The organism is Variovorax sp. MPBD4-3, assembly GCF_058809745.1.
On the sequence record NZ_JBXASW010000031.1, the window covers coordinates 1 to 55,235 of the forward strand.

At 67.1% G+C, this 55,235-nt stretch carries 50 protein-coding genes and 4 tRNA genes; 33 read left to right on the top strand and 21 right to left on the bottom strand.

Going from position 1 to position 55,235, the window contains the following annotated elements:
* Positions 1 to 100 precede the first annotated feature (100 nt).
* The 6 genes from AC1RVW_RS18115 to AC1RVW_RS18140 all read left to right on the top strand — a co-directional run bounded on the left by AC1RVW_RS18115 (position 101) and on the right by AC1RVW_RS18140 (position 5,041).
* Positions 101 to 829 carry an ABC transporter ATP-binding protein gene (locus tag AC1RVW_RS18115; protein ID WP_106934806.1) on the top strand — a complete coding sequence of 243 codons (729 nt, stop codon included), beginning with the start codon at positions 101 to 103 and terminating at the stop codon, positions 827 to 829.
* A complete protein-coding gene (locus AC1RVW_RS18120; protein WP_081270895.1) occupies positions 826 to 1,806 on the top strand; it encodes a branched-chain amino acid ABC transporter permease in 981 nt (326 codons plus the stop codon). Before AC1RVW_RS18115 ends, AC1RVW_RS18120 begins: the two co-directional genes overlap by 4 nt.
* 16 nt (positions 1,807 to 1,822) lie before the next feature.
* A complete protein-coding gene (locus AC1RVW_RS18125) occupies positions 1,823 to 2,890 on the top strand; it encodes a branched-chain amino acid ABC transporter permease (protein WP_081270894.1) in 1,068 nt (355 codons plus the stop codon).
* Positions 2,887 to 3,777: an alpha/beta fold hydrolase gene (locus tag AC1RVW_RS18130; protein WP_493201567.1), complete on the top strand. Its 891-nt coding sequence runs from the start codon at positions 2,887 to 2,889 to the stop codon at positions 3,775 to 3,777. Before AC1RVW_RS18125 ends, AC1RVW_RS18130 begins: the two co-directional genes overlap by 4 nt.
* A gap of 56 nt (positions 3,778 to 3,833) precedes the next feature.
* Positions 3,834 to 4,340, top strand: a complete 507-nt coding sequence (locus tag AC1RVW_RS18135) for a DUF1993 domain-containing protein (protein ID WP_106937473.1) — start codon at positions 3,834 to 3,836, stop codon at positions 4,338 to 4,340.
* A gap of 137 nt (positions 4,341 to 4,477) precedes the next feature.
* Positions 4,478 to 5,041 (top strand): thioredoxin family protein, encoded by a 564-nt coding sequence (locus tag AC1RVW_RS18140; protein WP_493201630.1) that lies wholly within the window; start codon positions 4,478 to 4,480, stop codon positions 5,039 to 5,041.
* 7 nt (positions 5,042 to 5,048) lie between these two features.
* On the opposite strand, the gene hemH is transcribed toward AC1RVW_RS18140, so the two are convergent.
* Entirely contained in the window at positions 5,049 to 6,080 is a 1,032-nt protein-coding gene (gene hemH / locus AC1RVW_RS18145) for a ferrochelatase (RefSeq protein WP_493201569.1), read from the bottom strand.
* A gap of 15 nt (positions 6,081 to 6,095) precedes the next feature.
* Here hemH and AC1RVW_RS18150 point away from each other — a divergent pair, with 15 nt between their 5' ends.
* Entirely contained in the window at positions 6,096 to 6,827 is a 732-nt protein-coding gene (locus AC1RVW_RS18150) for an HAD family hydrolase (protein WP_285411779.1), read from the top strand.
* 4 nt (positions 6,828 to 6,831) lie between these two features.
* Here AC1RVW_RS18150 and AC1RVW_RS18155 read toward each other — a convergent pair whose 3' ends face one another.
* The gene (locus AC1RVW_RS18155) at positions 6,832 to 7,137 is read right to left on the bottom strand and encodes an NIPSNAP family protein (protein WP_081270890.1); all 306 of its coding nucleotides are present in this window, start codon (positions 7,135 to 7,137) and stop codon (positions 6,832 to 6,834) included.
* Positions 7,138 to 7,256: 119 nt separating this feature from the next.
* Between AC1RVW_RS18155 and AC1RVW_RS18160 the strand changes: the two genes are divergently transcribed.
* Positions 7,257 to 7,901 carry a LysE family translocator gene (locus AC1RVW_RS18160; protein WP_081270889.1) on the top strand — a complete coding sequence of 215 codons (645 nt, stop codon included), beginning with the start codon at positions 7,257 to 7,259 and terminating at the stop codon, positions 7,899 to 7,901.
* Positions 7,902 to 7,917: 16 nt separating this feature from the next.
* Here AC1RVW_RS18160 and AC1RVW_RS18165 read toward each other — a convergent pair whose 3' ends face one another.
* From AC1RVW_RS18165 to hpnC, 5 genes are read right to left on the bottom strand one after another with little or no spacing between them, the layout of a single operon-like run.
* On the bottom strand, positions 7,918 to 8,226 hold the full coding sequence (locus tag AC1RVW_RS18165) for a hypothetical protein (protein WP_493201572.1): 309 nt from the start codon (positions 8,224 to 8,226) through the stop codon (positions 7,918 to 7,920).
* On the bottom strand, positions 8,223 to 9,482 hold the full coding sequence (gene hpnE, locus AC1RVW_RS18170) for a hydroxysqualene dehydroxylase HpnE (protein WP_493201574.1): 1,260 nt from the start codon (positions 9,480 to 9,482) through the stop codon (positions 8,223 to 8,225). The genes AC1RVW_RS18165 and hpnE overlap by 4 nt, the downstream gene beginning before the upstream one ends.
* A complete protein-coding gene (locus tag AC1RVW_RS18175) occupies positions 9,479 to 10,294 on the bottom strand; it encodes a hypothetical protein (protein WP_493201576.1) in 816 nt (271 codons plus the stop codon). The genes hpnE and AC1RVW_RS18175 overlap by 4 nt, the downstream gene beginning before the upstream one ends.
* An 11-nt stretch (positions 10,295 to 10,305) precedes the next feature.
* Positions 10,306 to 11,145, bottom strand: a complete 840-nt coding sequence (gene hpnD, locus AC1RVW_RS18180; protein ID WP_106934800.1) for a presqualene diphosphate synthase HpnD — start codon at positions 11,143 to 11,145, stop codon at positions 10,306 to 10,308.
* Complete coding sequence (gene hpnC, locus AC1RVW_RS18185; RefSeq protein ID WP_493201578.1) at positions 11,142 to 12,056, bottom strand: squalene synthase HpnC; 915 nt, start codon at positions 12,054 to 12,056, stop codon at positions 11,142 to 11,144. The genes hpnD and hpnC overlap by 4 nt, the downstream gene beginning before the upstream one ends.
* 153 nt (positions 12,057 to 12,209) lie before the next feature.
* Here hpnC and AC1RVW_RS18190 point away from each other — a divergent pair, with 153 nt between their 5' ends.
* The 4 genes from AC1RVW_RS18190 (at position 12,210) to AC1RVW_RS18205 (ending at position 18,733) form a co-directional block, all read left to right on the top strand.
* Complete coding sequence (locus AC1RVW_RS18190) at positions 12,210 to 14,054, top strand: potassium transporter Kup (protein ID WP_493201632.1); 1,845 nt, start codon at positions 12,210 to 12,212, stop codon at positions 14,052 to 14,054.
* Between the two features lie 123 nt (positions 14,055 to 14,177).
* Positions 14,178 to 15,389, top strand: coding sequence for an efflux RND transporter periplasmic adaptor subunit (locus tag AC1RVW_RS18195; RefSeq protein ID WP_493201580.1), 1,212 nt, complete (start codon positions 14,178 to 14,180; stop codon positions 15,387 to 15,389).
* A complete protein-coding gene (locus AC1RVW_RS18200) occupies positions 15,386 to 18,544 on the top strand; it encodes an efflux RND transporter permease subunit (RefSeq protein WP_493201582.1) in 3,159 nt (1,052 codons plus the stop codon). Before AC1RVW_RS18195 ends, AC1RVW_RS18200 begins: the two co-directional genes overlap by 4 nt.
* Positions 18,545 to 18,646: 102 nt before the next feature.
* Positions 18,647 to 18,733 (top strand) — tRNA-Leu (locus tag AC1RVW_RS18205).
* A gap of 85 nt (positions 18,734 to 18,818) precedes the next feature.
* Here AC1RVW_RS18205 and AC1RVW_RS18210 read toward each other — a convergent pair.
* The gene (locus tag AC1RVW_RS18210; protein ID WP_493201584.1) at positions 18,819 to 19,796 is read right to left on the bottom strand and encodes a tetratricopeptide repeat protein; all 978 of its coding nucleotides are present in this window, start codon (positions 19,794 to 19,796) and stop codon (positions 18,819 to 18,821) included.
* Positions 19,797 to 20,062: 266 nt separating this feature from the next.
* Between AC1RVW_RS18210 and tig the strand changes: the two genes are divergently transcribed.
* The 8 genes from tig to AC1RVW_RS18250 all read left to right on the top strand — a co-directional run bounded on the left by tig (position 20,063) and on the right by AC1RVW_RS18250 (position 27,074).
* On the top strand, positions 20,063 to 21,379 hold the full coding sequence (tig, locus tag AC1RVW_RS18215) for a trigger factor (RefSeq protein ID WP_081270881.1): 1,317 nt from the start codon (positions 20,063 to 20,065) through the stop codon (positions 21,377 to 21,379).
* Between the two features lie 115 nt (positions 21,380 to 21,494).
* Positions 21,495 to 22,103 carry an ATP-dependent Clp endopeptidase proteolytic subunit ClpP gene (gene clpP, locus AC1RVW_RS18220; protein WP_081270880.1) on the top strand — a complete coding sequence of 203 codons (609 nt, stop codon included), beginning with the start codon at positions 21,495 to 21,497 and terminating at the stop codon, positions 22,101 to 22,103.
* A gap of 109 nt (positions 22,104 to 22,212) precedes the next feature.
* Entirely contained in the window at positions 22,213 to 23,478 is a 1,266-nt protein-coding gene (clpX, locus tag AC1RVW_RS18225) for an ATP-dependent Clp protease ATP-binding subunit ClpX (RefSeq protein WP_081270879.1), read from the top strand.
* 23 nt (positions 23,479 to 23,501) lie between these two features.
* Complete coding sequence (gene lon, locus AC1RVW_RS18230) at positions 23,502 to 25,943, top strand: endopeptidase La (protein WP_081270878.1); 2,442 nt, start codon at positions 23,502 to 23,504, stop codon at positions 25,941 to 25,943.
* 65 nt (positions 25,944 to 26,008) lie between these two features.
* A tRNA-Gly gene (locus tag AC1RVW_RS18235) sits at positions 26,009 to 26,084 on the top strand.
* A gap of 63 nt (positions 26,085 to 26,147) precedes the next feature.
* Positions 26,148 to 26,221 (top strand) — tRNA-Cys (locus AC1RVW_RS18240).
* Between the two features lie 99 nt (positions 26,222 to 26,320).
* A tRNA-Leu gene (locus tag AC1RVW_RS18245) sits at positions 26,321 to 26,412 on the top strand.
* Between the two features lie 20 nt (positions 26,413 to 26,432).
* Positions 26,433 to 27,074, top strand: coding sequence for a DUF6806 family protein (locus AC1RVW_RS18250; protein ID WP_081270877.1), 642 nt, complete (start codon positions 26,433 to 26,435; stop codon positions 27,072 to 27,074).
* A 13-nt stretch (positions 27,075 to 27,087) separates the two neighbouring features.
* Here the strand turns inward: AC1RVW_RS18250 and AC1RVW_RS18255 are convergent, their stop codons facing one another.
* Genes AC1RVW_RS18255 through proV form a run of 6 tightly spaced genes read right to left on the bottom strand, consistent with a single transcriptional unit; the run spans position 27,088 to position 33,802 of the window.
* Positions 27,088 to 27,873: a PA3715 family protein gene (locus AC1RVW_RS18255; protein ID WP_081270876.1), complete on the bottom strand. Its 786-nt coding sequence runs from the start codon at positions 27,871 to 27,873 to the stop codon at positions 27,088 to 27,090.
* Positions 27,874 to 27,891: 18 nt separating this feature from the next.
* The gene (murI, locus tag AC1RVW_RS18260; RefSeq protein WP_493201588.1) at positions 27,892 to 28,686 is read right to left on the bottom strand and encodes a glutamate racemase; all 795 of its coding nucleotides are present in this window, start codon (positions 28,684 to 28,686) and stop codon (positions 27,892 to 27,894) included.
* A gap of 1 nt (position 28,687) precedes the next feature.
* On the bottom strand, positions 28,688 to 30,241 hold the full coding sequence (locus AC1RVW_RS18265; protein WP_106934748.1) for a fumarate hydratase: 1,554 nt from the start codon (positions 30,239 to 30,241) through the stop codon (positions 28,688 to 28,690).
* Positions 30,242 to 30,296: 55 nt separating this feature from the next.
* Entirely contained in the window at positions 30,297 to 31,313 is a 1,017-nt protein-coding gene (gene proX, locus AC1RVW_RS18270; protein WP_493201590.1) for a glycine betaine/L-proline ABC transporter substrate-binding protein ProX, read from the bottom strand.
* 17 nt (positions 31,314 to 31,330) lie between these two features.
* Positions 31,331 to 32,512 carry a glycine betaine/L-proline ABC transporter permease ProW gene (proW, locus tag AC1RVW_RS18275; RefSeq protein WP_493201592.1) on the bottom strand — a complete coding sequence of 394 codons (1,182 nt, stop codon included), beginning with the start codon at positions 32,510 to 32,512 and terminating at the stop codon, positions 31,331 to 31,333.
* Positions 32,513 to 32,533: 21 nt separating this feature from the next.
* Positions 32,534 to 33,802 carry a glycine betaine/L-proline ABC transporter ATP-binding protein ProV gene (proV, locus tag AC1RVW_RS18280; protein WP_493201594.1) on the bottom strand — a complete coding sequence of 423 codons (1,269 nt, stop codon included), beginning with the start codon at positions 33,800 to 33,802 and terminating at the stop codon, positions 32,534 to 32,536.
* 502 nt (positions 33,803 to 34,304) lie between these two features.
* Here proV and fumC point away from each other — a divergent pair.
* Positions 34,305 to 35,702, top strand: a complete 1,398-nt coding sequence (gene fumC / locus AC1RVW_RS18285; RefSeq protein ID WP_106934745.1) for a class II fumarate hydratase — start codon at positions 34,305 to 34,307, stop codon at positions 35,700 to 35,702.
* A 54-nt stretch (positions 35,703 to 35,756) separates the two neighbouring features.
* On the opposite strand, the gene AC1RVW_RS18290 is transcribed toward fumC, so the two are convergent.
* Positions 35,757 to 36,374, bottom strand: coding sequence for an NAD(P)-dependent oxidoreductase (locus AC1RVW_RS18290; RefSeq protein ID WP_493201596.1), 618 nt, complete (start codon positions 36,372 to 36,374; stop codon positions 35,757 to 35,759).
* Between the two features lie 101 nt (positions 36,375 to 36,475).
* Between AC1RVW_RS18290 and AC1RVW_RS18295 the strand changes: the two genes are divergently transcribed.
* The gene (locus AC1RVW_RS18295) at positions 36,476 to 37,393 is read left to right on the top strand and encodes a LysR family transcriptional regulator (RefSeq protein ID WP_493201598.1); all 918 of its coding nucleotides are present in this window, start codon (positions 36,476 to 36,478) and stop codon (positions 37,391 to 37,393) included.
* Between the two features lie 12 nt (positions 37,394 to 37,405).
* On the opposite strand, the gene AC1RVW_RS18300 is transcribed toward AC1RVW_RS18295, so the two are convergent.
* A complete protein-coding gene (locus AC1RVW_RS18300) occupies positions 37,406 to 38,044 on the bottom strand; it encodes a YqhA family protein (protein WP_081270868.1) in 639 nt (212 codons plus the stop codon).
* A gap of 157 nt (positions 38,045 to 38,201) precedes the next feature.
* Here AC1RVW_RS18300 and acs point away from each other — a divergent pair, with 157 nt between their 5' ends.
* Complete coding sequence (acs, locus tag AC1RVW_RS18305) at positions 38,202 to 40,199, top strand: acetate--CoA ligase (RefSeq protein ID WP_493201600.1); 1,998 nt, start codon at positions 38,202 to 38,204, stop codon at positions 40,197 to 40,199.
* Between the two features lie 137 nt (positions 40,200 to 40,336).
* The gene (locus AC1RVW_RS18310) at positions 40,337 to 40,852 is read left to right on the top strand and encodes a Signal transduction histidine kinase (RefSeq protein ID WP_106934741.1); all 516 of its coding nucleotides are present in this window, start codon (positions 40,337 to 40,339) and stop codon (positions 40,850 to 40,852) included.
* 19 nt (positions 40,853 to 40,871) lie between these two features.
* On the opposite strand, the gene AC1RVW_RS18315 is transcribed toward AC1RVW_RS18310, so the two are convergent.
* Positions 40,872 to 41,186, bottom strand: coding sequence for a c-type cytochrome (locus AC1RVW_RS18315; RefSeq protein ID WP_493201602.1), 315 nt, complete (start codon positions 41,184 to 41,186; stop codon positions 40,872 to 40,874).
* Positions 41,187 to 41,292: 106 nt separating this feature from the next.
* Here AC1RVW_RS18315 and AC1RVW_RS18320 point away from each other — a divergent pair, with 106 nt between their 5' ends.
* Complete coding sequence (locus AC1RVW_RS18320; RefSeq protein WP_081270864.1) at positions 41,293 to 41,544, top strand: TIGR04438 family Trp-rich protein; 252 nt, start codon at positions 41,293 to 41,295, stop codon at positions 41,542 to 41,544.
* A gap of 43 nt (positions 41,545 to 41,587) precedes the next feature.
* Here the strand turns inward: AC1RVW_RS18320 and ilvD are convergent, their stop codons facing one another.
* Positions 41,588 to 43,282 carry a dihydroxy-acid dehydratase gene (ilvD, locus tag AC1RVW_RS18325; protein ID WP_081270863.1) on the bottom strand — a complete coding sequence of 565 codons (1,695 nt, stop codon included), beginning with the start codon at positions 43,280 to 43,282 and terminating at the stop codon, positions 41,588 to 41,590.
* Positions 43,283 to 43,384: 102 nt separating this feature from the next.
* Here ilvD and AC1RVW_RS18330 point away from each other — a divergent pair, with 102 nt between their 5' ends.
* From AC1RVW_RS18330 to AC1RVW_RS18360, 7 genes are all read left to right on the top strand, one after another.
* Positions 43,385 to 44,329, top strand: coding sequence for a LysR family transcriptional regulator (locus AC1RVW_RS18330; RefSeq protein WP_493201605.1), 945 nt, complete (start codon positions 43,385 to 43,387; stop codon positions 44,327 to 44,329).
* A gap of 75 nt (positions 44,330 to 44,404) precedes the next feature.
* Positions 44,405 to 45,235, top strand: a complete 831-nt coding sequence (gene lgt, locus AC1RVW_RS18335; RefSeq protein WP_285411750.1) for a prolipoprotein diacylglyceryl transferase — start codon at positions 44,405 to 44,407, stop codon at positions 45,233 to 45,235.
* A 113-nt stretch (positions 45,236 to 45,348) separates the two neighbouring features.
* On the top strand, positions 45,349 to 46,017 hold the full coding sequence (locus AC1RVW_RS18340; RefSeq protein ID WP_081270860.1) for a GntR family transcriptional regulator: 669 nt from the start codon (positions 45,349 to 45,351) through the stop codon (positions 46,015 to 46,017).
* A 28-nt stretch (positions 46,018 to 46,045) separates the two neighbouring features.
* Positions 46,046 to 47,512: a malonyl-CoA decarboxylase gene (locus tag AC1RVW_RS18345; RefSeq protein ID WP_493201607.1), complete on the top strand. Its 1,467-nt coding sequence runs from the start codon at positions 46,046 to 46,048 to the stop codon at positions 47,510 to 47,512.
* A gap of 109 nt (positions 47,513 to 47,621) precedes the next feature.
* A complete protein-coding gene (locus tag AC1RVW_RS18350) occupies positions 47,622 to 48,608 on the top strand; it encodes a Bug family tripartite tricarboxylate transporter substrate binding protein (RefSeq protein ID WP_081270858.1) in 987 nt (328 codons plus the stop codon).
* Positions 48,605 to 49,405, top strand: a complete 801-nt coding sequence (locus tag AC1RVW_RS18355; RefSeq protein WP_493201609.1) for an enoyl-CoA hydratase/isomerase family protein — start codon at positions 48,605 to 48,607, stop codon at positions 49,403 to 49,405. Before AC1RVW_RS18350 ends, AC1RVW_RS18355 begins: the two co-directional genes overlap by 4 nt.
* Before the next feature lie 12 nt (positions 49,406 to 49,417).
* Entirely contained in the window at positions 49,418 to 50,956 is a 1,539-nt protein-coding gene (locus AC1RVW_RS18360) for a malonate--CoA ligase (RefSeq protein WP_493201611.1), read from the top strand.
* Positions 50,957 to 50,968: 12 nt separating this feature from the next.
* Here AC1RVW_RS18360 and AC1RVW_RS18365 read toward each other — a convergent pair whose 3' ends face one another.
* Entirely contained in the window at positions 50,969 to 52,033 is a 1,065-nt protein-coding gene (locus AC1RVW_RS18365; RefSeq protein ID WP_493201613.1) for a phenylacetaldoxime dehydratase family protein, read from the bottom strand.
* An 18-nt stretch (positions 52,034 to 52,051) separates the two neighbouring features.
* Positions 52,052 to 53,056: a carbon-nitrogen hydrolase family protein gene (locus AC1RVW_RS18370; protein WP_493201615.1), complete on the bottom strand. Its 1,005-nt coding sequence runs from the start codon at positions 53,054 to 53,056 to the stop codon at positions 52,052 to 52,054.
* Positions 53,057 to 53,245: 189 nt separating this feature from the next.
* Between AC1RVW_RS18370 and AC1RVW_RS18375 the strand changes: the two genes are divergently transcribed.
* Positions 53,246 to 54,208, top strand: coding sequence for an AraC-like ligand-binding domain-containing protein (locus AC1RVW_RS18375; RefSeq protein ID WP_106934733.1), 963 nt, complete (start codon positions 53,246 to 53,248; stop codon positions 54,206 to 54,208).
* A gap of 31 nt (positions 54,209 to 54,239) precedes the next feature.
* Here AC1RVW_RS18375 and AC1RVW_RS18380 read toward each other — a convergent pair whose 3' ends face one another.
* Positions 54,240 to 55,061, bottom strand: coding sequence for a sulfite exporter TauE/SafE family protein (locus AC1RVW_RS18380; protein ID WP_081270931.1), 822 nt, complete (start codon positions 55,059 to 55,061; stop codon positions 54,240 to 54,242).
* Positions 55,062 to 55,235 lie beyond the last annotated feature (174 nt).

A 55,235-nucleotide genomic window follows, 5' to 3' on the forward strand; every position in this document is an offset into this window, starting at 1 on the left:
GGGGGGGGGGGGGGCCTCGCGGCCTCCACACCACCTCAGCCTTGCAGGCGCCGCTTGCCCCCATCCCAACCTTCCCCCGGAAGGGGAAGGAGCAAGACCGATGACAACTCAGAACCTGTTGAGTCTCGAAGGCGTGCACACGCACATCGGGGCGTATCACATCCTGCACGGCGTGGACCTGGCCGTGCCGCGCGGGCAGCTCACGATGCTGCTGGGCCGCAACGGCGCGGGCAAGACCACCACGCTGCGAACCATCATGGGCCTGTGGCATGCGTCGCAGGGCAGGGTGCGCTTCGGCGACAAGGAAATCACCGCCCAGCACACGCCGCAGATCGCCGGACTGGGCATTGCCTACGTGCCGGAGAACATGGGCATCTTCTCCGACCTCACGGTGAAGGAGAACATGCTGCTGGCCGCGCGCGGCGCCAAGAACGCGCAGCAGATCGACGACACGCGCCTGAAGTGGATCTTCAAGCTCTTCCCCGCGGTCGAGAAATTCTGGAACCACCCGGCGGGCAAGCTGTCGGGCGGGCAGAAGCAGATGCTGGCCGTGTCGCGCGCCATCGTGGAGCCGCGCGAGCTGCTCATCATCGACGAGCCCAGCAAGGGCCTGGCGCCCGTGATGATCAACAACATGATCGACGCCTTCGCCGAGCTCAAGCGCAGCGGCGTGACCATCCTGCTGGTGGAGCAGAACATCAACTTCGCGCAGCGCCTGGGCGACACCGTCGCGGTGATGGACAACGGCCGCGTGGTGCACGCGGGCTCCATGGCGGAGTTCTCCGCCGACGCGCAACTGCAGCAATCGCTGCTCGGACTGGCTCTATGAAACTCGACTTCGACTGGAAGCCGCTGCTGCTGGCGCCGGTGCTCGCGCTCGCCGCGCTGCCGCTGACCGGCTCCTTCTCCACCTGGCTCACGCTCACCGTGGCGGGCCTGGCCATGGGCATGATCATCTTCATCATCGCCTCCGGCCTCACGCTCGTGTTCGGCCTGATGGACGTGCTGAACTTCGGCCACGGCGTGTTCATCGCGCTGGGCGCCTTCGTGGCGAGCAGCGTGCTCGGCCTGATGGGCGACTGGACCGGTTCGGGCGAGCTGTGGCGCAACCTCGTGGCGGTGTTCCCCGCCATGCTGGTCGCGATGCTCGTGGCCGGCGCGGTGGGGCTGGCCTTCGAGCGCTTCATCGTGCGGCCGGTGTACGGCCAGCATCTGAAGCAGATCCTCATCACGATGGGCGGCATGATCATCGGCGAAGAGCTCATCAAGGTGATCTGGGGCCCGGCGCAGGTTCCGCTGCCGCTGCCCGAGGCCCTGCGCGGCTCGCTGCTGGTGGGCGACGCGGCCATCAGCAAGTACCGGCTGCTCGCGGTGGCCGTGGGCGTGGTGGTGTTCGGCGTGCTCGCTTGGACGCTGGGCCGCACCAAGATCGGCCTGCTCATCCGCGCCGGCGTGCAGGACCGCGAGATGGTCGAGTCGCTGGGCTACCGCATCGGGCGCCTGTTCGTCGGGGTGTTCGTGGTGGGCAGCGCGCTGGCCGGGCTGGGCGGCGTGATGTGGGGGCTGTTCCAGCAGAACCTGGTGCCGCAGATGGGCGCGCAGGTCAACGTGCTGATCTTCATCGTCATCATCATCGGCGGGCTGGGCTCGACGGGCGGCGCGCTCATCGGCGCGCTGCTGGTGGGGCTGATGACCAACTACATCGGCTTCCTGCTGCCCACGCTCACGCAGTTCGCGAGCATCTTCCTGATGGTCGCGGTGCTGCTGTGGCGTCCGCAGGGCGTGTACCCCGTGGCGAACCGCTGAGAAGGAGAAAGCCGCCGTGTTCCTGAAACGACTTCTCTCCAACGACATGCCGCGCAGCCGCCTTCTGGCGCTGCTGCTGGTGGTGCTGTTCCTCGCGCTGGCGTTCGCGCCTTTCATCTTCCCGGGCGTCAAGGCGCTCAGCGTCGCGGCCAAGATCCTGGTGTTCGTGGTGCTGGTGGCCAGCTTCGATCTGCTGCTGGGCTACACCGGCATCGTGAGCTTCGCGCACACGATGTTCTTCGGCATCGGTGCCTACGGCATCGCCATCTCGGCCTCGCGGCTCGGGCCCAACTGGGGCGCGGTGCTGGTGGGGCTGGGCGCCTCGCTGGCGGTCTCGCTGGTGCTGTCGTTCGCCATCGGCCTGTTCTCGCTGCGGGTGCGCGCGATCTTCTTCGCGATGATCACGCTGGCCGTGGCCTCGGCGTTCCAGACGCTGGCCTCGCAGCTGTCGGACTTCACCGGCGGCGAAGACGGCCTGACCTTCAAGCTGCCCGAGCTGATATCGCCGAGCTTCGAGTTCTCAGATGAGCCTTTCCTCGGCGTGTCGCTCGACGGCCGGCTGCTTTGCTACTACCTGCTGTTCGTGGCGGCGGTGGTGCTGGTGCTGGCGCTGCTGCGCATCGTGAATTCGCCGTTCGGCCGCGTGCTGCAGGCGATCCGCGAGAACGAGTTCCGCGCCGAGGCCATCGGCTACCGCGTGGTGGTGTACCGCACCACGGCCGCCGTGCTGTCGGCGCTCTTCGCCACGCTGGCCGGCGCGATGCTGGCGATCTGGCTGCGCTACAACGGGCCCGACACCTCGCTGAGCTTCGAGATCATGATCGACGTGCTGCTCATCGTGGTGATCGGCGGCATGGGCACCATCTACGGCGCGGCCATCGGCGCCGTGCTGTTCGTCATTGCGCAGAGCTACCTGCAGGACCTGCTGCGCATCGGCAACGAGGCCGCGAGCGGCCTGCCTTGGCTGGCCGCGCTGCTGTCGCCCGACCGCTGGCTGCTGTGGCTCGGCGTGCTTTTCGTGCTGTCCGTCTATTACTTTCCCACCGGCATCGTCGGCAAACTGCGAGCAAGGGCTGCGCGATGAGCGACAACAACAATCAGATTCCACTCTCGCGCTATGCGCAGCTCGCGGGCCGCGAGATCCATTGGCTTGAGTGGGGCGCTGAAGACGCACCCGTGGTCATCGCCTGGCACGGCCTCGCGCGCACCGGCCGCGACATGGACGAACTGGCGCAGCACTTCGCCTCGCGCGGCTTCCGCGTGATCTGCCCCGACACCATCGGCCGCGGCCTGAGCCAGTGGAGCCCGCTGCCCGACGAGGAATACAAGCTGTCGTTCTACGCACGCATCGCCAACGCGCTGTGCGACGAACTGCGGCTGGGGCGTGTGCACTGGGTCGGCACCTCGATGGGCGCCGCCATCGGCACGGTCTGCGCGTCGGGGCTTTTCGAGCCGCGCATGAAGGCGCGCATCGCGAGCCTGGTGCTCAACGACAACGCGCCCGAACTGGCCCAGCCCGCCATCGAGCGCATCCGCGCCTACGCGGGCCAGCCGCCCGCGTTCGACACGGTGGCCGAGCTGGAGGCGTTCTTTCGCACCGTCTACAAGCCTTACGGCTGGCTCAGCGATGCGCAATGGCGCCGGCTGACCGAAAGCTCCACGCGGCGGCTGTCCGACGGCCGCGTCACGCCGCACTACGACCCGGCCATGGTCCGGCAGTTCAGCGCGCACGACAACGACTACCTGATCTGGCCGCACTACGACGCCATCGATGTGCCGGTGCTGTGCCTGCGCGGCGTGGAGTCCGACCTGGTGCTGCCCGAAGTGGTCGAGCAGATGCGCCAGCGCGGTCCCGGCGCGGCCGGCCGGCTGCAGGTGATCGAAGTGCCTGCCTGCGGTCACGCGCCCGCGCTCAACGTGCCCGAACAACTGGAGCCGATCGAAGGGTTTATCCGCGCGGCCGGTCGTTGAAGCCCCGGCGGCAGGACAATCGCCGCCGCTTCAACCACAACAAGGCCTCGACCATCATGGCGCTCTCTCTGTACGACCTGTCGGTGCCCGTCTTCGCACGCGGACTCGGCCAACTCACCCATCTGCTCGACAAGGGCCTGGCGCACGCCAAGGCCAACGGCATCGACCCGGCCACGCTGGTCGAGGCGCGCCTGGCGCCCGACATGCTCACCCTGGCCGGCCAGATCCAGCGCGCCAGCGATGCCTCGAAGCTGGGCACGGCCCGCATCGCCGGCATCACCGCGCCGAGCTTTCCCGACGAGGAAAAGACCTGGGACGACCTGCTCGCCCGCATCGCGAAGACGCAGGACTTCCTCGCGAGCGTGGACCGCGCGCTGATCGACGGCCAGGAAGAGCGTCCCGTGACCATCAAGGCGCGCGAAGGCGAGGCGCATTTCACCGCGCAGCGCTACCTGCTGCAGTTCGCGCTGCCCAATTTCTTCTTCCATGTGACCACGGCCTACGACGTGCTGCGCCACAAGGGCATCCCGATCGGCAAGATGGACTACCTCGGCAAGTTCTGAGTCGCTCCCGGCCTTCACGCCGCCGGGACAAAGTTCAAATTGCCGTGACACATGCGCACGCCCGGGGTGCGCCGCAAACAATCGCGCCTGACCGCTGTCGGTCTGACACAAGGAACGGGGTTGCGATCATGAAGAACATGCTGTCCAGGAGAGCGTTCTCGGGGCTCGCCGCGGGGGCGTCGGCCCTGGCTGCGGCGGCCGGTGGCGGGTGGCCGGTACGCAGTGCCCTGGCCGCGTCGCCGGGCCTGCGCGACTACGGCAAGGCCCCCGAGTTCGCGGGCATCGACAAGTGGCTCAACTCGGAGCCGCTCACGCTGAAGGGGCTGGCCGGGCAGGTGGTGCTGGTCGACTTCTGGACCTACTCGTGCATCAACTGCATCCGCACGCTGCCGCACGTGGTGAGCTGGTACGAGAAGTACAAGGACCAGGGCTTCGTGGTGGTGGGCGTGCACTCGCCCGAATTCGCCTACGAGAAGCTCACGCGCAACGTGGAAGATGCGATCCGGCGCTTCAACATCCGCTATCCGGTGGCGCAGGACAACGCCTTTGCCACCTGGAAGGCCTACGACAACCAGTACTGGCCGGCCTTCTACCTGGTCGACAGCAAGGGCCAGGTGATGCGGCAGCACTTCGGCGAGGGCGAGTACGCCGAGATGGAAGCCGCGATCCAGGCGCTGCTGGTGCGCAAATCGGCGGGCTGAAGTCGCTTCAGCGCGCGATCGACTGCGTGGGCCAGCCCGCCAGGTTGCGCTCGGCAATGCCCGCGAGCGCGGTGATCCATGCCGGGCTGTCGTTCAGGCACGAGATATAGCTGAATGTCTTGCCGCCCGCGTGCATGAAGGCCTCGCGGCCTTCCATGGCGATTTCCTCGAGCGTTTCGAGGCAGTCGGCCGGGAAGCCGGGGCACACCGCGTCGACGCGCTGGATGCCGGAAGCGCCGAGTTCGCGCAGCGTGGGCTCGGTGTAGGGCTCGAGCCACTTGGCGCGGCCGAAGCGCGACTGGAAGGTGACGCGGTGCTGAGCCGCCGAAAGGCCCAGCCGCTCTGCGAGCAGGCGCGCGGTTTCCAGGCACTGAGACTGGTACGGATCGCCGAGCGCGATGTTGCGCGCGGGAATGCCGTGGAAGCTCATCAGCAGCACCTCGCCGCGGCCTTCGGTCTTCCAGTGTTTCTCGATGCCTTGGGCCAGCGCCTCGATGTAGGCCGGGTCGTCGTGGAAGTCATTCACGAAGCGGAACTCCGGCAGGCGGCGCTGCTTGCGGCTCCAGTCGTTCACCGCGTCGATCACGCTGGCGGTGGTGGTGGCCGAGTATTGCGGGTAGGCCTGCAGCACCAGCACGCGGGTGACGCCCTCGGCCTGCAGCGCGTCGAGGCGCGAGGCGATCGACGGGTTGGCATAGCGCATCGCGTCGCGCACCGTCACGCGGTGGCCGCGCTCACCGAGCCAGCCGGCCAGCAGCGTGGCCTGCTTCTGGGTGAACACCTTAAGCGGCGAGCCCTCGGGCATCCAGATGCTCGCGTACTTGGCGGCCGACTTGGCCGGGCGCACGCGCAGGATGATGCCGTGCAGGATCAGCGCCCAGATCGCCCTGGGAATCTCGACCACGCGCGGGTCGCCCAGGAAGTCTGCGAGGTAGGGGCGCACGGCGGCGGCGGTCGGTGCATCGGGCGAACCCAGGTTGCACCAGAGCACGGCGGTGCGCGGGGTGCCCGGCGGGGCGTTCTCGGGATGTGGAGGCATGCGATATTCTCGGTCATGACCTCCGCCTCGACGGCGCCAGCAGGCGCCGAACCCCTCGACCTCCAACGTATTTCCGCGATCTCGCTCGACCTCGACGACACGCTGTGGCCGATCTGGCCGACCATCGAGCGCGCGGAGGGCGTGCTCCAGGAATGGCTGCTGCGCGAGGCGCCCAAGACGGCCTCGCTGCTGCTGACGCCCGGCATTCTTCGCGAACTGCGCGAAGCCACCGCCAAGGAACGCTCCGACCTCGCGCACGACCTGAGCGCGCTGCGCCGGGAGTCGATCCGCACCGCGCTCAAGCGCGCGGGCGAAGACCCGGCGCTGGCCGATCCGGCCTTCGAGGCTTTCTTCGAAGAGCGCCAACGCGTGACGCTGTATGAAGACGCGCTGCCCGCACTCAAGTGGCTCAGCGAACGCTATCCGTTGGTGGCCATCTCGAACGGCAACGCCGACATCCACAAGACCGGCGTCGGCCGATGGTTCCGCACCGCCTTCAATGCGCGGGCCTTCGGCAGCGGCAAGCCGCATGCGCCCATCTTCCGCGCCGCCGCGGCATCGGTCGGCTTCCTGCCCAAGGACGTGCTGCACGTGGGCGACGACGCCGAACTCGACGTGGTCGGCGCGCTCAATGTCGGCATGCAGGCCGCCTGGCTCGTGCGCGACGAGCGGCCCTGGGTGCACGACGCCCGGCCGCAGCTGATCGTGCCGAACCTGCACGCGCTGTGCGTGGCGCTCGGCGCCTGAGGCCTTACTTGAATACCGGGCGGAAGAAGCTGCGTTCGTAACTCAGGATGCAGCGGGTTTCTTCCGCGTACTTGAAGGCGGCCTGGCATTCCGGGTCCTGCATCGAGTCGGCGCGGTACTTTTCGTAGGCGGCCAGGCTCGGGAAGGTGAACATCGCCAGCGCGACGTTGTTCGTGCCTTCCGAGGGCAGGAAGTAGCCGTGGTGCTGGCCGCCGAACTTCTCGACCAGCGGGATCCAGAGCCTGCCGTAGTGCTCGAACTCCTTGAGCTTGTAGGCGTCGACGATGTAGCGCAGGTAGCAGGTGACCATGGGTGGGTTCCGGGAAGTGAGAGGGTATTGGCGCGGCGTCTGCGCCGATTCGCGGGGCTGACTATAGTTTCCCGTCGTCCTCAACTCCTTGCGGCATCGCGCCGGGCAGGAACCCCAAAGTGCATTTCTCGAACTGGCTCGTCTTCTGCGGCGTCACGCTGCTCGTCGCCTTCACGCCCGGACCGGCGGTGTTGCTCGCGGTCTCGAACTCGATGAGCGTGGGCCCGCGACGCGCGATGATCAGCTCGCTCGGCAACGCGACGGGGCTGTTCATGGTGTCGGCCGCGGCCATGGCCGGGCTGGGCGTGGTGCTCTCGACCTCCGCCCATGCCTTCATGCTGCTGAAGTTGGCCGGCGCGGCTTACCTGATCTACCTGGGCATCAAGCAGTGGCGCAGCCAGGGCAGCGTGTTCGCCGACCTGCAGGGCGCGCCGGCCGGTGCCGTGCCGCGTTCGGGCCTGCGCCTGTTCGGCAACGGCCTGACGGTGGCGCTGACCAACCCGAAGGGCATTCTTTTCTTCTCCGCGCTGTTCCCGCAATTCCTGACGCAGGACGCGCCGCTGGCCATGCAGTTCGCGGTGCTGACGACCACCTTCGCGACCGCCTCGGTGCTGTCGCATGCGTTCTACGTGCTGCTGGCGCGACTTCTGCGCAAGCAGCTCTCGGATCCGCGCCGCACGCGGCTGTTCAACAAGGTGTCGGGCGGGGCCTTCGTGCTGCTGGGCCTGAGCCTGCTGCGTTTGCGCAACAAGACGGCCGCCTGAGCTTCCTGTCGGGTCGTCAGTCGAGCGCGAACTGCTCGCGCAGCGCCGCGCAGAAGTCGGCGGTGCCGCTGAGCGAGAGGGTGACGGTGTCGAAGCGCGGGTTTTCTTCGTGCGTTTCCTGCAGGTCGTAGTCCCACATGGCGCCTTCGTCGAGGGCGCCGCGTGCATGCGGGAACGTGGCCTCGGCCCACGCCAGCACGGCGGCAATCTCTTGCTTGACCTCGGGCGTCTTCTCGGGCGTGGTCGACGCCATCGCGTCGAAGGTGCCGTAGCCTTCTGTGTCTTCGCTGTAGTCGAAGTCGAGGTAGCGCAGTTCGGTGGTCATGGGGTCATTGCCTTTGCGGCGGCGAGCCCGCTGAGGACGGCGCCTTCGAGCGTGGCCGGGTAGGGGCCTTCGGTGTAGTCGCCGCAGGCCTGCAGGCCGGGCGCGATGGCCGACGGAGGCCTGGCGAGGGCGGGTGTGCAGGCGAAGGTGGCGCGTTTCTCGACCACGGTCTGCACGAGCTGCAGCTTCGTCTGGCCCAGTTGCCTGGCGGCCTGCGCGATCACCTGTTCTTCCAGCACTTCGCGCGAAGCCTCGTTGGCACTGACGACCATCGCGAGCACGCCTTGCATGCCGCCGAGCTGGCCCCGGTCGAAAGCGAACTGCGCGGGGGCGGTGGCCGGGTCGCTGCGCAGCGCCAGCATCGGTTCGGCCAGCGGCGAGGCGCCGCGCACATAGACGGTGGCAATGGCCTCGAAGCGCAGGGCCTCGGTGGTTGCGCACCAGGCATCCGCCTGCAGGCCGGATGCACGCACCAGCCGGGCGGCGTCCCACGGCGCGCAGGCCAGCACGACCTGGTCGAAGATTTCATCGTCGACGCGCCACCGGCCGCCCTCGGATGCGATGGCGCGCACGCGGGTGCCGATGCGCACTTGCGCGCCCTGTGCGGTCAGCCACCGGATGGCCGCGTCGGGAAGCAGCGCGCCCAGGTCGGCACGGGGCAGCAGCAGGTCGGCGCCGCCGCTGCCGCTGAAGAGGGCATCTTTCAGCACGCGCAGGAACACTTCGCCGCTCGACTGCCCCACGGGTGTGTTGAGCGCCGACACGCACAGCGGCTCGATCAGCTCCTTCATCACGCGCGGGGTGAGGCCGGCGCACAGGTCGGCGACCGTGGTGCTGTCGGTGCAGCGAAAGCCCGCAAGGCGCCAGCCGATGGCGGTGCGCAGCAGCGATGACTTGTCGCGCCACGTCCAGCCGCGCGCGGTGAAGATGCCGGCCAGCAGGTCGAGCGGCGCGGGCAGCCGCGGCAGCTTGAGCCCGCCACCGTCCGCAAAGCGCAGCGACAGCGGCAGGCGCAACAGCACGCCGTCGACATCCACGCCGACATCGCGCATCAGCTTCAGCGTGGCGGTGTACGCGCCGATCAGGATGTGCTGCCCGTTGTCGAGCGCCAGCCCGTGCATGTCGTCGACGCGCCGCGCGCGGCCGCCGGGCATGTGCGCAGCTTCGAACAGCGTGACGGCATGCCCGAGCCGCGTGGCCTCGACCGCGCAGGCCAGGCCGGCCCAGCCGGCGCCGATGACGGCAATTCTTTTCATTGAAAGTCGCGCGGGAGCAGGATGCGGTCGCTGTAGGGGGCAAGGTCGTTGTCCGGCTTCTCGCAACGGACGAAACATCCATGCGTCAGCAGCTCGATGCGCTCGGCCCTTGTCAGCCCGTCTTCGCGCATTCGCAGGCCGCTGTCATTCAAGTCGTATTTGCCGTCCGCGTTGAATAGCAGCTTGTCGCCCACGATGTAGTCACGCCTGAACTGCGTTGCCCATTGCGAGTTGGAGCCCCATCCGTCCGCCAGATCCTCCCTGGGCCGGTATTTGCGCCGGTGAGCCCAGTAGAGGGTCGACGACGTCGCGATTTCAGGTCGTAGTGCGCCACACACGCAGGACACGGCGACACCTGCTCGCGAGAACATCATGGGACCGAGCATCAGTGCGGGCCAATCCACCCGTTCGAGATCGATGTAATCCTGGCGGGGTCGGGTTCCGTCTGCTTCGACGACTTCGACGATTTCATGAAAGAAGGGCGAGTAGGCCGGCTCGTCGACCACGCGAAAGCCCATGCCAGTCATGAACGCGAGGTACTCCGGCATGGTCAAGGCCGGGCCTTCCCAGCTGTCGTGTGTTCCCCGTTGAAACGCCATCAACAAGATCTGGTTGATGCGCGAAAGCGCATAGAGGCGCCATGAGTCATCGATTTCAATGGGCTCTGGCGACGTTTGCTGCTCGAACGCGGTCAACCATTCGCGCTCGCCTGCCATCCATGGACTGAGCAGCTCATGGAAAAGGTCAGCTTGGGGGCCTATGCCGAGGATCGCCCTGTACAGACCGACATGCGAAAGCTGGGAAGCATCCATGGAAACCGAAGCTAGATTCGCCCCAGCGCCTGGACCTTCCAAGCAAGCCAGAACTTGCGCACTGGCGTCAGGCTCACGCGCTGGTTCAGCACCTGGAAATCGTCGCGTTCGATCTCGCGCAGCAGGGTGCGGTAGATGCTGGCCATCATGAGGCCCGGCTTCTGCGCGCGGCGGTCGGCCAGCGGGAGCAGGGCGAGCGCTTCGTCGTAGGCCGCGTGGGCGCGCGCGGCCTGGAACTTCATCAGCGCGACGAAGCGTTCCGAGTGCACGCGGTTCAGGATCTCGTGCGCCTTCACGTCGAACTTCTGCAACTCGTTCACCGGCAGGTAGATGCGCCCGCGCAGGGCGTCTTCGCCCACGTCGCGCAGGATGTTGGTGAGCTGCAGCGCCAGGCCCAGCTTGTGGGCATAGGCGGTGGTCTGCGGATCGGTCTGGCCGAAGATGCGCGCCGCGACTTCGCCCACCACGCCGGCCACGAGGTGGCAGTAGCGCGCGAGTCCCTGGAAGTCGAGATAGCGGGTCTGGTCCAGGTCCATCTGGCAGCCGTCGATCACCTCGTTGAGCTGGCGCGCCTCGATGCCGTAGGCCGCGGCGTGCGGCATCAGCGCTTGCATCACGGGGTGGCGGGGCGTGCCCGCGAAGGACTGGGCCACCTCGGTGCGCCACCAGGCGAGCTTGGTGGCGGCCACGCCGGGATCGCTGACCTCGTCGACCACGTCGTCGACCTCGCGGCAGAACGCATAGAAAGCCGTGATCGCGGCGCGGCGCGGCTTGGGGAGGAACAGGAAGGCGTAATAGAAACTGCTGCCCGAGGCGGCGGCCTTGTCTTGCACGTATTGCTCGGGATTCATCGGGGAGGCGCTGCTTTCATGGGCCGTGATTGTCTCCGCATCCGCATGGCCTTCCAGAGCAGCAGGGGGGCATCGGCCTTGCCGACGGTGGGGCGCTGCGAGAAGGTGTCGAAGCCGAGGTCGACGATCTTGTCGAGGATGCGCAGCCCGCCCTGCACCACGAGCCGCAGTTCCCAGCCCGCGCGGCCGGGCAGCCGGTGCACCAGCGGCGCGCCTTCCGTCATGAGCTCGCGCGCCCAGTAAGACACCACTGCTATCAGATTGATAGCTTCCTGCGGCGGCGGTGCCGTCGACAGCGGCGCGAACACCTTGAAGTTCTCGCGCGTCAGGCCGCGCCGGTCGCAGTCGGTCAGCGGGAAATAGAAACGCCCGCGCGGCAGGTCGACGCTCGGGTCCTGCCAGAAATTGATGAGCTGCAGCGCGCTGCAGATGGCATCGCTCTGCGCCAGCGCCTGCGCGTCGTGCACGCCGTAGAGGTGCAGCAGCAGCCGGCCGACCGGGTTGGCGGAGCGGCGGCAGTAGTCGAGCAGCTCGGCGCGGTCGGCGTAGGTGCCGTGGTCGCGGGTTTTCTCGATGTCCTGCATGAAGGCGCTGAGCAGGTCGGCGAGCAGGTCTTCGGGCAGCTTGTGCTGCGCGATGCTGTGGGCCAGCGGGCCGAACACGTGCGGCCAGCGCGATGACGGCAGCACCTCGCCCTGCGCGGCGGCGGCCAGTTCCTCTCGGTAGGCGCGCAGATCGGCCAGCCGCTGATCCGGCAAGGCCTCGCCTTCGTCGGCGATGTCGTCGGCGGTGCGCGCGAAGTGGTAGATCGCGGCAATGGGCGGGCGCAGGTGCGGCGGGCACAGCCAGGAGGCTACGGGGAAGTTCTCGTAGTGGGCCGGCGGGTTGGCAAGGTGGGGAGTGGCGGACACGCCACGATTGTCCGCGACGACGCAGCGCCCCGGCACTATGCTCGCAGCGTCGCCACTTTGAACTTCCTGCTTCTCATGAAAGCATCCGCACCGGCTTCCGGGTCCCAGGTTTCAGCGTACGGCGAGGCGGCGCACCCGGCGGGGCCGACGCTCATGATCGCCGCGCTGGGGGTGGTGTTCGGCGACATCGGCACTTCGCCGCTCTATGCCTTCAAGGAGACGATGAACCCCGAGCACGGCGTTCCGTTCTCGCCCGATTCGGTGCTGGGGCTGCTCTCGCTGATCTTCTGGGGGCTGATGTTCGTGGTCACGCTGAAGTACGTGGTGTTCGTGCTGCGTGCCGACCACGACGGCGAGGGCGGCATCCTGGCGCTGCAGGCGCTGGCGCGCAACGCGGTGTCCGGGCCGAAGACGAAGCCCTGGGTATGGAACGTGATCGGCATGCTCGGGCTGGTGGGCGCGGCCATGTTCTACGGCGACAGCCTGATCACGCCGGCCATCTCGGTGCTGTCGGCGGTCGAGGGCCTGGAGGTGCAGGCGCCGGTGCTGCAGAAGGCGGTGCTGCCGATCACGGTGGTCATTCTCATCGGGCTGTTCGCGGTGCAGAAGAAGGGCACGGGCGTGGTCGGCAAGGTGTTCGGGCCGGTCATGCTGCTGTGGTTCCTGATACTGGCCGCGGCCGGACTGTGGCAGGTGCTGCAGCAGCCGCAGGTGCTGGCGGCGCTCGATCCGCGCCGGGCGCTGGGCTTCCTGGTCGAACACCGGGCGCAGTCGCTGGCGGTGCTGGGCGCGGTGTTCCTGGCCTTCACGGGCGGCGAGGCGCTGTATGCCGACATGGGGCACTTCGGCGCCCGGCCGATCCGGCTCGCATGGCTGTTCATCGCGCTGCCGGGGCTGGTGCTGAACTACTTCGGGCAGGGCGCGCTGGTGCTGGCCAACCCGGCGGCCATCGACAACCCGTTCTTCCGCCTTTTCCCCGCGTGGGGCGTGCTGCCGATGGTGGTGCTGGCGGCAATGGCCACGGTCATTGCATCGCAGGCCGTGATCTCGGGCGCCTTCTCGCTCACGGCGCAGGCGATGCGCATGGGCTACCTGCCGCGCATGCGGGTGATCCAGACCTCGGGCACGGCGATCGGGCAGATCTACGTGCCCACGGTCAACTGGCTGCTGATGGTGGGGGTGCTGCTGCTGGTGCTGGGCTTCCGCAGTTCGGGCGCGCTGTCGGCGGCCTACGGCATCGCCGTGTCGATCACCATGGTGACGACCACGCTGCTGGCCGGCATCGTGGCCTGGGGGCTGTGGCGCTGGAACAAGGTGGCGGTGGTGGTCGGCGTGGCGGCCTTCGCGGTGGTCGACCTGACCTTCGTGGTGGCCAACAGTCTCAAGATTGCCGAGGGTGGCTGGCTCACGCTGGCGGTGGCGGTCGTGGTGATGGTGGTCTTCACCACCTGGGCCAAGGGCCGCCGGCTGGGCCTGGAGGCCGCCGCAGCCGAGAGCCTGCCGCTGCGGCCCTTCATCGAGTCGCTGGCGCTGCACATGCCGCATCGCGTGAGCGGCACGGCGGTGTTCCTGAACCCCGACGCCACCGCGGTGCCGCATGCGCTGCTGCACAACCTCAAGCACAACCAGGTGCTGCACGAGCAGGTCATCGTGCTGCGCGTGCTGCCCTGCGACACGCCGCGTGTGGATGCGCGCAACCGCATCGAGGCCGACCAGCTGATGGAGGGCATATGGGTGGTCACCGCGCGGCACGGCTTCATGGAGCGGCCCGACGTGCCCGAGTTCATCCGCATCCTGGCCTACCAGAAGACGCTGGCGATCGACTCGATGAAAACCTCGTATTTCGTCTCCCGCGCCTCGGTCGGCGAGGAAAACCTGCCGGGCCTGAACCCGATACGGCGCGCGCTGTTCGGCTGGCTGCAGCGCAATGCGGGCCGGGCATCGGACTATTTCGAACTCCCGGACAACCGGCTGGTGGAGATGGGGCAGCGTACGTAGGCGGCGGCCGGAGCCCGGATCGGGCTCTAGTGACCAGCGGGTCATTGACAGTGGTTCGGGTTTATCCTAGATTACTAACCAGTGGGTCATTAATGGCCCGGTTCGTCCTCTCCTGGGTGTCTCATGACCGCCTCCACCACTGTCTTTTCCCGCGCCCGCAGCGCCGCATGGCTGCTGCTTCCCGCCGTATTCCTGGCCGGCTGCTCGCCTAAACCCGCGGTCGAGGACCCCGTTCGCGCGGTCAAGGTCGTGACCGTGGGGGCGAGCGAGTTCGACGCCCAGCCCGAGTTCTCCGCCGAGGTGCGGGCGCGCGTCGAGTCGCGGCTGGGCTTCCGCGTGGCGGGCAAGATCATCCGGCGCCAGGCGGAACTGGGCCAGCACGTGCAGGCCGGCCAGGTGCTGGCGCAACTCGATCCGCAGGATTACCGGCTCGCCGCCGAAGCCGCCCGCGCCCAGCAGGCCGCCGCGCTGACCAATCGTGACCTCGCGGCAGCCGACCTGAAGCGCTATCGCGAACTGCGCGAGCAGAACTTCATCAGCGGCGCCGAACTGGAGCGCCGCGAAACCACCTGGAAGGCCGCGCAGGCCCAGCTCGAACAGGCGCAGGCACAGCTTTCCTCGCAGGGCAACCAGGCCAACTACACGACGCTGGTGGCCGACGTGGCCGGCATCGTCACCGCCATCGAGGCCGAGCCGGGCCAGGTGGTGCAGGCCGGCACGCCGGTCGTGCGCATTGCGCAGGACGGCGCGCGCGACGTGGTGTTCGCGGTGCCGGAAGACCGCGCCACGCTCGTCAAGATCGGCTCGCCGGTCACCGTGCGCGGCTGGTCGGGCGGCAACGAACTGCAGGGCCAGGTGCGCGAGGTGGCGGCCAGCGCCGATGCCGTGACGCGCACGTATTCGGTCAAGGTCGCGATCGACGCGGCCGCCTCGCCGCCGCTCGGCGCCACGGTCTATGCACGGCCGCAGGCGCTGGCGCACGCGACCACCGCTGTCATGAAGCTGCCGACCAGCGCGCTGCGCCAGGAGGGCAAGGGCACGGCCGTGTGGGTGCTCGACCAATCGACCATGACGGTGCGCTCGCAGGCCGTGCAGGTGGCCACGGCAGACGGCAACGAGGCCGTCATCGCCAGCGGCATCACGCCCGGCATGATGGTCGTGGCCGCCGGCGTGCACGTGCTGTCGCCGGGGCAGAAAGTCACCATCTACCAGTCGAAGGAGGCGGCCGCGGCCGCCGCCAATGCCGGTGCGAAGGCATCGGCCCAGCCCGTGGCGGCCGTCGCCGCGAGCGGCAAGGAGATCGCTGCAGGCGCAACCGGCGGTGCTGCCAAATGAGCGGCAGCCCGGCGAACCCCAACGACAAGCCCGCCGGCTTCAACCTCTCCAGATGGGCGCTGGACCACGCGCCCCTGACGCGCTACCTGATGGTGGTGCTGATGGTGCTGGGCGTGTTCGCGTACTTCCAGCTCGGGCAGGACGAAGACCCGCCGTTCACCTTCCGCGCCATGGTCGTGAAGACCTACTGGCCCGGCGCCACCGCGCAGCAGGTGGCCGAGCAGATCACCGACAAGCTCGAGCGCACGCTGCAGGAAGCGCCTTACGCCGACAAGATCCGCAGCTATTCGAAGCCGGGCGAGTCGCAGATCATCTTCAACATCAAGGACTCGTCGAAGTCCACCGAGGTGGCGAACGTCTGGTACACGGTGCGCAAGAAGATCGGCGACATGCGCGCCACCTTGCCGGCCGGCGTGCAGGGCCCGTTCTTCAATGACGACTTCGGCGATGTCTACGGCGTGATCTACGCGCTGGAGAGCGAAGGCTTCAGCTACGCCGAGCTCAAGACGATGGCCGACGACGTGCGCCAGCAGTTGCTGCGCGTGAAAGACGTGGCCAAGGTCGACCAGTTCGGCGTGCAGGACGAGAAGGTCTACATCGAGATCTCCCAGAAGCGCCTGGCACAGCTCGGGCTCGACTTCAACGCGGTGCTGCAGCAGCTCGGCTCGCAGAACGCGGTGGAGAGCGCGGGCTCCATCTCGTCGCCGCAGGACGTGGTGCAGGTGCGCGTGGCCGGCCAGTTCACCAGCGTCGACCAGCTGCGCGACATGCCGATCCGCGGCAGCTCGGGCAGCCAGCTCAAGCTGGGCGACATCGCGGACATCCATCGCGGCTACGTCGATCCGCCGGCGGTCAAGGTGCACCACCAGGGCAAGGAAGTGATTGCGCTGGGTGTGTCGATGGCCAAGGGCGGCGACATCATCGCGCTGGGCAAGGCGCTGAAGGCCACCACCGCCACCATCGACAAGCGCCTGCCGGCCGGCGTGAAGCTGGCGCAGGTGCAGGACCAGCCGGTGTCGGTGGCCAGCTCGGTCAACGAATTCGTCGGCGTGCTGATCGAGGCCGTGGCCATCGTGCTGGCCGTGAGCATCATCTCGCTCGGGCTGCACAGGGGCGGGCGCTTCGGCTGGTACATCGACATGCGTCCCGGGCTGGTGGTGGCGATCACCATTCCGCTGGTGCTGGCCGTGACCTTCCTGGCAATGAACTACTTCGGCATCGGGCTGCACAAGATATCGCTGGGCTCGCTCATCATCGCGCTCGGCCTGCTGGTGGACGACGCCATCATCGCGGTCGAGATGATGGTGCGGAAGATGGAAGAGGGCTACGACAAGGCCCGCGCCGCCACCTACGCCTACGACGTCACGGCCAAGCCGATGCTCACGGGCACGCTCATCACGGCGGCCGGCTTCCTGCCGATCGGGTTGGCGAAGTCGGTGACGGGCGAGTACACCTTCGCGATCTTCGCGGTGACGGTGATCGCGCTGGTGCTGTCGTGGATCGTCTCGGTTTACTTCGTGCCGTACCTCGGCACGCTGCTGCTCAAGGTGAAGCCGCACGACCCTGACGCGCCCCCGCACGAGCTGTTCGACACGTCGTTCTACAACGCCTTCCGCCGCGCGGTGAACTGGTGCGTGCAGCACCGCTGGATGACCATCGGCGCCACCGTGCTGATCTTCGCGCTCGGCATCGTCGGGATGGGCAAGGTGCAGCAGCAGTTCTTCCCGGACTCGAGCCGGCCGGAGATCCTGGTGGACATCTGGTTCCCAGAAGGCACCTCGTTCGCCGCGAACGAGGAAGTGGCCAAGCGGGTGGAGAAGCGTTTCATGGAAGAGGCCGGCGTGAGCACGGTCAGCACCTGGATCGGCTCCGGCGTGCCGCGCTTCTACCTGCCGCTGGACCAGGTATTCCCGCAGACCAACGTGTCGCAGCTCATCGTGCTGGCCAAGGACCTGAAGGTGCGCGAAACGCTGCGCCTGAAGCTGCCGCAGCTGCTGGCGCAGGAGTTTCCCGAGGTGCGCGGCCGCGTCAAGCTGCTGCCCAACGGGCCGCCCGTGGCGTACCCGGTGCAGTTCCGCGTGATCGGACCGGACCCCGCATTGCTGCGCGGCCATGCCGACGAGGTCAAGGCCGTGCTGCGCGACAACGCCAACATGCGCGGCGTGAACGACAACTGGAACGAGTCGGTGAAGGTGATCCGCCTCGAGGTCGACCAGGCCAAGGCCCGCGCCCTGGGCGTGACCAGCCAGGCCATCGCGCAGGCATCGAAGACGATGTTCAGCGGCACCACCGTGGGCCAGTACCGCGAGAACGACCTGCTCATCGACATCGTGCTGCGCCAGGCGCCCGACGAGCGCCAGGCCATCTCGGACATCGGCAATGCCTACATCCCGACGAGCTCGGGCCGCTCGATTCCGCTCGCGCAGATCGCCAAGCCGGTGTTCACCTGGGAGCCGGGCGTGATGTGGCGCGAGAACCGCGACTACGCCATCACCGTGCAGGGCGACGTCATAGAGGGCCTGCAGGGCGCGACCGTGACCACCCAGTTGCTGCCGAAGCTGCGCGAGCTGGAGGCCGGCTGGGCCGCGGCCGGGCAGGGCGGCTATCGCATCGAGGTGGCGGGTGCCGCCGAGGAAAGCAGCAAGGGCTCGGCCTCCATCGTGGCGGGCGTGCCGATCATGCTGTTCCTGGTGTTCACGCTGCTGATGCTGCAACTGCACAGCTTCAGCCGCTCGCTGCTGGTGTTCATCACCGGGCCGATGGGCATTGCCGGCGTGGCCGGCGCGCTGCTGGTGCTGAACCGGCCGTTCGGCTTCGTCGCGCTGCTGGGCGTGATCGCGCTGATGGGCATGATCCAGCGCAATGCGGTGATCCTGATCGACCAGATCGAGATCGACCGCGCGGCGGGCGTGCCGGCGTGGGACGCGATCGTCGAGTCGGCGGTGCGGCGGCTGCGTCCGATCGTGCTGACGGCAGCTGCCGCGGTGCTGGCGATGATCCCGTTGTCGCGCAGCGTTTTCTGGGGGCCGATGGCGGTTGCGATCATGGGCGGGCTGATCGTGGCAACGGTGTTGACCCTGCTCGCGTTGCCTGCGATGTACGCCGCTGCATTCCGTGTGAAGCGCGAGCCGAAAGCGGTGCCGATTAGCGTCTAAAATACAAAGCTGACCGATTTCAAGCGGATGGTCTTTGGCCCACGGGAATCCGTGGCGCAGGAAGCCCGTCCGCTTTTGCATTCACCTGAAAAGATTGGCATCGCGCGGGTGGCGAAATTGGTAGACGCACCAGGTTTAGGTCCTGACGTTCGCAAGAACGTGCCGGTTCGAGTCCGGCCCCGCGCACCAGCCCTCTGCTAAGTAGCCCGTTCTATCGAGCAGTTGAAAAAGCCCCGTTTCGTGAGGAACGGGGCTTTTTCTTTTTGGCGGGCTCTTACCAGTCGTTGTCGCTGCTGCTGTCGCTGCCGCTGTCGAAACCGCCGCCGCCGCTCGAGTCGTCCCAGGAACTCGTGTCCTTGATGCCGAAGTCGTTGTCGACGATGCGGTCGGGCTCCGGGGTGGTCGACGAGGGCCAGAGGCCGCGGCCCATTTCGGTGTTGCCGTTGTCGGCGATGCGGGTCGTGCCGCTGTCCCTGTTGTCGATCACGCTGTTGTTGTCGCTGCCATGCATCCAGTGGCGCACCGCCTCTTGCGCGACCATCGCGCCGACGCCCACGGCCGCACCCGTGGCAAGGGCCGAGCCGAGGCCCATGCCGGGGCTGGCGGCGGGCGGTGGCGCGGGCGTCCAGTTGCCGCCCGGGCCGTAGTTTCCATAGTTTCCATAGCCCGCCGGCGCACCTTGCTGCATGCCGGGCATGCCCGGCCCGGGGCCGTACGACGGGGCGGCCGGTGCGGCGGGCGGCGCGACCCGGCGCCGGAAGGCGAGGTAGCCGACGACCAGCAGCCCCAGCAGGGCGATGGGCATCCACGGCACGGAACTCGTCCGGCTCTCGGCGGCGCGCGGTGCCGGCGCAGCGGGCTCGCTCACGCGGGAGGGCGTGCTCCTGGCCTGCGGAGCCGGCTTGTCGAGCTTGTTCGTGAGCCGTTCGACGGCCTCGGGTTTGGCGAAGTCGAGTGCGGGCGACAGCGCCTTCGCCTTGGCGAGTTCGCTTCTCGCGTCGTCGAGCCTGCCTTCGGCCGCGAGCAGCTCGGAGTGCACGAAATGCGCTTTCGCGCTGTCGGGGTGGTCTTTCAGCACCTTCGCGATCATCGCGTCGGCGTCGGACATCCGGCCGCCGTTGGCGGCCTCGTAGATCTGCTGGATGGTCGGGTCTTTCGGAGCCGGCGCGTCGGTCCTGGCCTGCGCGAGGGAGGGCATGCCGAATGCCACGGCAAGGCTGAGGGCGAGGGCGGCAAACATTCGCTGGATCATGAGAATTTTCCTGTGCATCCCTGTGAGTGAGGATGAATCGAGAGTCACTGTACGACCCGAATATTGGTCAAACCTGACCGCCGATCCCCCCGCGCTTCAACCCCGTGAAAACCCGCTTTCCCGCCGGATTAGAATCCCGGGTTGCCCAGTTTTGCAGGCGGCACCCGCGTGCCTCCGCATAAATCCCGCCAGCGCGTGTAAGTCCTTGATCTGTATTGATAAAAAGATGCAGGCCCCGCGCACAGCCCCCTTACCAGGAAGACATCATGACCGTGACCGTTGAAACTCTCGAGAAGCTCGAACGCAAGATCACGCTGACCCTGCCGGTCGGCACCATCCAGTCCGAAGTCGATTCGCGCCTCAAGAAGCTCGCGCGCACCGTCAAGATGGACGGCTTCCGTCCCGGCAAGGTGCCGATGAACGTCGTGGCCCAGCGCTATGGCTACTCGGTGCACTACGAAGTCATGAACGACAAGGTCGGCGAAGCCTTCTCGCAAGCCGCGAACGAAGCCAAGCTGCGCGTCGCCGGCCAGCCCCGCATCACCGAGAAGGAAAACGCACCCGAAGGCGAACTGGCCTTCGACGCGGTCTTCGAAGTGTTCCCTGAAGTCAAGATCAACGACCTGTCGGGCGCCGAAGTCGAGAAGCTCTCGGCCGAAGTGGGCGACGACGCCATCGACAAGACCCTCGACATCCTGCGCAAGCAGCGCCGTACCTTCGCCCAGCGCGCGCAAGACGCCGTGGCGCAAGATGGCGACCGCGTGACGGTCGACTTCGAAGGCAAGATCGACGGCGAGCCCTTCCAGGGCGGCAAGGCCGAAGACTTCCAGTTCATCGTCGGCGAAGGCCAGATGCTCAAGGAATTCGAAGACGCCGTGCGCGGCATGAAGTCCGGCGACAGCCGCACCTTCCCGCTGTCGTTCCCGGCCGACTACCACGGCAAGGACGTGGCCGGCAAGCAAGCCGACTTCCTCGTGACCGTGAAGAAGATCGAAGCCTCGCACCTGCCGGAAGTCAACGAACAGCTCGCCAAGTCGCTCGGCATCGCCGAAGCCACCGTGGAAGGCCTGCGCGCCGACATCAAGCGCAACCTCGAGCGCGAAGTGAAGTTCCGCCTGCTGGCACGCAACAAGAACGCCGTGATGGACGCCCTGGTGGCCAACGCCGAACTCGACCTGCCCAACGCCAGTGTGCAAGCCGAAGTGAACCGCATGGTCGAAGGCGCCCGCGCCGAACTGAAGCAGCGCGGCATCAAGGACGCCGACAAGGCACCGATCCCCGACGAAGTCTTCCGCCCGCAAGCCGAGCGCCGCGTGCGCCTGGGCCTGGTGGTGGCCGAACTGGTGCGTGCCAACAACCTGCAGGCCAAGCCCGAGCAGATCAAGGCCCACATCGACGAGCTGGCCGCCAGCTACGAGAAGCCGGCCGACGTGGTGCGCTGGTACTTCAGCGACAACAACCGCCTGGCCGAAGTCGAAGCCGTGGTCATCGAGAACAACGTGACCGACTTCGTCCTGGGCAAGGCCAAGGTCAATGAAAAGTCGGTGTCGTTCGACGAACTGATGGCGCAGCAGCAGGGCTGATTTCCGTCTTCGCCCGCTACGCCAATGGGGCTTGTGCTTTGCGGCACGAGCCCCATTTCACTCAGGCGTACAGTTAACAAACAGCGAACGATTTCACTTTCCGGAGAGCAAATTCATGAGCGCACAGGAAATCCAAGGCCTCGGCATGGTCCCGATGGTCATCGAGCAATCGGGCCGCGGCGAGCGGTCTTATGACATCTACTCGCGCCTCCTCAAGGAGCGCATCATTTTCCTGGTGGGCGAGGTCAACGACCAGACGGCCAATCTCGTGGTGGCGCAGCTGCTGTTCCTCGAGAGCGAGAACCCGGACAAGGACATCTCGTTCTACATCAACTCCCCGGGCGGCAGCGTGAGCGCCGGCATGGCGATCTACGACACCATGCAGTTCATCAAGCCCGACGTGTCGACCATGTGCCTGGGCTTCGCGGCCAGCATGGGCGCCTTCCTGCTGGCAGCCGGCGAGAAGGGCAAGCGCTTCTCGCTGCCCAACTCGAAGATCATGATCCACCAGGTGCTCGGCGGCGCACGCGGCCAGGCGACCGACATCGAGATCCATGCGCGCGACATCCTGCGCACCAAGGACCAGATGAACCGCATCCTGGCCGAACGCACCGGCCAGCCGCTGGAAAAGGTCAAGGCCGATACCGAGCGCGACTATTTCCTCACTGCCGACGAGGCCAAGGACTACGGCCTGGTCGACCAGGTCGTCGCCAAGCGCGGTTGAAGTCCGGCGCCGGTGGCGCCAACAAATGGCAGAAACGGCGTTTTCCTTACGGGAAACGCCGTTTTTGTTTAGTTATCATTGTCCCTACCCTGTAACGAGGCATCTGTCCATGGCCGAAAAAAAAGGCTCCTCCAGCGAAAAAACGCTTTATTGCTCGTTCTGCGGCAAGAGCCAGCATGAGGTCAAGAAGCTGATCGCGGGCCCTTCGGTCTTCATCTGCGACGAGTGCATCGACCTTTGCAACGAGATCATCCGCGACGAACTGCCCGCGGGTGAAGAAGCGCGCGAGGCACGCAGCGACCTGCCGACGCCGCTCGAGATCAAGACCAACCTCGACAACTACGTGATCGGCCAGGAGCCGGCCAAGCGCATGCTGTCGGTGGCGGTCTACAACCACTACAAGCGCCTGCGCCACAAGGAAAAGGCCAAGGGCGAGGACGTCGAGCTCAACAAGAGCAATATCCTGCTGATCGGTCCCACGGGCTCGGGCAAGACGCTGCTGGCGCAAACGCTGGCTCGCATGCTCGACGTGCCCTTCGTGATGGCCGACGCCACCACGCTGACCGAAGCCGGCTACGTGGGCGAAGACGTCGAGAACATCATCCAGAAGCTACTGCAGAGCTGCAACTACGAAGTCGAACGCGCCCAGCGCGGCATCGTCTACATCGACGAAATCGACAAGATCTCGCGCAAGTCCGACAACCCCTCGATCACCCGCGACGTATCGGGCGAGGGCGTGCAGCAGGCCCTGCTGAAGCTCATCGAAGGCACCATGGCCAGCGTGCCGCCGCAAGGCGGGCGCAAGCACCCGAACCAGGACTTCCTGCAGATCGACACGACCAACATCCTGTTCATCTGCGGCGGCGCCTTCGCCGGCCTGGAAAAGGTCATCGAAAACCGCACCGAGGCCTCGGGTATCGGCTTCGGCGCGTCGGTCAAGAGCAAGCAGCAGCGCAGCATCACCGAGGTGTTCCGCGAAGTCGAACCCGAAGACCTGATCAAGTTCGGCCTGATCCCCGAACTCGTGGGCCGCATGCCCGTGGTCGCGTCGCTTGCGGAACTCAGCGAGGATGCGCTGGTCCAGATCCTGACCGAGCCCAAGAACGCCGTGGTGAAGCAGTTCACCAAGCTGCTGCAGATGGAAGGCGTGGACCTCGAAATCCGCCCGGCGGCGCTCAAGGCGATCGCTCGCAAGGCCCTGGCCCGCAAGACCGGTGCGCGCGGCCTGCGTTCGATCCTTGAACAGTCGCTGATCGACACCATGTTCGAATTGCCGAACGCGACCAATGTCGACAAGGTGGTGGTCGAGGAATCGACCATCGACGAAAACAAGCCCCCGCTGCTCGTGTACCGCGAAGCTGCGAAAAAGGCTTAAAGCCAAAGACGCGAAGGATCTGCATGTCTGGCCATACCCCTCTGCCTCCCGAAGCCCTCGACCTGCCGCTGCTGCCGCTGCGCGACGTCGTGGTGTTTCCCCACATGGTGATCCCGCTGTTCGTGGGTCGCCCCAAGAGCATCAAGGCGCTCGAACTGGCCATGGAAGCGGAGCGCCGCATCATGCTGGTGGCGCAGAAGGCCGCCGCCAAGGACGAGCCCTCGGTCGAGGACATGTTCGAGGTGGGTTGCGTCTCGACCATCCTGCAGATGCTCAAGCTGCCCGACGGCACGGTCAAGGTGCTGGTAGAAGGCCAGCAGCGCGCCCGCGTGAACCGCATCGATGACGGCGAAACCCATTTCTCGGCCAACGTGACGCCCGTCGAGGCGCCCGAAGGCGGCGAGAAGGGTACCGAGGTCGAGGCGCTGCGCCGCGCGGTGATGCAGCAGTTCGATCAGTACGTCAAGCTGAACAAGAAGATTCCGCCCGAGATCCTGACCTCGATCTCCAGCATCGACGATCCGGGCCGCCTGGCGGACACCATCGCCGCGCACCTGCCGCTCAAGCTCGACAACAAGCAGGCCGTGCTGGACCTCGACGACGTCAAGGCCCGCCTGGAAAACCTGTTCGGCCAGCTCGAGCGCGAAGTCGACATCCTGAACGTCGACAAGAAGATCCGCGGCCGCGTGAAGCGCCAGATGGAAAAGAACCAGCGCGACTTCTACCTCAACGAGCAGGTCAAGGCCATCCAGAAGGAGCTCGGCGAAGGCGAAGAGGGCGCGGACATCGAGGAGATCGAGAAGAAGATCAAGCTCGCCAAGATGTCCAAGGAAGGCCTGAAGAAGGCCGAGGGCGAGCTCAAGAAGCTCAAGCTCATGTCGCCCATGTCGGCCGAGGCCACCGTGGTGCGCAACTACATCGACGTGCTGATCGGCCTGCCCTGGAGCAAGAAGACCAAGATCAAGCACGACCTGGCCAATGCCGAAGCCGTGCTCAACGCCGACCACTACGGCCTGGAGAAGGTCAAGGACCGCATCCTCGAATATCTCGCGGTGCAGCAGCGCGTGGACAAGGTCAAGGCGCCGATCTTGTGCCTCGTGGGCCCGCCGGGCGTCGGCAAGACCTCGCTCGGGCAGTCGATCGCCAAGGCGACCGGCCGCAAGTACACCCGCATGGCGCTGGGCGGCATGCGCGACGAAGCCGAGATCCGCGGCCACCGCCGCACCTACATCGGCGCGCTGCCGGGCAAGGTGCTGCAGGGGCTGAGCAAGATCGGCACGCGCAATCCGCTGTTCCTGCTCGACGAGATCGACAAGCTGGGCACGGACTTCCGTGGCGACCCGTCGAGCGCGCTGCTCGAGGTGCTCGACCCCGAGCAGAACCATACCTTCGGCGACCACTACGTGGAAGTCGACTTCGACCTGAGCGACGTGATGTTCGTCGCCACCTCGAATTCGATGAACATTCCGCCGGCGCTGCTGGACCGCATGGAAGTCATCCGCCTCTCGGGCTACACCGAGGACGAGAAGACCAACATCGCGATCAAGTACCTGCTGCCCAAGCAGATGAAGAACAACGGCGTGAAGGACGAAGAACTCTTCGTCACCGAAGAGGCCGTGCGCGACATCGTGCGCTACTACACGCGTGAAGCGGGTGTGCGTTCGCTCGAGCGCGAGCTGTCCAAGATCTGCCGCAAGGTGGTGAAGGGCCTGTTGCTCAAGCAGTTGAAGCCGAAGGTCACGGTCGACGGCGCGAACCTCAACGAGTTCCTGGGCGTGCGCAAGTACAGCTTCGGCCTCGCGGAAAAGCAGAATCAGGTCGGCCAGGTGGTCGGCCTTGCATGGACCGAAGTCGGCGGCGACCTGCTGACGATCGAGGCCGTGACCATGCCCGGGAAGGGCGTGATCAGCCGCACGGGTTCGCTGGGCGACGTGATGAAGGAATCGGTCGAGGCCGCGCGCACCGTGGTGCGCAGCCGCTCGCGCCGCCTCGGCATCAAGGACGAGGTGTTCGAGAAGCGCGACATCCACATCCACGTGCCCGACGGCGCCACGCCCAAGGACGGCCCGAGCGCGGGCGCGGCAATGACGACGGCCTTCGTGTCGGCGCTCACGGGCATTCCCGTGCGCAGCGATGTCGCGATGACCGGCGAGATCACGCTGCGCGGCGAGGTGACGGCCATTGGCGGCCTGAAGGAAAAGCTGCTGGCCGCGCTGCGCGGCGGCATCAAGACCGTGCTGATCCCGGAAGAGAACGCCAAGGACCTGCAGGACATTCCCGAGAACGTGAAGAACGGCCTCGAGATCGTGCCCGTCAAGTGGATCGACAAGGTGCTCGAGATCGCGCTGGAGAAGATGCCCGAGCCGCTGTCCGACGAAGAAGTGGCCGCATCGGCTGCTGCAGTGGCCGAACTGGCCAAGCAGCGCGCGGCGGCACCGGCTTCCGAGGGCTCCGTCAAACATTGATCGATCGATTGATCGCAAAACTTTCGGAGCCCCGAAATATTGGTATATAATTCGAGGCTCGAAACGCGGGAATAGCTCAGTTGGTAGAGCGCAACCTTGCCAAGGTTGAGGTCGAGAGTTCGAGACTCTTTTCCCGCTCCAGTTTTGAAAAAGGGAAGCTCCAGCTTCCCTTTTTTTCGCTAGGTCGATTTCGTTTTTCTGCGTGGCGCGATAGCAAAGCGGTTATGCAACGGATTGCAAATCCGTCTAGCCCGGTTCGACTCCGGGTCGCGCCTCCACCTTCTCGTTCAACTCGATTCGACCCCGATCACCAAGCCCCGCCAACCATCGTTGCCGGGGCTTGTTTTGTTTGGGTTATCGTCGATGTTCAACCTGACGCCCGGATGGTGAAATTGGTAGACACATCGGACTTAAAATCCGCCGCTTCCTTAATCGGGGCATACGGGTTCGACCCCCGTTCCGGGTACCACATTTACAAGGGAGCATTCGATGCCTCGCTACAACGCTCCATTTGAGATCCATGTGCACGGCGATGTGCCGTTGCGTGCGGACGTGAGCTTCGACCAGATCCAGGAGGCGCTCAAGCCTCTGTGGAAGTACGCCGGCGCCAAGTCGCTGGCCGACGGCGCCACCAGCACCTACGAAGAAGAGCCGGGCATCCGCTTCGAGCAGAAGGACCACATGCTCCAGATCTGCTGGACGGTGCCGGGCGACGAAGACTTCCGCCAGGCGCTCGACGAGATGTGCATGGGCCTGAACGAGCTCTCGGAGCGCGGCGCGGCCATCGAGGTCACGTTCTACGACACCGACTTCGACGAGGAAGAGGGCGACCCTGAAGAAGAGTCGCGCGACGACTTCCTGATGCTGTTCGTGGGCCCCAACCCGGCCGCGATCATGCAGGTACAGCGCGACCTGCTGGTGGAAGACGTCGTGAACCTCATGGAGCGCCATTTCGACGGTGCCGAGCTGGGTGGGGTCGTCTCCGAGATCGATCGCCTCTTCAGCGACCGTTTCGACGCCCTGGTGAACTCTTTGGAGATCGGCAAGCGCCCGCGCGGCACGGGTGGCCCCGGCAGCGGGGGCAGCGGCGGTGGACACGGCGGCGGCCGCCGTCCGCGTCACCTGCACTGAGGCCGGAACGCCTTCAGGGTGCCTGGCGCAGCAGCGACTTCGGCACCTTGAAGCGCTCGCCGTCGTAGCGCAGCGTCACGGTGCTGAACTTCGCGGGCAGCGCCTTCTCCACGCACCCCTGGTCTTCCTCCTGCTGCGCGCGGCTTTGCACCAGCGTGCGCGACAGCTGCAGGTCGGCAAAGCCGTTGCTCGTCGCCTTGCCGACCGACAGCATCGTGCGCAGCTTCTCGAAGTGACCGGTGCAGGTCGAATCCCATCCCCCGTTGTCGTGGTCGAGCTCGACCTCCTGCAGCACCTGGCGGAATTGCTTGCCGTGCTGCACGTACAGGCGCACCGTCTCGCTGGCCAGCGGGCTGCCGGGCGCGCTGGTGCCCCGGTAGCGCACGCGCACGCCGAAGGCGCGGGCGTCTGACGCCAGCACGTAGCGCGAGGTGTCGATGCGGATGTCCTGGATCGACGTGGTGGCGTCTTCGTCGAGCGCCTCGGGCTGCAGGAGCCGGCCGATCACCACGTCGCGCTCGGTGTTGCCGTTGTCGGGCCTCTGGATCAGCAGCAGCTCGAGGTCGAACACCTTGGCGCCGTTGTCGGTGGTCTCGCGGGGCAGCGGCAGCACCACGATGCTGCGTCCCGGAAAGGCCGGCCAGACCTTGCACGCCGCGAGCCGTTCGTCGAGCGGGCGCTTGGGGTACAGCTTGGCGTGCATGCGTTCGGCCAGCCCGCTCTCGCAGGCCGCGTGGCTCAGGCCCGCGGCCAACAGAAGGCTCAGGAAGAGGGCGGCGCGGCGCATCTGGGAACGCATGGAGATGATGGAGTCCGATCAGGCTGAAGTGAAAGTGCCGGCAGCAAGCCCCAGCCAGCGCGCCGCGGCGGCTTCGAGCACGGCGACATCGCCGCTGCTTTCCAGGCGCAGCGCGCCGTGGCCGTTGTCCGCGAGCCGGCCTGCCGAAGCAAGCAGGCGCCGCGTCTGTTGCGCGACCGGCACCCCGGTGTCTATGAAACGCAGCGAGGACGGCGCATGCCGGCGCAGTTCGTCCTTCACGAGCGGATAGTGGGTGCAGCCCAGCACCACCGTGTCGACCTGCGCGGGGCCGTCGCCGAAAGGCCCGGCCTCTTTCATGTAGCGCTCGCACAGTGCGGAGATGCCTGCCGCGTCGAAGCCTTCGATGGCCTTCACCAGCCCGTCGCAGGGCACCGATCGCACCTCGGCCGATCCGGCGAACGATGCGCGCAAGGCCGCGTACTTGGCGCTGGCCAGCGTGCCGCGCGTGGCCATCACCGAGACATGCCCCGTTCGGGTGGCCGCCACGGCGGGCTTGAGGCCGGGCTCCAGCCCGACGATCGGCAGGTCTGCATGCTCGGCGCGCATGAGGTGGATGGCGGCGGTCGTGGCGGTGTTGCATGCGACGACCAGCGCCTTGATGCCGTGCTCGCGCCGCAGCTGTTCGACCACCGCGCGCGAGCGCTCGATCACGTAGGCGTCCCCGCGTTCGCCGTACGGCGCGTAGGCCGTGTCGGCGAAGTAGACGAAGTTCTCTCGCGGCAACTCGGCCCGCAGCGCGGCCAGCACGCTGAGGCCGCCGACCCCGCTGTCGAAGACGCCTATCGGGCTCAACTCAGGCTTCTTCCATCATGATGGTCTTGAACTCGCCGCTGGCGATGCGCTTCTGCCACTCGGCCGGGCCGGTGATGTGCGCGCTGGTGCCGCCGGCGTCGACCGCCACCGTCACGGGCATGTCGACCACGTCGAATTCGTAGATGGCTTCCATGCCCAGGTCCTCGAAGCCGACCACCTTGGCGGTCTTGATGGCCTTGCTGACCAGGTAGGCGGCGCCGCCCACGGCCATGAGGTAGGCGCTCTTGTGCTTCTTGATGGCCTCGATGGCGACCGGGCCGCGCTCGGCCTTGCCGATCATGGCGATCAGGCCGGTCTGCGCCAGCATCATCTCGGTGAAGCCGTCCATGCGCGTGGCGGTGGTGGGGCCGGCGGGGCCGACGGCCTCGTCGCCCACCGGGTCGACCGGGCCGACGTAGTAGATGACGCGGTTGGTGAAGTCCACCGGCAGCTTCTCGCCCTTGGCCAGCATGCCCTGGATGCGCTTGTGCGCGGCGTCGCGGCCGGTGAGCATCTTGCCGTTGAGCAGCAGCGTGTCGCCGGGCTTCCAGCTCGCCACTTCGGCGGGCGTGAGCTTGTCGAGGTCGACGCGCTTGCTCTTTTTCTCGTCGGGGGCCCAGTTCACGTCGGGCCACAGGTCGAGCGACGGCGCCTCGAGGTACACGGGGCCGCTGCCGTCCATCGTGAAGTGCGCGTGGCGGGTGGCCGCGCAGTTGGGGATCATCGCCACGGGCTTGCTCGCCGCGTGCGTGGGGTACATCTGGATCTTGACGTCGAGCACGGTGGCAAGGCCGCCTAGGCCTTGCGCGCCGATGCCCAGCGCGTTGACCTTCTCGTACAGCTCGACGCGCAGCGCCTCGACCTTGCTGAGCTCGGCGCCGGAGTTCTTCTTGGCCAGCAGCTCGTGCATGTCGAGGTCGTCCATCAGGCTCTCCTTGGCCATCAGGGCGGCCTTCTCGGCGGTGCCGCCGATGCCGATGCCCAGCATGCCCGGCGGGCACCAGCCGGCGCCCATGGTGGGCACCGTCTTCAGAACCCAGTCGACCACGCTGTCGCCGGGGTTCAGCATGACCAGCTTGCTCTTGTTCTCGCTGCCGCCGCCCTTGGCCGCGACGGTGACCTCGAGCTTGTCGCCCGGAACGATCTCCGTGAAGATCACCGCGGGCGTGTTGTCCTTGGTGTTCTTGCGGTCGAACTGCGGATCGGCCACGACCGAGGCGCGCAGCGTGTTGTCGGGGTGGTTGTAGCCGCGGCGCACGCCTTCGTTGATGGCGTCGTCGAGGCTGCCGGTGAAGCCGCCCCAGCGTACGTCCATGCCCACCTTGAGGAACACGTTGACGATGCCGGTGTCCTGGCAGATCGGGCGCTGGCCCGTGGCGCTCATCTTGCTGTTGGTCAGGATCTGCGCGATGGCGTCCTTGGCCGCGGGGCTCTGTTCGCGCTCGTAGGCGCGGGCCAGGTGGGCGATGTAGTCGGCGGGGTGGTAGTAGCTGATGTACTGCAGCGCGGCGCTGATCGATTCGATCAGGTCGGCCTGCTGGATCGTGGTCGTCATGGTGGGGGGCTTTTTAGGAATGTGGAAACGCCCCCCGATTATCTCAGCCCACCGCCTAGGGAGCCGCAGCGGCCCGAGCCTCGGCAATCCACCCGTCGAACAGCTGCTGGTGCGCCTTGATCCACCCGTCGGTGTGCCGTTCCACGTCCTGTTGCGTGTTGGCGCCCTGGCTCATGCGCAGGTTCTGCGCGTTGATGTCGCTGATCGGCAGCTTCATGACCTCGAACAGCTTGCCCGCCGCAGGGTTCTTCTCGACGAAGGCCCGGTTCGCGACGATCTGTTCCTGGTTGGCCTGGAAGCCGTAGTTCTTGCCGTTCGGCAACTGGGTGTCGACGTTCCCGCCGTCGCCCTGCGACGAGGAAAACGGCACCTGCAGCCACACCACGTCCGCACCCGGGCGCAGCACGGCGCTGACCCAGTACGGCGTCCACGTGTAGTAGAGCACCGGCTTGTCCTGCTTGAAGCGCGCGATGGTGTCGGCCATCAGCGCGGCGTAGCTGCCTTGCTTGTGGGTGACAGTGTCGCGCAGCCGGTAGGCCGTCAGGTGGTTCTCGATGGCCAGTTCGCAGCCCCAGCCGGGGTTGCAGCCCGTGAGGTCGGCTTTGCCGTCGCCGTCCGCGTCGAACAGCCTGGCGATGGCCGGGTCCTTCAGCTGGGCGATGTTGTTGATGCCGTACTGCTCGGCCGTCTTGCGGTCGATCAGGTAGCCCTGCACCGCGCCGTCGGAGTACACGCCCTTGCGCCACAGCTTGGCGTCGCCGCCGCTGTTCTTGTAGAAGTCGGCGTGCAGCAGGCTCCAGTGGTTGGCCATGAAGGTGGCGTCGCCGTTGGCGATGGCCAGGTGCTCGGTGGCCGGCTCCAGGTCTTTCATGGGCTCCACGGTGTAGCCGAGCTTCTCGAGCGCGCGCATCACCAGCAGCGTCTGGAAGGCTTCTTCGGCGAGCGAGCTCTTGAGCGGCAGCACGGTCACGCCCTTGCCGGGCAGGTCGTTGGCCGCCTGGGCCGCCATGCCGGTGGCCACGAAGGCAAGGGCCAGCAGGCCGCGTGCGATGAGACTGGTTTTCTTCGTCATGCGTTGGTGTCCTCCGGTCATTGCGCCTGGGTCGACAGGGCGGGTGCCGGTTCGCCGGCGCCACGGCCCGGCGCCACGGCGCGTTGCAGAACGCGCAGCGCGAAGCCCGCCGGCCCGGTGTGCCACCAGCGGCGGCCGCCGGCACGGCGCGACTTGCCCATGGCCTGCGTCAGGCGGTCCAGCGAGATCGCCAGCAGCACGATGCCCAGGCCGCCCACGGTCGCCAGGCCCATGTCGAGCCGGCCGATGCCGCGAAGCACCATCTGGCCCAGGCCGCCCACGGCGATCATCGAGGCGATCACCACCATCGACAGCGACAGCATCAGCGCCTGGTTGATGCCCGCCATGATCGACGGCATGGCCAGCGGCAGCTGCACCTTCACCAGCATCTGCCAGGGCGAGGCGCCGTAGGCGCGCGCCGCCTCGATGAGGTCGGGGCGCACCTGGCGCAGGCCGAGGTTGGTCAGGCGCACCAGCGGGGCCAGCGCGAAGACGATGGTGACGATCACCCCGGGCACGTTGCCGATGCCGAACAGCATCACCACCGGCACCAGGTACACGAAGGCGGGCGTGGTCTGCATCGCGTCGAGCACCGGCCGCATGATCCGCTGCGCCCGGTCGCTGCTGGCCAGCAGCACGCCCAGCGGCAGGCCGATGACCATGCAGAAGACCAGCGAGGTCAGCACCAGCGACAGCGTCACCATCGCCTCGGGCCAGATGCCCAGCATGGCCACCAGCAGCAGCGCCACGGTGGTGCCGATGGCCAGCGCGCGGCCGGCGAACTGCCAGGCGAACAGGCCGATCAGCGCAATCATCGCGAGCGTGGGCAGGCCGGTCAGCAGGCTCTGCACCGAGTTGAGCGTGCTGTCGATGGGCAGGCGCACGGTCTGGAAGAAGGGGCGGAAGTGCTCGACCACCCAGCCCAGGCCCTGGTTGATCCAGGCCTCGACGGGCAGCGAACCGTCCCACAGGCGGTGCAGATGGAAGCCGCCGCTGGCGGCATCGGCCTGGCCGGCCAGCTGGTGCGCCGCATGGGCGGGCGCGGGTGCGTCGAGCCAGGCGCTGGTCGACGCGGGGTCGGGCGCGGCTGACAGGGCTTCCCAGGGGTCGACCGGCGTCGTCGCCGGTGCGGGCGTCGCGAGCATGGAAGCAGCGTCGTTCAGGGGCGCGAGTTCGGAGGGCATTGTGGTGTCGTTCATCAGGAGGTCCTTCGAAATCGGTCAGGCCGTGGCGGCTGCCGCTGCGGGCACGGTGGCGGGTTGCTGCTGCGGCTGGTGTGCGGGGTCGATCGGCGGTGTGTCGCGGTCGAGGAACTTCAGCAGCGTCGTCTTGCTGATCGCGCCGCAGAAGCGGCCGTCAGCGGCCACCACCGGCACCGCGCAAGGGGCCTGGCCCACCTGCCCGAAAAGGCCGGCCACGGGTGCGTCGGCTTCGATCACGCCCAGGTCATTGAGGAACGCGTGCCGCAGGCCCAGCGCGCCGGAATGGCCGTCGAGCGCCGCGCGCAGGGTATCTGCAGACACGGTGCCCAGATAGCGCTTGTTCGGGCTGGTCACGTAGGCGAAGTCGCGGTCCTGGTCTTCCAGCTGCTTGAGCGCCGCGCGCGCACCGCGCTCGGGGTGCTCGCTGACCACGGTGAGTTGCTTGCGGGCGATGTCGCCGGCCTTGAACACGGCGGCCGCATCCACGCCGCGCACGAAGCTGCGCACGTAGTCGTTGGCGGGGCTGCGCAGGATCTCGTCGGGCGTGCCGACCTGGATCACCTGGCCGTCTTTCATGATCGCGATGCGGTCGCCGATGCGCATGGCTTCGTCGAGGTCGTGCGAGATGAAGACGATGGTGCGGCGCTGCTCCTGCTGCAGCCGCAGCAGCTCCGACTGCATTTCGGTGCGGATGATCGGGTCGAGCGCCGAGAAGGCCTCGTCCATCAGCAGGATCGACGGGTCGGAGGCCAGCGCGCGCGCCAGGCCCACGCGCTGCTGCATGCCGCCGGAAAGCTCGTCCGGGTAGCTGGCGCCCCAGCCGGCCAGGCCCACCTGCGCCAGCGCCTTGTCGGCCTGCGCGAGGCGCTCCTTCTTGCCCGTGCCCGAGAGCTCGAGGCCGAAGGCGGTGTTCTCGCGCACCGTCATGTGCGGCATCAGCGCGAACGACTGGAACACCATGCTGATGTCCTTGCGGCGCAGCGCGCGCAGGCGGGCGTCGGAGTGTTCGTTGATGTCGGCGCCGTCGATCACGATGCGCCCCGCGGTCGGCTCGATCAGCCGGTTCAGCAGGCGCACCAGCGTCGACTTGCCCGAACCCGAGAGCCCCATGATGACGAAGATTTCTCCGGCCTGGATTTCGAAAGTGGCGTCGAACACGCCGATCGACTGGCCGGTGCGCGCCAGGATTTCTTTCTTGGACAGACCTTGCCGGACCAGTTCCAGTGCCTGTTCGGGCTCGTCGCCGAACACCTTGAAGACATGGTCGATGAGAATTCCTTTGGCCATACGTCGGGGCTCCTTTCGTGTGAAGGGTTGACAGATCGCCGCCCCCGAAAGGACGACGCGACCACGCCCCAGCCCATTCGATGGGCTGCCGACAGGCACTGAAGACGACTTGGCGACGAAACCAGTGCCCGCCGGATGCTTCATTCGCAGAGCGGCGGGCCTGGTCGAGGGGCGCCGCCTGGATGAGCTTGGCGTGGCAATGGGGACGGAAAGATCCGCCCGGGTCGCCGGGCTGGGCCCGGCGGGGGAACCTTGCACCGCGACGGGATTCGGTGATCCGCGAGTAGTGAAGGCTTGACCGGCGCTGTCATCATCATGACTTGCCGGTCGTCAGAAGACCAAGATCATAACTTTTCGGCATGATGAGGTCAAGGCGCGGCCAGGTATCAAGCTGTCAGCGGCGGCGCAATGGCCTCGTCAGATGAGAGCTACTCCTATTGGCGCGATACTCTGCGTCGCGCCGGAAAGCGGCGCGATTTTCTTGAATGCGGAGCTTTTTCTCATGACGACTTCCCCCAAGACCCGTGCCGAGCGCGACACCTTCGGACCGATCGACGTGCCGGCCGACAAGCTGTGGGGCGCGCAAACGCAGCGCTCGCTGCAGAACTTCGACATTTCCGGCGAGCAGCAGCCGCGCGAAATCATCAAGGCGCTGGCCCAGGTGAAGCGGGCTTCGGCCGTGGTCAACCACGCGCTGGGGCTGCAGGACGAGAAGAAGACCAACGCCATCGTGGCGGCAGCCGACGAAGTCATCGCCGGCAAGCACCCGGGCGAGTTCCCGCTGGTGGTCTGGCAGACCGGCTCGGGCACGCAGACCAATATGAACGTCAACGAGGTGCTGGCCAACCGCGCGAGCGAGTTGCTCGGCGGCGAGCGCGGCGAAGGCCGGCTCGTGCACCCGAACGACGACGTGAACCGCAGCCAGTCGAGCAACGACGTGTTCCCGACCGCCATGCACGTGGCCGCGGTGGAGGCCATCACGCACAAGCTGCTGCCCGCCATCGCCAAGCTGCGCGGCACGCTGGAGCAGAAGTCGAAGGACTTCGCGGACATCGTGAAGATCGGCCGCACCCACCTGCAGGACGCCACGCCCCTCACGCTGGGCCAGGAGTTCTCTGGGTATGTTGCGCAACTGGCGCATGGCGAGGCGCATGTGCGCGCCGCGCTGCCGCACCTGAGCGAATTGGCGCTGGGCGGCACGGCCGTCGGCACCGGGCTCAATGCGCCCAAGGGCTACGCGGAGCAGGTGGCCGCCGAGCTGGCGAAGATCACCGGCCTGCCGTTCGTGACCGCGCCGAACAAGTTCGAAGCCATGGCCAGCGTCGATGCGCTGGTGCACGCGCACGGCGCGCTGAAGACGCTGGCGGCCAGCATGAACAAGATCGCCAACGACGTGCGCTGGCTGGCCAGCGGCCCGCGCAGCGGCATCGGCGAACTGAGCATCCCGGAAAACGAACCGGGCTCGTCGATCATGCCGGGCAAGGTCAATCCGACCCAGAGCGAGGCCGTCACGATGCTGGCCGCGCAGGTGTTCGGCAACGACGTGGCCATCAACATCGGCGGCGCATCGGGCAACTTCGAGCTGAACGTGTTCCGCCCCATGGTCGCGCACAACTTCCTGCAGAGCGTGCGCCTGCTGGCCGACGGCATGGTGAGCTTCAACGACCACTGCGCGGTGGGCATCGAGCCGAACCGCGAACGCATCACGGAGCTGGTGCAGCGCTCGCTGATGCTGGTGACGGCGCTGAACACGCACATCGGCTACGACAAGTCGGCCTACATCGCCAAGAAGGCGCACAAGGAAGGCACCAGCCTGCGCGAAGCGGCGATCGCCTCGGGCCACCTGACGGCCGAGCAGTTCGATGAATGGGTGGTACCGGAGAACATGACCGGCCGTTGATGGCTCGCTAGTCGGCACCATGAAAAAAGGACCCTCGCGGGTCCTTTTTCATTTTCAGTAGCCGATGGTGTAGCGCTGGCGCGAGTGGGCGGGCTTTTCCAGCTCGTCGATGAACGCGATCGCGTAGTCCGCGAAGGTGATCCAGCTGCGGCCCTCGGCGCTTACCAGCAGGTCGTCCTTGCCCAGGCGGAACTTGCCGGTGCGCTCGCCTTCGACGAACTCGGCGGAAGGCGACAGGAAAGTCCAGTCGAGTTCCTTCTCGTTGCGCAGCGCATCGAGGAACACGCCGCCGGCCGAGGCTTCGGCACGGTAGGCATCTGGGAAATTGGGCGTGTCGATCACCTTCAGGCCGGGCGCCGCGAACAGGCTGCCGGCGCCGCCGACCACCAGCAGGCGCTTCACGCCCGCGCGCTTGACCGGTTCGATGATGGCTGCCGGCGGCACGGTGGCGAAGTGCGCGGCGCTGAACACGGCGTCATGGCCGGCCAGGGCCTTTTCGAGCGCTGCGCCGTCGAGCACGTCGAGGTCGACGGCCTTGACGTTCGCGCGGCCGGCCAGCTTGGCGCTGGCTTTGCGGGCGATGGCGGTGACGGTGTGGCCGCGGCGCAGCGCCTCTTCGAGAAGCTGGCTGCCGGCGCGTCCGGTGGCGCCGATGATGACGATGTGGCTCATGGTGATCTCCAGAAAGTGGATGGGATGAGCCGCATCTTAGGTTTCTGGTTTCGAAAGAAATACCTCGATTTGCGCGCTTGTTTATTCCTAAAATCGTGCAAATGGATCGATTGAATGCAATGCGGGTGTTCGTCAACGTGGTCGATTCGGGCAGCCTTTCCGCCGCTGCCGACAAGCTCGACCTGTCGCGCCCGGTGGTCACTCGTTACGTGGCCGAGCTGGAGCAATGGACCGGCGCCCGCCTGCTGCATCGCACGACGCGCCGCCTGAGCCTTACGGCGGCGGGCGAAGAACTGCTGCCGCGCTGCCGCCAGGTGCTGGAGCTCACGGGCGACATGCAGGCCGCGGTGCGTCACCCGGCCGAGGCCCCGCGCGGGCAGCTGCGCATCACGGCCAGCACGTCGTTCGCGCAAGCGCAGCTGGCCGGGGCGGTGGCCGACTATGTGCGGCTCTATCCGGGCGTGGCGGTCGACCTGGTGCTGCTGGATCGGTCGGTGAACCTGGTGGACGAGCGCATCGACCTCGCGATTCGGGTGGCAGCGGAAATCGACCCCAACCTCATCGCGCGCAGGCTCACCGATTGCCGCTCGGTGGTTTGCGCTTCACCGGGCTACCTGAAGGAGCAGGGCAGGCCGCTGCGGGTGGAAGAACTGGCTCAGCGCAATTGCCTGACGCATTCCTATTTCGGGCGCAGCCTGTGGAACTTCACGCGCAAGGAGGACGGGGAGCCGGTTTCGGTGGCCGTGGGCGGCAACGTGTCGACCAACGACGCGGCCAGCCTGATGCAACTGGCGCGGGCGGGGGCGGGCGTCGCGATGTTGCCGACCTACCTGACCTCGGCACTGGTGCAGGCAGGGGAACTTGTGCCGCTGTTCCCCGACTTCGAGCCGCAGGTGGTGGGCATGTATGCGGTGTATGCCTCCCGCAAGCACATGCCGGCCACCTTGCGCACCATGCTCGACTTCCTGGCCGGGCGCTTCACCGAAGTGCCCGCGTGGGACCTGCCGCACGCGGGCTAGCCGGGAAAAGGCTCAGTGGCGGTCGTCGCCGTGCGGTGCCGACGAGGTCATGAGCTTGTCGGTGTAGGCGATGGCCATGGCCGAGAACAGGAACGCGATGTGGATCACCGTCTGGGCGATCAGCACGCGGTCGGTGTAGTTGTCGGCGTTGATGAAGGTCTTCAGCAGGTGGATGGAGCTGATGCCGATGATGGCGGTGGCCAGCTTCACCTTGAGCACCGATGCGTTCACGTGGCTCAGCCATTCGGGCTGGTCGCGGTGGCCTTCGAGGTCCATGCGGCTCACGAAGGTCTCGTAGCCGCCCACGATCACCATGATCAGCAGGTTGGAGATCATGACAACGTCGATCAGCGCCAGCACCACCAGCATGATCACCGTCTCGTTCAGCGTGCCGACCGGAGCGGTGGTCTTGTAGCCGATGCTGGTGATCAGCGCCTGCAGCGCTTCCTTGCTGCCGAACGCGGCTTCCACCAGGTGCAGCAGCTCGACCAGGAAATGCACCACGTACACCGCCTGCGCCACGATCAGGCCCAGGTACAGCGGCAACTGCAGCCAGCGGCTCGCGAAAATCAGCTTGGGCAGCGGCCGAAGCGGCGAACCGCGGCGCGGTACGGGCGGGTTCCGGGGGTCGAAGGGATCGGGAGCGGACATCGGGAGGCCGGTTGTTTGGGACGGGGGATTCTAGGGGTGTCCCCGTGTCGCAGTCGTGATAACCCCGCGAACTAACATCCGGCAGTCACCGACCCGTCAGTGCCCCGTAAGTGGGCACGCCGACATTACGGCCGCATCCATCCAGGAGACATAGAGCATGAGTAGCGCATCGAAGAACATTGAATCCGTCCTTGTCGAGAACCGCGTGTTCCCGCCCGACGCCCGCGCCACCGAAGGCGCCCGCATTTCCGGCATGGCCGCCTACGAAGCCCTGTGCAAGGAGGCCGAACAGGACTTCGACGGTTTCTGGACCCGCCTGGCCAAGGGCAACCTGCAGTGGACCAAGCCGTTCACCAAAACGCTCGACGAGTCGAACGCGCCGTTCTACCAATGGTTCGGCGACGGCGAACTCAACGCCAGCGCCAACTGCCTCGACCGGCACATCGGCACACCGGTCGAGAACAAGACAGCCATCGTCTTCGAGGCCGACGACGGCACCGTCACCAACGTCACCTACAAGGAGCTGCTGGCCCGCGTGAGCCAGTTCGCCAACGCGCTGAAGGCGCAGGGCATCCAGAAAGGGGACCGCGTCATCATCTACATGCCGATGACGGTCGAGGGGGTCATCGCCATGCAGGCCTGCGCGCGCATCGGCGCCACCCACAGCGTGGTGTTCGGCGGCTTCTCGGCCAAGGCGCTGCAGGAGCGGATCATCGACGCGGGCGCGGTGGCGGTCATCACGGCCAACTACCAGCTGCGCGGCGGCAAGGAACTGCCGCTCAAGGCCATCGTGGACGACGGCATCGCGCTGGGCGGCTGCGAGTCGATCAAGACGGTGTTCGTGTACGAGCGCACGCCCACCGCGTGGACCCGTGTCGAAGGCCGCGACAAGACCTTCGACGAGGCGCTGAAAGGGCAGAGCACCGAGTGCGCACCCGTGCCGGTGAACGCCGAGCACCCGCTGTTCATCCTCTACACCTCGGGCTCCACCGGCAAGCCCAAGGGCGTGCAGCACGCCACCGGCGGGTACCTGCTGTGGGCCAAGCTCACGATGGACTGGACCTTCGACATCAAGCCGCAGGACGTGTTCTGGTGCACCGCCGACATCGGCTGGATCACCGGCCACACCTACGTCGCCTACGGCCCGCTCGCGGCCGGCGCCACGCAGGTGGTGTTCGAGGGCATCCCGACCTTCCCGCACGCAGGCCGCTTCTGGCAGATGATCGAGAAGCACAAGGTCAGCGTGTTCTACACGGCGCCCACCGCCATCCGCTCGCTCATCAAGGCAGCCGAGGGCGACGAGAAAGTGCATCCGAAGAACTGGGACCTCACCAGCCTGCGCATCCTCGGTTCGGTCGGCGAGCCGATCAATCCCGAGGCGTGGATGTGGTACCACCGCAATATCGGCGGCGAGCGCTGCCCCATCGTCGACACCTTCTGGCAGACCGAAACCGGCGGCCACGTCATCACGCCGCTGCCGGGCGCCACGCCGCTGGTGCCGGGCTCGTGCACGCTGCCGCTGCCGGGCATCATGGCCGCCATCGTCGACGAGACCGGCAAGGACCTGCCGAACGGCGCGGGCGGCATGCTGGTCATCAAGCGGCCCTGGCCCTCGATGATCCGCACCATCTGGAACGACCCCGAGCGCTTCAAGAAGAGCTATTTCCCTGAGGAAATGGGCGGCACCATCTACCTGGCCGGCGACGGCGCGGTGCGCAGCGAAGACCGCGGCTATTTCCGCATCACCGGCCGCATCGACGACGTGCTGAACGTGTCGGGCCACCGCCTGGGCACGATGGAAATCGAATCCGCGCTGGTGTCCAAGACCGACCTCGTGGCCGAGGCCGCCGTGGTGGGCCGCCCCGACGACGTGACGGGCGAGGCGGTGTGCGCTTTTGTCGTGCTCAAGCGTGGCCGCCCGACCGGCGAGGAAGCCAAGCAGATCGCCAACGAACTGCGCAACTGGGTCGCCAAGGAAATCGGCCCGATCGCCAAGCCCAAGGACATCCGCTTCGGCGACAACCTGCCCAAGACGCGCAGCGGCAAGATCATGCGCCGCCTGCTGCGCAGCATTGCCAAGGGCGAGGCCATCACGCAGGACACCTCGACGCTGGAGAACCCGGCCATCCTGGAACAGCTGGCCGAAAAGCTCTGACTGATGTAGGACGCGGCCCCCTGTGGGCCCATGGGCCTGTGGACGGCCTCCGGCTGAGGTAAAACCATCGGAGTGACCGTGCGCCTCGACGCGCACGGCTGATTCCGATGTGTTCGATCTTTCCGAAGGAGGCCCCCATGGGCGTGAGATCTGCTTTTCTTTTCGTCATCGTGCTGCTCATCGCGGCGCTCGCCGCGCTGAACTGGGGCACGCTGTCCGCGCCCACCGACGTTTGGCTGGGCTTCATGACCGTGTCGGCGCCGCTGGGGCTGATCATGCTGGGGCTGACCGTGGTGCTGGCGGCCTTCTTCCTCGTCTACGTGCTGTACCTGCACAGCTCGGTGTTGATCGACACCAAGCGCCATACCAAGGAAATGCAGGCCCAGCGCGATCTGGCCGACAAGGCCGAGGCTTCCCGCTTCACCGAGCTGCGCAACTTCCTGGAGGCACAGGAGAACAAGCACATGGCGCAGAACGCCGACCGCCAGAGCGCGCTGCTCGCGCGCCTCGACCAGCTCGAAACCTCGGTGCGGCTGCGCTCCGACCAGACCGACAACACGGTGGCCGCGCACATCGGCCAGCTCGAAGACCGCATCGAGCGCCGGCCGCTGTCGCCGGTGGTGATGCCGGCCGACATCAACCCGCAGGGCTGAGGCCGCGGCGCCTTTGGCGTTACTTCGTCTGCAGCACCCAGGCCGCGAGCTTCTTGGCGTCGGCTTCGCTGACCTGGTTGTTGGCAGGCATCGGCACCGGCCCCCACACGCCGGAGCCGCCCTTCATGATCTTGCTGGCGAGCTTGTCGACCGCGCCCTTGTCGTCCTTGTACTTCGCGGCCACGTCCTTGAACGACGGCCCGAGCACCTTGCGCTCGACCGCGTGACAGCTCATGCAGTTCTTCGAGGTGGCCAGCGCCAGGTCGGCGAAGGCGGGCGCGGCGAGTACGCAAAGGCCGAGGCCGAGGGCTGCCGTCAACAAGACTCTTGTCATGGGATCTATTTCGTAAGGGCTGAGTTACATTCGGCTCAACGCGATTGTAGGTACCGCCGTGCACGGCGTCCCTCAGCGTTGCCAATACAACCCCGAGGGATTCGCAATGTGGTTTCTGGCATTGGGCCTGCTCGGCCTGGCCCTGAAGTATCTCGAAGTCGGCATGGTCGCCGGCTGGAGCTGGTGGATCGTGCTGTCGCCGTTTGCCATGGCCCTTGCATGGTGGGCATGGGCCGACTCGTCGGGCTATACCAAACGCAAGATCATGGAGCGGGAAGACAGGCGCAAGCAGGCGCGCATCGACCGCCAGAAGACCAACATGGGCATGCGGCCCACCAACAGCAACAAGCGCAGATGACGCATCCGAGGCCCGGCGCCGCCGGTGCCCCGGAGCTTCCGCTTCAGAACTTGTCCAGCACGGCGCCCGAACTCGCGCTCGACGCATTGAACGCGAACTTCGCCTGCACGCCGCGCGTGTAGCGCGGTGCCGGTGCCTTCCAGCCTTCGCGGCGCTTGGCGATCTCGGCTTCGGGCACGTTCAGTTCGAGCTTCAGTTCATGCGCGTCGATGGTGATCGAGTCGCCCTCGTTCACGAAGGCGATGGTGCCGCCCGCCGCCGCTTCCGGCGCGACGTGGCCCACCACCATGCCCCAGGTGCCGCCCGAGAAGCGGCCGTCGGTGATCAGGCCCACGCTTTCGCCGAGGCCCGCGCCGATGAGTGCGCCGGTGGGTGCCAGCATCTCGGGCATGCCCGGGCCGCCCTTGGGGCCCAGGTAGCGCAGCACCATCACGTCGCCGGCCTTGATCTTGCCGTCCAGGATGGCCTTCAGCGCCGACTGCTCGTCGTCGAACACGCGCGCGGGGCCGGTGATGACGGGGTTCTTCAGGCCGGTGATCTTGGCCACGGCGCCTTCGGGCGACAGGTTGCCCTTCAGGATGGCCAGGTGGCCTTCGGCGTACATCGGCTTGTCGATCGGGCGGATCACGTCCTGGTCGGCGCGCGGCACGTCCGGCACGTCCTTCAGCACTTCCTCGATGGTCTGGCCGCTGATGGTGATGCAGTCGCCGTGCAGCAGGCCTGCCTTCAGCAGCACCTTCATCACTTGCGGAATGCCGCCGGCCTGGTGCAGGTCGACCGCGAGGTACTTGCCCGATGGCTTCAGGTCGCAGATGACTGGCACCTTCTTGCGCATGCGCTCGAAGTCGTCGATGGTCCATTCCACGCCGGCCGCGTGCGCGATGGCCAGGAAGTGCAGCACCGCGTTGGTCGAGCCGCCGGTGGCCATGATCACGGCCACCGCGTTCTCGATGGCCTTCTTGGTCACGATGTCGCGCGGCTTCAGGTCTTTCTTGATGGCCTCGATCAGCACCTTGGCCGATTCCTTGGCCGAGTTGGCCTTTTCGTCGTGCGGGTTGGCCATGGTCGACGAATAGGGCAGCGAGATGCCCAGCGCCTCGAACGCGCTCGACATGGTGTTGGCGGTGTACATGCCGCCGCACGAGCCGGTGCCGGGAATGGCGCGCTTCTCGATCTCGAGCAGGTCTTCGTCGCTCATGTTGCCGGCGGCGTTCTGGCCCACGGCCTCGAACACGCTCACGATGTTCAGGTCTTGCCCCTTGTAGCGGCCCGGCAGGATGGTGCCGCCGTAGACGTAGATGGCCGGCACGTTGGCGCGCAGCATGCCCATCAGGCCGCCGGGCATGTTCTTGTCGCAGCCGCCGACCACCAGCACGCCGTCCATCCACTGGCCGCCCACGCAGGTCTCGATGCAGTCGGAAATGACCTCGCGGCTCACCAGCGAGTACTTCATGCCTTCGGTGCCCATGGCCATGCCGTCGGAGATGGTGGGCGTGCCGAACACCTGCGCGTTGCCGCCGGCTTCCTCGATGCCCGCGATGGCCGCGTCTGCCAGCTTCTGCAGGCCCGAGTTGCAGGGCGTGATGGTGCTGTGGCCGTTGGCGACGCCGACCATCGGCTTCTTGAAGTCGCCTTCCTCGTAGCCCATGGCATAGAACATGGAGCGGTTGGGCGCGCGGCTCTTGCCTTCGACGATGTTGGCGCTGCGGCGATTGATCTGGATCGGTTTGGTGTCCATGGTGTCTCTTCTGTCGTGGGGGGAGATCGGGGAGCCCAAGTATCGGACTTCTGATTGATTGGTTCCAATCCGTTTTTTGCTGTCGATTGATATGCTTGGCATATGAAAGAAAGCCTGATCGACCTGCGGGCCTGGCGCCAGTTCGTGGCCGTGGCCGAAGAACTGCATTTCGGCCGCGCCGCGCTGCGCCTGCACATGACGCAGCCGCCGGTCACGCAGGCCATCGCCCAACTCGAGAAGGCGCTGGGCGTGGTGCTGTTCGACCGCACCCGCCGGCGCGTGGCGCTCACCCCGGCCGGCGAGGCGCTGCTGCCCGACGTGCGCGAACTGCTGGCGCGAGCGCAGGCGCTCCCCGCGAGGGCGCGCGCCGCGGCGGCAGGGCAGGTGGGGCGCGTGCGCATCGCCTTCGTCTCGACCGTCGGCTTCGAGCAGCTGCCGGCCTGGGTGCGCGAATTTCGCGTGCTGTGCCCCGAGGTGGCGCTGGAGCTGGTCGAGGCCACCGGCGACGTGCAGCTCGAAGCCTTCGCGCGCGGCGAGATCGATGCCGGGCTGATGCTGCATTCGCCCGGCGCGGCACCGCCGGGGCTCGCGCGGCTGGTGGTGTCGCAGGAGCCGCTGGTGCTCGCGCTGCCCGAGCGGCACGCGCTGGCAAGCGCGGCGAAGTTGCAGCTGGCGGAGGTGCTGGCCGAGCCGCTGGTGATCTTTCCGCGCCGCATCGTGCCTTCGCTGCACGACGCCGTCTTCGACCTGTACCACGCGGCCGGACGCGCGCCGCTGCTGGGGCAGGAGGCAATCCAGATGCAGACCATCGTCAACCTGGTGTCCGGCGGCATCGGCGTGGCGTGGGTGCCGGAGAGTGTCATGCAGTTTCGCCGGGCGGGCGTGGTGTACCGGCGTGCCGAAGAGTTCGCCCCGGCCGCGCGGCACCGCAATGCCCCGGTGCTGCCGGCCTGCGAGACCAGCCTGGTGTGGCCCGAGGAGGCCGCCAACCCGGCGCTTGCGCGCTTCGTGGCGTTCGTGCGGGAGCGCGGCGCGGCGCCGGCCTGAAGGACGCACGCGAGGCGGCTGGAGGCCGAATATCCCCGTCCCGGCCCCGACATCCGGCCGGGGCACAATCTGCGGATGCTCATGTATCCGCAGATCAATCCCATCGCCCTGCAACTGGGGCCGGTGGCCATCCACTGGTACGGCCTGACCTACCTGGCCGCCTTCGCGCTGTTCTATTTTCTCGGCACGCGCCGGCTGCGCCATGAACCGTACCGGTCGCTGGTGGGGGCTGGCGCATGGCAGCGCAAGGACATCGAGGACATACTTTTCCTTGGCGTGATGGGCGTCATCGTCGGCGGGCGGCTCGGTTACTGCCTGTTCTACAAGCCCGAGTTCTACCTCACCCATCCGCTCGAAATTCTCTACGTGTGGCAGGGCGGCATGAGCTTCCACGGCGGCCTGCTCGGCGTGATCGGCGCGATGGTGTGGTTCTCGCACTCGCGCGCGCGGCCGTTCTGGCAGGTGATGGACTTCGTCGCGCCCTGCGTGCCGACCGGCCTTGCCGCCGGGCGCGTGGGCAACTTCATCAACGGCGAACTCTGGGGCCGCTTCAGCAGCCCCGACCTGCCTTGGGGCATGGTGTTTCCGCAGAGCGGCTCGATGCTGCCGCGCCACCCGTCGCAGGTCTACCAGTTCCTGCTCGAAGGGCTGCTGCTGTTCGCGATCATGTGGATCTATGCGCGCAAGGAGCGCAAGCAGGGGCAGGTGGCCGCGGTGTTCCTGATCGGCTACGGCGCGCTGCGTTTCATTGCCGAGTATTTCCGCGAGCCCGACGACTTCCTGGGCCTGCGGGCGCTCAACCTGAGCCAGGGCCAATGGCTCAGCGTGCCGATGGTCATCGCCGGCATCGCGCTGTGGTTCTGGTTCGGCCGCGGCGGCAAGACCGCGGCTGCCGCACGCGCTTGATCCGGAAGTTCGCAGGGTAAGTCCCAGCCGCGCAGCGGGTTCGCCGCCTTGCGTCGGCTGGCGTGCAAGCTCAGAATTACGCGTAATTACAGGAAATTACGCGGCCCCGATCCATGCGCCTGGTCCCCAACTCCCTGCACGACGAAGTCGCCGCCACGCTGCGCGAGCAGATATTCGACGGCACGCTGGCGCCCGGCAGCTTCGTGGACGAGGCCGCGCTCTGCGAGCGGCTTTCCATCTCGCGCACGCCGCTGCGCGAGGCGCTCAAGGTGCTCACCGCCGAAGGCCTGCTGCGGCACGAGCCGCGCCGCGGATGCTTCGTGCGAGAGGTAACCGAGCGTGACCTCGACGAGATATTCCCGGTCATCGCGCTGCTCGAAGGCCGCTGCGCCTACGAGGCCGCCCGCAACGCGAGCGATGCCGAACTGCACGAACTCGACGCACTGCACGAACGGCTGGTGCGCCATGCCAAGGCGCGCCGCATCAACGACTACTACGCCACCAACCACATCATCCATGAGGCGATCATCAAGCTCGCCGACAACAAGTGGCTGGCCCAGGTCATAGGCGACCTGCGCAAGATACTGAAGCTCGCGCGCCTGCAGCAGCTGCACGCGCCCGGCCGGCTGGAGCAGAGCCTGTCGGAGCACCTGGCCGTTTTCGCGGCCCTGAAGGCACGCGACAGCGAAGGCGCCGACGCCGCCATGCGCACCCACATGCTGCGCCAGCGCGAGGCGCTGCGCGAAGTGATGCGCCATCAGAAATCCAGGGTGATGTCATGAGCATCCCCTCGAGCATTGGAGTCCCCCGATGAGTGCGACCGAATGGTTCCAGGCCCGGCTGCGGTCCGGTGAAGGCTCGAAGGTGCCGGTGGCGCCGGAGAGCACGGTAAAGAATGCGTCCAGGAGCGCCCCCAAGCCCAGCGCGCGCTCCACCGCCGAGCGCTTGCAGGTCACGCTGCGCAAGGCCGACGAGGCCCTGTCGCCGCGTGCCCTGCGCCGCGTGCTGGCCGAACTGCAGGCCGTGATCGATCCGCGCGTGAGCGAGGTCGAGGGCGGTCGCCGCGCGCACGCCATCGCTGACGCCTACCGCGCCGCCACTGCCGAGGAGCGCCGCGACTACTGGGCGCTCATGAGCGAGCACTTCGCCGCCGACGCGCAAAAGCTCAAGGCCGCCCGCGACCAGCACCAGGGCGCGGTCGGCACCCCCGACGAGGGCCAGGCCGAACTGCGCCTGCGCCGCGCGCTGGTGTCGCCGCGCATGCGCCTGCTGCAGCGCTTCGCGGTCGAGCCCGAGGGCATGCGCTTCCTGGTCGACCTGCGCGCCGACCTGCTGCCGTGCCTGAAGTCCGACAAGCGCCTGATCGCTCTCGACGCGGAGCTGGAGCACCTGTTCTCCACCTGGTTCGACGTGGCCTTCCTCGAGCTGCGCCGCATCGACTGGGACTCGCCAGCCTCGCTGATCGAGAAGCTCATCCGCTACGAGGCGGTGCACGACATCAAGAGCTGGTCCGACGTGAAGAACCGGCTCGACGACAGCGACCGCCGCTGCTACGGCTTCTTCCATCCGCGCCTGCCCAACGAGCCGCTGATCTTCGTCGAGGTGGCACTGGTCGACCGCATCAGCGACGGCATCACGCCGCTGCTCGACGAAGCCGCGGCGCCGGTGCTGCCGGCCAAGGCCACCACCGCCATCTTCTATTCGATCAGCAACACGCAGAACGGCCTGCGCGGCGTGAGCTTCGGCGACTCGCTCATCAAGCGCGTGGTCGAGACCCTGCAGGACGAGCTGCCTCGCCTGAAGACCTTCGCCACGCTGTCGCCGATTCCGGGCTTTCGCACCTGGCTTGCGAAGAACGCCGCCGAGCTGCTGCCGCGGCTGGACGAAAAGCGCGAAGCCGAGCTCGGCCGGCTCGTCGGTTCGATGCCGCCCACCGCGGAGCGCCTGCTCGCCGCCGTGGATGCGGCCGCCGGCCTGGAGCCCAAGTCGCCACTGCGCCAATGGCTCATGCAGGCCGCCGCCGAATACCTGGGCCGGGCGCTGGTCGACGGCACGCCGGCCGATCCGGTGGCGCGCTTCCACCTGGGCAACGGCGCGCGCGTCGAACGCCTCAACTGGGCGGGCGACCCGTCGCCCAAGGGACACAAGCAGTCGTACGGCCTGATGGTCAATTACCTGTACGACCTCAAGCGGCTGGACAAACATCGCACCTGGCTGGCGGACGGCAAGGTGGCAGTGTCGGGAGACATCGAAAGCCTGTTCTTCAAAAAAGGCTGAAGTCCGAAAAGAGCGCAACAGCGAGCAAGCAAGCAAGTGCCAGTGCCGGCGCAAGACACGCCGGCGGCCGCATGGGGCGGCGAATCCACAACGACAGGAGACGAGACAAATGAATTCGAACTTCCAACGCCGCGACGTCCTGCGCGTGGCCGCCGCCGGTGCGGCCATGCTTTGCGGCGCGGCGCGCGCCCAGCAGAACTGGCCGGGCAAGCCGGTGACGCTGGTCGTGCCGTTCCCGGCGGGCGGCGGCACCGACGCGTTCGCGCGGCCGCTGTCGGGCCAGTTCTCGCGGCTGACGAACCAGTCGCTCATCATCGACAACCGCGGCGGCGCAGGCGGCACGCTGGGTGCCAGCATCGCGTCGAAGGCACCCGCCGACGGCTACTCGCTCTTCATGGGCGCGGTCCACCATGCGATCGCGCCTTCCGTCTACCCCAAGCTCGACTACGACATCGAGAAAGACTTCGTTCCGCTGATGCTGCTGGCCAACGTGCCGCAGGTGGTGGTGGTCAACCCGAAGCGGGTGCAGGCCACGAGCATCAAGGAGCTCATCGCGCTGGCCAAGCGCAGCCCCGGGCAACTCAACTACGGCTCGGCCGGCGCGGGCACCTCGCACCACCTGGCGGGCGAGCTGTTCAAGCTGCAGACCGGCACCTTCATCACCCACATTCCGTACCGCGGCGCGGGCCCGGCGCTGGCCGACCTGATCTCCGGCAACGTCGACCTGATGTTCGACGGCCTCGGCTCCTCGGCCCAGTACATCAAGAGCGGCCGCATCAAGGCGCTGATGGTGGCCGGCAGCAAGCGCAACCCGGCGTTTCCCGACGTACCATGTGCGGCCGAAGTCGGCCTGCCCGACTACACCGTCACCACCTGGTACGGCCTGTGGGCTCCCAGGCGCACCCCGGCCGAGGTGCAGCCGCAGATCATCGATGAAATGAAGAAAGTGCTCGCAAGCGACGACATCAAGAACATCTGGGCCCAGAACGGCTCGGAGATCCCGACCATCACCGGCGCCGCCTACGGCAGCTTCGTGAATTCCGAAATCAAGCGATGGGCGACGGTGGTCAAGGCCTCGGGCGCGAAGATCGAATGAGCATCGGCGAGCAGCGGGGCAGCCAGGTTTCGTTGCGCCGCGACGGCGCAGTCGCTTTCGTCATGCTCTCGAACGCGGGGCGGCTCAATGCAATGACGCGCGCCATGTGGCGCACGCTGCGCGCCGTGTTCGACGACCTGCGCGACAGCAGCGAAAGCGACGGCCACCTGCGCTGCGTCGTGGTGCAAGGGGAGGGCGGTGCCTTCTGCGCGGGCGGCGACATTTCCGAGTACCCGTCGTTCCGCTTCGAAGAGCGGAGCCTGCGCGAATTCCATGAGAACGAGGTCTGGGCCGCGCTGCAGGCAATGCTCGACTGCCCGCTGCCGCTGGTCGCGCAGATCGAAGGCGCCTGCATGGGCGCGGGCATCGAGATCGCGAGCTGCTGCGACATCCGGCTGGCCGGCGATTCCGCGAAGTTCGGCGCGCCCATTGCGAAGCTCGGCTTTCCGATGGCGCCGCGCGAGGCCGCGCTGGTGCATGGCGCCATCGGCGACATGCTCGCGCGCGACATGCTGCTGGCCGCCGGCGTGCACGGCGCCCAGCGGCTGTACGACGCGGGCTTTCTGCTGAGCGTGCTACCAGACAACGAAGTGGCCGCCGCCGCGCGCGACCATGCCATGCGCATCGCCGCGCTCGCGCCGCAGGCGGCGCGCCTGCACAAGAAGACCTTTTCCGCGCTGCGCGCCGGTGCGCCCTCGGCCCACAGCCTGCTGGCCACCGCCTACGACTATGCCGACTCCGCCGAACACCGCGAAGGCATCGACGCCTTCCTTGCCAAGCGCAAACCGAATTTCTGAAGTACCTGCCCGATGAAGAAGCCTGCCAACGCCAACCTGTTCGCCGCCTTGCGCGCGGCCTTTCCCGCCGACCTCGACGCCATTGCCGTGGAGACCGACGACGGCATGTTCTATTCGTGGCGCGACCTCGATCGCGCCAGCGCCATGATCGCCAACCTGCTCGATGCACTGAAGCTCGAGAAGGGCGCGCGCATCGCCGTGCAGGTCGAGAAGTCGGTCGAGGCCATGCTGCTGTACCTCGCCACCTTGCGCGCGGGCTACGTGTTCCTGCCGCTGAACACCGCCTACCAGAGCGCCGAGATCGAATACTTCATCGGCAACGCCGAGCCCGCCGTGGTGGTGTGCACCAGCCGCAACGCGCCGTGGGTCGGCCCCATCGCCAACGCGGCGGGCACGAAGCACGTCTTCACGCTGGACGACGACCGCACCGGCACGCTGCTGGAGGTGGCCGCGCAATGCAGCGACCGGCACACGCCGGCGCACCGCAAGGCCGACGACATGGCCGCCATCCTCTACACCAGCGGCACCACCGGGCGCAGCAAGGGCGCGATGCTGTCGCACGGCAACCTGCTGTCGAACGCCGAGGTGCTGAAGGACTACTGGGGCTGGACCGAAGGCGACGTGCTGATCCACGCGCTGCCCATCTTCCATGTGCACGGCCTGTTCGTGGCGCTGCACGGCGCGCTGCTCAACGGCAGCAAGATGCTGTGGTTCTCCAGGTTCGACCCCAAGCGCGTCGTGCAGAAGCTGCCCGAAGCCACGGTGTTCATGGGCGTGCCCACGCTGTACGTGCGGCTGCTCGCGGAGCCGGGCCTCACGCGCGAGGCGGTGCGCAACATGCGGCTGTTCATCGCCGGCTCCGCGCCGCTCCTCATCGAGACCTTCGAGGAGTGGCGCGAGCGCACCGGCCACACCATCCTGGAGCGCTACGGCATGAGCGAGACCGCCATGCTCACCTCCAACCCCTACAGGCCCGAGCAGGGCGAGCGCCGCGGCGGCACCGTCGGCTTTGCGCTGCCTGGCGTGCAACTGCGCGTGCGCGACGACAGCGGCCGTGATTGCACCACCGACGAGATCGGCAACATCGAAGTCAGCGGGCCCAACGTCTTCTCGGGCTACTGGCGCATGCCCGAGAAGACGAGGGAAGAGTTCACCGCGGACGGTTTCTTCAAGACCGGCGACGTGGGCAAGATCGACGGCCTGGGCTACATCACCATCGTCGGGCGCAGCAAGGACCTGATCATCAGCGGCGGCTACAACGTGTACCCGGCCGAGATCGAGGGCTACATCAACGAGATGGCCGGCGTGGCCGAGAGCGCGGTGGTCGGCGTGCCGCACCCCGACTTCGGCGAGGTGGGCGTGGCCATCGTCATTCCCAAGGCCGGCGCCGCGCTCGACGCCGAAGCCATCGTGGCCGACCTCAAGTCGAAGCTCGCGAACTTCAAGATCCCCAAGCGCTGCTTCGTGGTGCCCGAGCTGCCGCGCAACACCATGGGCAAGGTGCAGAAGGCGCTGCTGCGCGCGGAGCACAAGGCGCTGTTCGCGAGCTGACCGCAGGTCGTCTCATGCCGCGGGCGCGAGCCCGTTCATCAGCCCGCTGCGCGCGTGGCAGTTGATGTACTCGTAGCTCTGCTCGTCGGCCTTCAGCACCGACACCTCGTGGTACACGCGCAGCTGCAGCTGGAAGTTCAGCGCCTGCACGTAGCGCATGAAGCTGCCGAAGATCGCGACGTGCGTCGGGTGCGACTCGGCCCAGCGCTCCATGTCGGCCAGCGAGTGCCAGTAGCTCAGGCCGAAGGACTTCTGCAGCGGCTTGCCGTGCGTGTCGAGGTGGTGCATGTAGCGGTTGCTGTAGCAGCCGATGCCCAGGCCCTGGTCGCGCAGGAAGTCCATGCCTTCGCGCAGCACCGGCTCCATCTCCTGCAGGTAGAGCGTGCGTTCCTGGCCGGTGGTGTCGGTCCATTCCTGGCCGGAGCGGATCATCGCGATGTTCTCGTGGCCGGCGATGCGCACGCGCTGCCCCGGCGCCGGCGCGCCGGCGATCACCGCGCGCGTGCCTGACGGCGCCATGGCGTCGGTCTGCGAGAGCGGGATGCGGTCGCGCATCGATCCCCAGTAGCCGTGCTCCTGCAGTTCGCCGCTGACGCCGCCCATCACCACGCCCACGCCCTCCATGCGGTCGGGCGTGTTGAACATGGTCTCGAAGTGCTGCACGCGTGGCGACGCGATCTCGCGGAAGTAGCCGAGGCCTTCCGTGAGCCGCTCGTCGGCGCGCCACCATGCGTCGACAGCGGGCGTGGCGCACCAGCGCCTGAACGCATCGGTGTCGCGCCAGTAGGCGATGGCGATCATGTTGTCGAAGCCGTCGGCATCGACGTGGTGCGTGAGGTCGTGGTGGCCCGGCCCGTCGGGCAGGGCGAAGTCGCTCGCGATCTTCATCAGCGCGGCGCAGGCGCGGCCCTGCATGTCCGCGCCGCGCGACTGCACGCCGAAGTAGCCCATGACCACCTGCGTGGTCGATACGGGCGCGCGTGCCGACCACACGGGGTAGGGCGGGGCGTAGTCGTCCTCCACGCGGCGGTGGCGCGTGCGGGGGCACTTCAGGTGCTCGGCGATGGCGGATTCCACGGCTCGGCTCCTTCGCTGTCAGGCCACGACCGGCTCGGCCGCGCTGCTCTCGGGCTCGGGCGTGAGCTGCACCACCATGGGCTCGCGGCGCGTCTTGTTCAGCAGCAGCTGCGTGACGTCGGGGCGCGAGTAGTGCCCGCTGGGGTCCGCCGCGGCCTTGGCGAGCGAGATCATGCCAAGGTCGATGTCGGCGACGACCAGGCCTTCTTCGTCCTCCGCCAGCGGCGTGCCCAGCGGTGAACCGTCGGGCGCGTAGATGCGCGCATGGCCGCCGCCCACGCCCAGCATCTGCTGCTTGCCGGCGTCGGTGCACATCAGCTCGCTCATGGCCTTGGACACGGTGGCGCAGGGCGCGATCACGAAGCAGCCGCCCTCCACCGCATACACCTGACTCGCTGCGTTGTTGACTTCCTGCCCCAGTGCGTAGGCCGCGCCGCGATAGAGCGAGAAGCTGGGCCAGGCAGCGCAGTGGATCTGCTCGTTCTGCGCATACATGGCGTACTTGCTGAGCGGCTGCAGATGCTCCCAGCAGCACAGCGAGCCGATGTTGCCGATCGGCGTTTCCACCACGTGCAGGTCGGCGCCGTCGCCTTCGCCGAACACGGTGCGCTCCACGTGCGTGGGCTTGAGCTTGCGGCGCGTCTGCACGGTGTTGCCCTGGTCGTCGATCAGCGCCTGCGCAATGTAGAGGCTGCCCGCCGACTTCTCGCTGAAGCCGAAGGACAGCCAGATCTTGTGCTTGCGCGCCGCGGCGTTCAGGCGTTCGAACTCGGCGGAGCCGATGACCAGCGAGTTGTCGTGGTAGCGCTGCACGAACTGCATGCCCCATGCCGGCGAGTCGAGCCATATCCACCATGGGTAGCCGGGGATCCAGGTCTCGGGAAAGGCGATGAGCTGCACGCCCTGTTTCGCGGCCTGCGCCATCAGGTCGATGGTCTTGTCGATGGTGGCGTCGAGGTCGAGGAAAACGGGCGCTGCCTGAACGGCGGCGACGCGCAGCTTGGGGTGGACGGTGGTCGGCATGGTGGATCTCCAGGTGCAATGAAAGTAGTGAACCGCAGGCCGCGCGCACCGGGTTTGCGCTGTGGCATGCGGGTTGCTTGAAGCGTAAATTCGCGCCGCCGGAACGGCTTGACCAGGATTGGCCGCGTTCTTGTTCCAGCGTTGCATGCACCAGTCCGCGCCGTTCGCGGGCTTTCCGAGGAACCCCCGATGACCCAGTTGATCAGCACCGACGCCGTCTCGCGCAACCAGCGGCTCGCCTACTGGACCGACATGATCTGCAACGTCTACGTGCAGCTCGGCTGCGACCCGGTGCACGAGGGCGACACGGGCGATTTCGAGGGCAGCATCCGCCAGCACACGCTGCCGGGCCTCGACGTGTCGGTGGTCACCTCGGCGCCGCAGAAGGTGATGCGCACGCCGGGCCACATCTCGAGATCGAGCGACGACTACTTCCTCGTGAGCATCCAGGCGCGCGGCCACGGCGTGGTGCGCCAGGACGGGCGCGACGCCGTGCTGTCGGCCGGCGACTTCGCGCTGTACGACAGCACGCGGCCCTACCAGCTGCTGTTCGACGAGGCCTTCGAGCAGATCGTGCTGAAGCTCCCCGGCGAGCGCCTGCGCAGCGAACTGCGCGACACCGAGGCGCTGACGGCCACCACGGTGTCAGGCCGCGAAGGCGCGGGGCACCTGCTGCTGGGCATGATCCGCACGCTGCGGGAAGACATCGACACGCTGCAGCCCGCCTCGGCGCTGGCCGTGGCCCACGGGGTGCAGAACATCCTGGTGGCGGGGCTGCAGACATTGCCTGCGGCGCGCGCGCCGGCGCTCAGCAATCTCACGGCGTACCACCTGGCGCGCGTGAAGCGGCGCATCGACGAGCAGCTCGCCGATCCGTCGCTGTCGGTGGGTACGCTGGCGGCGGAGCTGGGCATGTCGGTGAGCCACATCCACCGCGTGTTCAAGAGCGAACCGCTCACGCCGTCGCAGTACATCTGGGAGCGCCGGCTCGAGGCCTGCAGCCGCGACCTCCTGGAGCCGCGCCTGGCGGGCCGCCCGGTGGGGGAGATCGCCTACGGGCGGGGCTTCAACGACGCGGCGCATTTCAGCCGTGCCTTCAGGGAGCGCTTCGGTTGCTCGCCGCGCGAGTGGCGGCAGCGGGTGCAGCAGTAGCCGGAGCTGCCGGACCGGCAGCTCGCCGTCTTCAGCCGTGCAGGCCCTTCCAGAGCATGTAGGCCGCCAGCAGGTACAGGATGCTCGCGAACACGCGCTTGAGCTTCTTCACCGGCAGGCTGTGCGCGGCCTTGGCGCCCAGCGGCGCGGTGAGCACGCTGCACGCCGCGATCACCGCGAGCGCCGGCAGCCAGATGTAGCCGAAGGAGCCGGCCGGCAGGCCGTCGACGGACTGGCCGCTGACCACGTAGCCCGCCACGTTGGCCACCGCGATCGGAAAGCCCAGCGCCGCGCTCGTGGCCACGGCGTTGTGGATGGCGATGTTGCACCACGTCATGAACGGCACGCTGATGAAGCCGCCGCCCGCGCCCACCAGGCCCGAGATGAAGCCGATGGCGCCGCCCGCCGCGAGCTGGCCGCCCGTGCCCGGCATCTGCCGCGTGGGCTTGGGTTTCTTGTCGAGGAACATCTGCGTGGCCGAGAAGCCCACGAACAGCGCGAAGACGATGGCGAGCGCCGTGCCCTTGAGCAGCGCGAACACGCCCAGGCTGCCCGCGAGGCTGCCGATGACGATGCCGGGCGCGAGCCGCTTCACGATGTCCCAGCGCACCGCGCCGCGCTTGTGGTGCGCACGCACGCTGGACACCGAGGTGAAGATGATGGTGGCCATGGAGGTCGCGATGGCCATCTTCACCGCCAGGTCGGCCGGCACGCCGCGGTGGCCCATGATGATCGTGATGAACGGCACCATCATCATGCCGCCGCCGATGCCCAGCAGGCCCGCGAGAAAGCCGGTGCCGAGGCCGAGTGCCGCGAGTTCGGCGATGAGCAGGGGGTCGAGCAGGGCGGTGATGTTCACGGTGGCGCGGGGAAGGGAAAGTGCTTCTGCAAAAAGCAGCGGCCCCGTGCAACTGGTGCAGGGGGCCGCGGCGGGAAAAGGTGTCTGCAGATGATGTGCCGGACCCGCATCCTGAACCAGGGTTCAGGTGGGCGAGGGCAGCAAGACTTCGGGTTCATCTGACGCGAG

Excerpts from the sequence above, each read along its gene's own strand:
- AC1RVW_RS18150 (WP_285411779.1), top strand. The coding sequence starts at position 6,096 with ATGACCTCCGCCTCGACGGCGCCAGCAGGCGCCGAACCCCTCGACCTC.
- lgt (WP_285411750.1), top strand. The coding sequence starts at position 44,405 with ATGCTCATGTATCCGCAGATCAATCCCATCGCCCTGCAACTGGGGCCG.
- AC1RVW_RS18140 (WP_493201630.1), top strand. The coding sequence starts at position 4,478 with ATGCTGTCCAGGAGAGCGTTCTCGGGGCTCGCCGCGGGGGCGTCGGCC.
- AC1RVW_RS18200 (WP_493201582.1), top strand. The coding sequence starts at position 15,386 with ATGAGCGGCAGCCCGGCGAACCCCAACGACAAGCCCGCCGGCTTCAAC.
- AC1RVW_RS18295 (WP_493201598.1), top strand. The coding sequence starts at position 36,476 with ATGGATCGATTGAATGCAATGCGGGTGTTCGTCAACGTGGTCGATTCG.
- AC1RVW_RS18360 (WP_493201611.1), top strand. The coding sequence starts at position 49,418 with ATGAAGAAGCCTGCCAACGCCAACCTGTTCGCCGCCTTGCGCGCGGCC.
- lon (WP_081270878.1), top strand. The coding sequence starts at position 23,502 with ATGTCTGGCCATACCCCTCTGCCTCCCGAAGCCCTCGACCTGCCGCTG.
- AC1RVW_RS18310 (WP_106934741.1), top strand. The coding sequence starts at position 40,337 with ATGGGCGTGAGATCTGCTTTTCTTTTCGTCATCGTGCTGCTCATCGCG.
- AC1RVW_RS18330 (WP_493201605.1), top strand. The coding sequence starts at position 43,385 with ATGAAAGAAAGCCTGATCGACCTGCGGGCCTGGCGCCAGTTCGTGGCC.
- AC1RVW_RS18130 (WP_493201567.1), top strand. The coding sequence starts at position 2,887 with ATGAGCGACAACAACAATCAGATTCCACTCTCGCGCTATGCGCAGCTC.
- AC1RVW_RS18195 (WP_493201580.1), top strand. The coding sequence starts at position 14,178 with ATGACCGCCTCCACCACTGTCTTTTCCCGCGCCCGCAGCGCCGCATGG.
- AC1RVW_RS18165 (WP_493201572.1), bottom strand. The coding sequence starts at position 8,226 with ATGACCACCGAACTGCGCTACCTCGACTTCGACTACAGCGAAGACACA.
- proV (WP_493201594.1), bottom strand. The coding sequence starts at position 33,802 with ATGGCCAAAGGAATTCTCATCGACCATGTCTTCAAGGTGTTCGGCGAC.
- AC1RVW_RS18265 (WP_106934748.1), bottom strand. The coding sequence starts at position 30,241 with ATGACGACCACGATCCAGCAGGCCGACCTGATCGAATCGATCAGCGCC.
- AC1RVW_RS18155 (WP_081270890.1), bottom strand. The coding sequence starts at position 7,137 with ATGGTCACCTGCTACCTGCGCTACATCGTCGACGCCTACAAGCTCAAG.
- hemH (WP_493201569.1), bottom strand. The coding sequence starts at position 6,080 with ATGCCTCCACATCCCGAGAACGCCCCGCCGGGCACCCCGCGCACCGCC.
- clpX (WP_081270879.1), top strand. The coding sequence starts at position 22,213 with ATGGCCGAAAAAAAAGGCTCCTCCAGCGAAAAAACGCTTTATTGCTCG.
- tig (WP_081270881.1), top strand. The coding sequence starts at position 20,063 with ATGACCGTGACCGTTGAAACTCTCGAGAAGCTCGAACGCAAGATCACG.
- hpnD (WP_106934800.1), bottom strand. The coding sequence starts at position 11,145 with ATGAATCCCGAGCAATACGTGCAAGACAAGGCCGCCGCCTCGGGCAGC.
- AC1RVW_RS18210 (WP_493201584.1), bottom strand. The coding sequence starts at position 19,796 with ATGATCCAGCGAATGTTTGCCGCCCTCGCCCTCAGCCTTGCCGTGGCA.
- AC1RVW_RS18320 (WP_081270864.1), top strand. The coding sequence starts at position 41,293 with ATGTGGTTTCTGGCATTGGGCCTGCTCGGCCTGGCCCTGAAGTATCTC.
- proX (WP_493201590.1), bottom strand. The coding sequence starts at position 31,313 with ATGACGAAGAAAACCAGTCTCATCGCACGCGGCCTGCTGGCCCTTGCC.
- ilvD (WP_081270863.1), bottom strand. The coding sequence starts at position 43,282 with ATGGACACCAAACCGATCCAGATCAATCGCCGCAGCGCCAACATCGTC.
- AC1RVW_RS18370 (WP_493201615.1), bottom strand. The coding sequence starts at position 53,056 with ATGCCGACCACCGTCCACCCCAAGCTGCGCGTCGCCGCCGTTCAGGCA.
- AC1RVW_RS18175 (WP_493201576.1), bottom strand. The coding sequence starts at position 10,294 with ATGGATGCTTCCCAGCTTTCGCATGTCGGTCTGTACAGGGCGATCCTC.
- acs (WP_493201600.1), top strand. The coding sequence starts at position 38,202 with ATGAGTAGCGCATCGAAGAACATTGAATCCGTCCTTGTCGAGAACCGC.
- AC1RVW_RS18250 (WP_081270877.1), top strand. The coding sequence starts at position 26,433 with ATGCCTCGCTACAACGCTCCATTTGAGATCCATGTGCACGGCGATGTG.
- AC1RVW_RS18135 (WP_106937473.1), top strand. The coding sequence starts at position 3,834 with ATGGCGCTCTCTCTGTACGACCTGTCGGTGCCCGTCTTCGCACGCGGA.
- AC1RVW_RS18190 (WP_493201632.1), top strand. The coding sequence starts at position 12,210 with ATGATCGCCGCGCTGGGGGTGGTGTTCGGCGACATCGGCACTTCGCCG.
- AC1RVW_RS18355 (WP_493201609.1), top strand. The coding sequence starts at position 48,605 with ATGAGCATCGGCGAGCAGCGGGGCAGCCAGGTTTCGTTGCGCCGCGAC.
- AC1RVW_RS18345 (WP_493201607.1), top strand. The coding sequence starts at position 46,046 with ATGAGTGCGACCGAATGGTTCCAGGCCCGGCTGCGGTCCGGTGAAGGC.
- hpnE (WP_493201574.1), bottom strand. The coding sequence starts at position 9,482 with ATGAAAAGAATTGCCGTCATCGGCGCCGGCTGGGCCGGCCTGGCCTGC.
- AC1RVW_RS18340 (WP_081270860.1), top strand. The coding sequence starts at position 45,349 with ATGCGCCTGGTCCCCAACTCCCTGCACGACGAAGTCGCCGCCACGCTG.
- AC1RVW_RS18375 (WP_106934733.1), top strand. The coding sequence starts at position 53,246 with ATGACCCAGTTGATCAGCACCGACGCCGTCTCGCGCAACCAGCGGCTC.
- clpP (WP_081270880.1), top strand. The coding sequence starts at position 21,495 with ATGAGCGCACAGGAAATCCAAGGCCTCGGCATGGTCCCGATGGTCATC.
- AC1RVW_RS18315 (WP_493201602.1), bottom strand. The coding sequence starts at position 41,186 with ATGACAAGAGTCTTGTTGACGGCAGCCCTCGGCCTCGGCCTTTGCGTA.
- AC1RVW_RS18300 (WP_081270868.1), bottom strand. The coding sequence starts at position 38,044 with ATGTCCGCTCCCGATCCCTTCGACCCCCGGAACCCGCCCGTACCGCGC.
- AC1RVW_RS18120 (WP_081270895.1), top strand. The coding sequence starts at position 826 with ATGAAACTCGACTTCGACTGGAAGCCGCTGCTGCTGGCGCCGGTGCTC.
- AC1RVW_RS18115 (WP_106934806.1), top strand. The coding sequence starts at position 101 with ATGACAACTCAGAACCTGTTGAGTCTCGAAGGCGTGCACACGCACATC.
- AC1RVW_RS18290 (WP_493201596.1), bottom strand. The coding sequence starts at position 36,374 with ATGAGCCACATCGTCATCATCGGCGCCACCGGACGCGCCGGCAGCCAG.
- AC1RVW_RS18350 (WP_081270858.1), top strand. The coding sequence starts at position 47,622 with ATGAATTCGAACTTCCAACGCCGCGACGTCCTGCGCGTGGCCGCCGCC.
- fumC (WP_106934745.1), top strand. The coding sequence starts at position 34,305 with ATGACGACTTCCCCCAAGACCCGTGCCGAGCGCGACACCTTCGGACCG.
- proW (WP_493201592.1), bottom strand. The coding sequence starts at position 32,512 with ATGAACGACACCACAATGCCCTCCGAACTCGCGCCCCTGAACGACGCT.
- AC1RVW_RS18255 (WP_081270876.1), bottom strand. The coding sequence starts at position 27,873 with ATGCGTTCCCAGATGCGCCGCGCCGCCCTCTTCCTGAGCCTTCTGTTG.